The organism is Bradyrhizobium sp. IC3123, from assembly GCF_020193625.1.
GTDB classification, from domain to species: domain Bacteria; phylum Pseudomonadota; class Alphaproteobacteria; order Rhizobiales; family Xanthobacteraceae; genus Bradyrhizobium; species Bradyrhizobium yuanmingense.
In genome coordinates this window covers 57672-115342 of the sequence record NZ_JADYVF010000010.1, presented here as the reverse complement: position 1 = coordinate 115342, position 57671 = coordinate 57672, and the positions used below count along the sequence as shown (strand labels likewise).

The 57671-nt window shown below is 60.1% G+C and carries 47 protein-coding genes and 3 pseudogenes (2 of these 50 cut by a window edge); 31 read left to right on the top strand and 19 right to left on the bottom strand.

Annotated elements, in window-relative coordinates:
- From I6F20_RS27585 to I6F20_RS27550, 8 genes are all read left to right on the top strand, one after another.
- On the top strand, positions 1 to 1565 hold the 3' portion of the coding sequence (locus tag I6F20_RS27585) for an efflux RND transporter permease subunit (protein WP_225128684.1). It extends 1504 nt beyond the left edge of the window; the window shows 1565 of its 3069 coding nt (coding positions 1505–3069); the start codon falls outside the window, past its left edge; the stop codon is at positions 1563 to 1565.
- Between the two features lie 144 nt (positions 1566 to 1709).
- Entirely contained in the window at positions 1710 to 3143 is a 1434-nt protein-coding gene (locus I6F20_RS27580) for a basic amino acid/polyamine antiporter (protein WP_225128682.1), read from the top strand.
- A 26-nt stretch (positions 3144 to 3169) separates the two neighbouring features.
- Positions 3170 to 4432: an arginine deiminase gene (gene arcA, locus I6F20_RS27575; protein WP_225128680.1), complete on the top strand. Its 1263-nt coding sequence runs from the start codon at positions 3170 to 3172 to the stop codon at positions 4430 to 4432.
- 118 nt (positions 4433 to 4550) lie between these two features.
- Positions 4551 to 5387: an outer membrane beta-barrel protein gene (locus I6F20_RS27570; protein ID WP_225128678.1), complete on the top strand. Its 837-nt coding sequence runs from the start codon at positions 4551 to 4553 to the stop codon at positions 5385 to 5387.
- 34 nt (positions 5388 to 5421) lie between these two features.
- On the top strand, positions 5422 to 5649 hold the full coding sequence (locus I6F20_RS27565; RefSeq protein WP_225128677.1) for a hypothetical protein: 228 nt from the start codon (positions 5422 to 5424) through the stop codon (positions 5647 to 5649).
- Positions 5650 to 5997: 348 nt separating this feature from the next.
- Positions 5998 to 7203 (top strand): sensor histidine kinase, encoded by a 1206-nt coding sequence (locus I6F20_RS27560; RefSeq protein WP_225128676.1) that lies wholly within the window; start codon positions 5998 to 6000, stop codon positions 7201 to 7203.
- A gap of 59 nt (positions 7204 to 7262) precedes the next feature.
- Complete coding sequence (locus tag I6F20_RS27555) at positions 7263 to 7895, top strand: response regulator (RefSeq protein WP_225128675.1); 633 nt, start codon at positions 7263 to 7265, stop codon at positions 7893 to 7895.
- 164 nt (positions 7896 to 8059) lie between these two features.
- On the top strand, positions 8060 to 8695 hold the full coding sequence (locus I6F20_RS27550; protein ID WP_036011470.1) for a response regulator: 636 nt from the start codon (positions 8060 to 8062) through the stop codon (positions 8693 to 8695).
- A gap of 694 nt (positions 8696 to 9389) precedes the next feature.
- On the opposite strand, the gene I6F20_RS27545 is transcribed toward I6F20_RS27550, so the two are convergent.
- The gene (locus I6F20_RS27545) at positions 9390 to 10769 is read right to left on the bottom strand and encodes a hypothetical protein (RefSeq protein WP_225128674.1); all 1380 of its coding nucleotides are present in this window, start codon (positions 10767 to 10769) and stop codon (positions 9390 to 9392) included.
- Between the two features lie 159 nt (positions 10770 to 10928).
- Here I6F20_RS27545 and I6F20_RS27540 point away from each other — a divergent pair, with 159 nt between their 5' ends.
- From I6F20_RS27540 to I6F20_RS38200, 4 genes are all read left to right on the top strand, one after another.
- Entirely contained in the window at positions 10929 to 11534 is a 606-nt protein-coding gene (locus I6F20_RS27540; RefSeq protein WP_225128673.1) for a hypothetical protein, read from the top strand.
- A 375-nt stretch (positions 11535 to 11909) separates the two neighbouring features.
- A complete protein-coding gene (locus I6F20_RS27535; RefSeq protein ID WP_225128672.1) occupies positions 11910 to 13013 on the top strand; it encodes a hypothetical protein in 1104 nt (367 codons plus the stop codon).
- A 244-nt stretch (positions 13014 to 13257) separates the two neighbouring features.
- Positions 13258 to 15711 carry a PD-(D/E)XK nuclease family protein gene (locus tag I6F20_RS27530; RefSeq protein WP_225128671.1) on the top strand — a complete coding sequence of 818 codons (2454 nt, stop codon included), beginning with the start codon at positions 13258 to 13260 and terminating at the stop codon, positions 15709 to 15711.
- Positions 15708 to 18989: a UvrD-helicase domain-containing protein gene (locus I6F20_RS38200; protein WP_225128670.1), complete on the top strand. Its 3282-nt coding sequence runs from the start codon at positions 15708 to 15710 to the stop codon at positions 18987 to 18989. The genes I6F20_RS27530 and I6F20_RS38200 overlap by 4 nt, the downstream gene beginning before the upstream one ends.
- A gap of 6 nt (positions 18990 to 18995) precedes the next feature.
- On the opposite strand, the gene I6F20_RS27520 is transcribed toward I6F20_RS38200, so the two are convergent.
- Positions 18996 to 20414, bottom strand: coding sequence for a UvrD-helicase domain-containing protein (locus I6F20_RS27520; protein ID WP_225128669.1), 1419 nt, complete (start codon positions 20412 to 20414; stop codon positions 18996 to 18998).
- Positions 20401 to 22119 carry an ATP-dependent nuclease gene (locus I6F20_RS27515; protein ID WP_225128667.1) on the bottom strand — a complete coding sequence of 573 codons (1719 nt, stop codon included), beginning with the start codon at positions 22117 to 22119 and terminating at the stop codon, positions 20401 to 20403. Before I6F20_RS27515 ends, I6F20_RS27520 begins: the two co-directional genes overlap by 14 nt.
- 148 nt (positions 22120 to 22267) lie before the next feature.
- Between I6F20_RS27515 and I6F20_RS27510 the strand changes: the two genes are divergently transcribed.
- From I6F20_RS27510 to I6F20_RS27495, 4 genes are all read left to right on the top strand, one after another.
- A complete protein-coding gene (locus I6F20_RS27510; RefSeq protein WP_225128665.1) occupies positions 22268 to 22609 on the top strand; it encodes a type II toxin-antitoxin system PrlF family antitoxin in 342 nt (113 codons plus the stop codon).
- Positions 22606 to 23112, top strand: a complete 507-nt coding sequence (locus I6F20_RS27505) for a type II toxin-antitoxin system YhaV family toxin (RefSeq protein WP_225128664.1) — start codon at positions 22606 to 22608, stop codon at positions 23110 to 23112. The genes I6F20_RS27510 and I6F20_RS27505 overlap by 4 nt, the downstream gene beginning before the upstream one ends.
- 77 nt (positions 23113 to 23189) lie before the next feature.
- Positions 23190 to 24545 (top strand): Shedu immune nuclease family protein, encoded by a 1356-nt coding sequence (locus I6F20_RS27500; protein ID WP_225128663.1) that lies wholly within the window; start codon positions 23190 to 23192, stop codon positions 24543 to 24545.
- Between the two features lie 39 nt (positions 24546 to 24584).
- On the top strand, positions 24585 to 26513 hold the full coding sequence (locus tag I6F20_RS27495) for a hypothetical protein (RefSeq protein WP_225128662.1): 1929 nt from the start codon (positions 24585 to 24587) through the stop codon (positions 26511 to 26513).
- A gap of 952 nt (positions 26514 to 27465) precedes the next feature.
- Here the strand turns inward: I6F20_RS27495 and I6F20_RS27485 are convergent.
- The 5 genes from I6F20_RS27485 to I6F20_RS27465 all read right to left on the bottom strand — a co-directional run bounded on the left by I6F20_RS27485 (position 27466) and on the right by I6F20_RS27465 (position 34451).
- On the bottom strand, positions 27466 to 29205 hold the full coding sequence (locus I6F20_RS27485) for a phospholipase D-like domain-containing protein (protein ID WP_225128660.1): 1740 nt from the start codon (positions 29203 to 29205) through the stop codon (positions 27466 to 27468).
- Positions 29202 to 32660: a DEAD/DEAH box helicase gene (locus I6F20_RS27480; RefSeq protein WP_225128659.1), complete on the bottom strand. Its 3459-nt coding sequence runs from the start codon at positions 32658 to 32660 to the stop codon at positions 29202 to 29204. Before I6F20_RS27480 ends, I6F20_RS27485 begins: the two co-directional genes overlap by 4 nt.
- 175 nt (positions 32661 to 32835) lie before the next feature.
- A complete protein-coding gene (locus tag I6F20_RS27475; RefSeq protein WP_225128658.1) occupies positions 32836 to 33561 on the bottom strand; it encodes an SOS response-associated peptidase in 726 nt (241 codons plus the stop codon).
- A gap of 3 nt (positions 33562 to 33564) precedes the next feature.
- A complete protein-coding gene (locus tag I6F20_RS27470; RefSeq protein ID WP_225128797.1) occupies positions 33565 to 34014 on the bottom strand; it encodes a hypothetical protein in 450 nt (149 codons plus the stop codon).
- 44 nt (positions 34015 to 34058) lie between these two features.
- Positions 34059 to 34451, bottom strand: coding sequence for a hypothetical protein (locus tag I6F20_RS27465; protein WP_225128657.1), 393 nt, complete (start codon positions 34449 to 34451; stop codon positions 34059 to 34061).
- 145 nt (positions 34452 to 34596) lie between these two features.
- Here I6F20_RS27465 and ku point away from each other — a divergent pair, with 145 nt between their 5' ends.
- The 4 genes from ku (at position 34597) to rnhB (ending at position 37765) form a co-directional block, all read left to right on the top strand.
- Positions 34597 to 35529 (top strand): non-homologous end joining protein Ku, encoded by a 933-nt coding sequence (ku, locus tag I6F20_RS27460; RefSeq protein WP_225128656.1) that lies wholly within the window; start codon positions 34597 to 34599, stop codon positions 35527 to 35529.
- A 442-nt stretch (positions 35530 to 35971) separates the two neighbouring features.
- Positions 35972 to 36172 (top strand): hypothetical protein, encoded by a 201-nt coding sequence (locus tag I6F20_RS27455; RefSeq protein ID WP_092220504.1) that lies wholly within the window; start codon positions 35972 to 35974, stop codon positions 36170 to 36172.
- A gap of 14 nt (positions 36173 to 36186) precedes the next feature.
- Positions 36187 to 36603: a hypothetical protein gene (locus tag I6F20_RS27450; RefSeq protein ID WP_225128655.1), complete on the top strand. Its 417-nt coding sequence runs from the start codon at positions 36187 to 36189 to the stop codon at positions 36601 to 36603.
- A 337-nt stretch (positions 36604 to 36940) separates the two neighbouring features.
- Positions 36941 to 37765 carry a ribonuclease HII gene (gene rnhB / locus I6F20_RS27445; RefSeq protein WP_225128654.1) on the top strand — a complete coding sequence of 275 codons (825 nt, stop codon included), beginning with the start codon at positions 36941 to 36943 and terminating at the stop codon, positions 37763 to 37765.
- A gap of 27 nt (positions 37766 to 37792) precedes the next feature.
- On the opposite strand, the gene ligD (I6F20_RS27440) is transcribed toward rnhB, so the two are convergent.
- The gene (gene ligD / locus I6F20_RS27440; protein WP_225128795.1) at positions 37793 to 38740 is read right to left on the bottom strand and encodes a non-homologous end-joining DNA ligase; all 948 of its coding nucleotides are present in this window, start codon (positions 38738 to 38740) and stop codon (positions 37793 to 37795) included.
- Between the two features lie 142 nt (positions 38741 to 38882).
- Between ligD (I6F20_RS27440) and I6F20_RS27435 the strand changes: the two are divergent.
- Positions 38883 to 39505, top strand: a pseudogene (locus I6F20_RS27435) (cell envelope biogenesis protein TolA).
- Positions 39506 to 39564: 59 nt separating this feature from the next.
- Here I6F20_RS27435 and I6F20_RS27430 read toward each other — a convergent pair.
- Both I6F20_RS27430 and ligD (I6F20_RS27425) read right to left on the bottom strand, forming a co-directional pair.
- Positions 39565 to 39732: a hypothetical protein gene (locus I6F20_RS27430; protein ID WP_225128652.1), complete on the bottom strand. Its 168-nt coding sequence runs from the start codon at positions 39730 to 39732 to the stop codon at positions 39565 to 39567.
- Positions 39732 to 40652: a non-homologous end-joining DNA ligase gene (gene ligD, locus I6F20_RS27425; RefSeq protein WP_225128793.1), complete on the bottom strand. Its 921-nt coding sequence runs from the start codon at positions 40650 to 40652 to the stop codon at positions 39732 to 39734. Before ligD (I6F20_RS27425) ends, I6F20_RS27430 begins: the two co-directional genes overlap by 1 nt.
- 105 nt (positions 40653 to 40757) lie before the next feature.
- Between ligD (I6F20_RS27425) and I6F20_RS27420 the strand changes: the two genes are divergently transcribed.
- Positions 40758 to 40946: a DUF3606 domain-containing protein gene (locus tag I6F20_RS27420; RefSeq protein WP_225128651.1), complete on the top strand. Its 189-nt coding sequence runs from the start codon at positions 40758 to 40760 to the stop codon at positions 40944 to 40946.
- Between the two features lie 25 nt (positions 40947 to 40971).
- Here I6F20_RS27420 and I6F20_RS27415 read toward each other — a convergent pair whose 3' ends face one another.
- A complete protein-coding gene (locus tag I6F20_RS27415; protein ID WP_225128650.1) occupies positions 40972 to 41250 on the bottom strand; it encodes a hypothetical protein in 279 nt (92 codons plus the stop codon).
- Between the two features lie 1275 nt (positions 41251 to 42525).
- Between I6F20_RS27415 and I6F20_RS27410 the strand changes: the two genes are divergently transcribed.
- The 6 genes from I6F20_RS27410 to I6F20_RS27385 all read left to right on the top strand — a co-directional run bounded on the left by I6F20_RS27410 (position 42526) and on the right by I6F20_RS27385 (position 49379).
- On the top strand, positions 42526 to 42696 hold the full coding sequence (locus I6F20_RS27410; protein WP_225128649.1) for a hypothetical protein: 171 nt from the start codon (positions 42526 to 42528) through the stop codon (positions 42694 to 42696).
- 63 nt (positions 42697 to 42759) lie between these two features.
- Positions 42760 to 44094, top strand: a complete 1335-nt coding sequence (locus tag I6F20_RS27405; RefSeq protein ID WP_225128648.1) for an NtaA/DmoA family FMN-dependent monooxygenase — start codon at positions 42760 to 42762, stop codon at positions 44092 to 44094.
- Between the two features lie 32 nt (positions 44095 to 44126).
- Positions 44127 to 45815 (top strand): ABC transporter substrate-binding protein, encoded by a 1689-nt coding sequence (locus tag I6F20_RS27400; RefSeq protein ID WP_225128647.1) that lies wholly within the window; start codon positions 44127 to 44129, stop codon positions 45813 to 45815.
- The gene (locus I6F20_RS27395; RefSeq protein ID WP_225128646.1) at positions 45812 to 46774 is read left to right on the top strand and encodes an ABC transporter permease; all 963 of its coding nucleotides are present in this window, start codon (positions 45812 to 45814) and stop codon (positions 46772 to 46774) included. The genes I6F20_RS27400 and I6F20_RS27395 overlap by 4 nt, the downstream gene beginning before the upstream one ends.
- Positions 46771 to 47652: an ABC transporter permease gene (locus I6F20_RS27390; RefSeq protein ID WP_225128645.1), complete on the top strand. Its 882-nt coding sequence runs from the start codon at positions 46771 to 46773 to the stop codon at positions 47650 to 47652. The genes I6F20_RS27395 and I6F20_RS27390 overlap by 4 nt, the downstream gene beginning before the upstream one ends.
- Positions 47649 to 49379, top strand: coding sequence for a dipeptide ABC transporter ATP-binding protein (locus tag I6F20_RS27385; protein ID WP_225128644.1), 1731 nt, complete (start codon positions 47649 to 47651; stop codon positions 49377 to 49379). Before I6F20_RS27390 ends, I6F20_RS27385 begins: the two co-directional genes overlap by 4 nt.
- Positions 49380 to 49641: 262 nt before the next feature.
- Here the strand turns inward: I6F20_RS27385 and I6F20_RS27380 are convergent.
- The 5 genes and pseudogenes from I6F20_RS27380 to I6F20_RS27360 form a co-directional block, all read right to left on the bottom strand.
- Positions 49642 to 49851: pseudogene (locus I6F20_RS27380) on the bottom strand (nickel/cobalt efflux protein RcnA); the annotation flags it as partial.
- Between the two features lie 225 nt (positions 49852 to 50076).
- Positions 50077 to 51360, bottom strand: a complete 1284-nt coding sequence (locus tag I6F20_RS27375) for a cystathionine gamma-synthase family protein (protein ID WP_225128643.1) — start codon at positions 51358 to 51360, stop codon at positions 50077 to 50079.
- Between the two features lie 64 nt (positions 51361 to 51424).
- Complete coding sequence (locus I6F20_RS27370; protein ID WP_225128641.1) at positions 51425 to 51793, bottom strand: hypothetical protein; 369 nt, start codon at positions 51791 to 51793, stop codon at positions 51425 to 51427.
- Positions 51794 to 52264: 471 nt separating this feature from the next.
- Positions 52265 to 52564 (bottom strand): ParB N-terminal domain-containing protein, encoded by a 300-nt coding sequence (locus I6F20_RS27365; protein ID WP_225128638.1) that lies wholly within the window; start codon positions 52562 to 52564, stop codon positions 52265 to 52267.
- Positions 52565 to 52643: 79 nt separating this feature from the next.
- Positions 52644 to 53082 (bottom strand): annotated as a pseudogene (locus I6F20_RS27360) (Ku protein); the annotation flags it as partial.
- A 629-nt stretch (positions 53083 to 53711) separates the two neighbouring features.
- Here I6F20_RS27360 and I6F20_RS27355 point away from each other — a divergent pair.
- The gene (locus I6F20_RS27355; RefSeq protein ID WP_225128636.1) at positions 53712 to 54080 is read left to right on the top strand and encodes a hypothetical protein; all 369 of its coding nucleotides are present in this window, start codon (positions 53712 to 53714) and stop codon (positions 54078 to 54080) included.
- Between the two features lie 1022 nt (positions 54081 to 55102).
- Here I6F20_RS27355 and I6F20_RS38415 read toward each other — a convergent pair.
- Positions 55103 to 55444, bottom strand: a complete 342-nt coding sequence (locus I6F20_RS38415) for a GNAT family N-acetyltransferase (RefSeq protein ID WP_368736795.1) — start codon at positions 55442 to 55444, stop codon at positions 55103 to 55105.
- Between the two features lie 108 nt (positions 55445 to 55552).
- Positions 55553 to 56353 carry a GH12 family glycosyl hydrolase domain-containing protein gene (locus I6F20_RS27350; protein ID WP_225128634.1) on the bottom strand — a complete coding sequence of 267 codons (801 nt, stop codon included), beginning with the start codon at positions 56351 to 56353 and terminating at the stop codon, positions 55553 to 55555.
- A 393-nt stretch (positions 56354 to 56746) separates the two neighbouring features.
- Here I6F20_RS27350 and I6F20_RS27345 point away from each other — a divergent pair, with 393 nt between their 5' ends.
- The gene (locus I6F20_RS27345; protein ID WP_225128633.1) at positions 56747 to 56929 is read left to right on the top strand and encodes a hypothetical protein; all 183 of its coding nucleotides are present in this window, start codon (positions 56747 to 56749) and stop codon (positions 56927 to 56929) included.
- A 540-nt stretch (positions 56930 to 57469) separates the two neighbouring features.
- A protein-coding gene (locus I6F20_RS27340) for an ArdC family protein (RefSeq protein ID WP_225128631.1) crosses the window boundary here: on the top strand, positions 57470 to 57671 show its 5' end (the start). 752 nt of this gene lie beyond the right edge of the window; only the first 202 of its 954 coding nucleotides appear in the window; its start codon is at positions 57470 to 57472; its stop codon lies beyond the right edge, outside the window.

Below are 57671 nucleotides of genomic sequence, written 5' to 3'. Positions count from 1 at the left end.
CGGGAATGGCCTTTCGCTTGTACCGGCGCTTTCTGGTCCTGGCGATCCGCGCCAAATGGCTGACGATCGGCGCGACGGTTGCGCTTTTTCTCGCTTCCGTGCTCGCGCTTCCGCTGGTTCCGCAGCAGTTCTTTCCATTGTCCGACCGGCCGGAACTTCTCGTGGACATCGGCCTGCCGCAGAATGCATCGATTTACGCCAGCGAGGCGGCGGCCAAGCGCCTCGATCAAGTACTGACCGGTGATCCCGACGTTGGTCATTGGAGTACCAATGTCGGGCGCGGTGCGATCCGCTTCTATCTGCCGCTCAGCGTCGAGCTGCCGAATGACTTCTTCACCCAGGCGGTCGTTGTGGCCAAAGACGTCGCGGCACGCGAGCGCCTGCATGCCAAGCTGGAACGGTTCCTTGTGGAAGAATTCCCGAACGCCATCTCCTCGGTTTCGCCGCTTGGGCTCGGTCCCCCCGTGGGATGGCCGCTGCAGTATCGCGTCAGCGGTCCCGACGTCGAGCTCGTGCGTGACATCGCGGTCGAAGTCGCGCGGATCGTCGGCTCCGATCCGAGGGCCAAGAGCCTCAATTTCGACTGGATGGAGCCGGATCGCCAGATCCGCGTTCGCGTCAACCAGGATGAGGCGCGCCGTCTCGGCCTGAGCTCGCAGGCGATCTCAATCGTTCTGAACACCGTGATCTCCGGCCTGCCCGTGACCCAGGTGCGGGACGATATCTACCTCGTCGATGTGCTGGCCCGCGCAACGGACGAGCAGCGCGTCTCGCTGCCGAGCTTGCGGACGCTGCAGGTGCCGATCCCGGGAGGGCAGACCGTTCCGCTGAGCCAGTTTGCCACCTTCGAATACGGTCAGGAGTTTCCGCTGATCTGGCGGCGCGATCGCATGCCGACCCTGACGGTGCGGGCCGCCGTTCCCGACGAGATGCCGCCGGAGACGATGGTCAATCGGCTGGCTCCCGCTATCGCCAAGCTGAAGGCCACTCTGCCGCGTTCGTACGATGTCGTGGTCGGCGGCACGGTGGAGGAGAGCCGAAATTCGAGGTCGTCCGTGATGGCAGTCGTACCGATGATGTTGTTCGTCATGTTTACGGTGCTGATGGTGCAGCTGCAGAGCTTCCCGCGACTATTGATGGTCGTTAGCGTCGCGCCGCTCGGCCTGATTGGCGTCGTCGCGGCGCTGCTCGTGTCCGGGCGGCCGCTGGGCTTCGTCGCCATCCTCGGCGTGTTGGCGCTGCTTGGCATGATTAGCAAGAACGCAGTGATCCTGATCGGGCAAATCGAGGCGGAGCGCTTGCAAGGGAAGGGGCCCTGGCAGGCGGCAGTGGATGCAAGCAGCTCCCGCTTTCGTCCGATCATGCTGACGGCCGTCTCAACCGTACTCGGCATGATCCCGATAGCGCCGACCGTCTTCTGGGGGCCGATGGCCTTTGCGATCATGGGCGGCCTGCTCGTCGCAACCGTTCTAACTCTGGTGCTGCTGCCGACCTTGTATGTCGCCTGGTTCGGCGGGAAAGAAATGGCGCCAGCTTCCGATGCTTCCAGCCCGGCGCGAGGGTAATCCCGGGCAGCGACTAGGTAATCACCTGATGGGCCGGGCCGAGGCCACGGCGCATGGTTCGATCTCGAAATGAGGAGGTCGGCAACGCATCGTTCGAGACATCGGTGACGGCGTCGGTCTTCGCTCGCTCTTCGAGGCCATTCAATGACTGCGACGACATCGGCCCAGAAGCTCTCATTGTTCGCGCTGACGGGAATGGTCGTCGGCTCCATGGTCGGCTCCGGCATCTTCTCGCTGCCCAGAACCTTCGGCACCGCAACCGGTCCCTTCGGCGCCATCCTCGCCTGGTGCATCGCAGGCGGTGGCATGTACACCATGGCGCGCGTGTTCCAGTCTCTGGCCGAGCGAAAGCCTGGTCTGGATGCCGGTGTTTATGCCTATGCGAAAGAGGGCTTTGGCGACTATCCCGGCTTCCTGTCGGCGCTCGGTTACTGGATGGGAAGTTGCATCGGCAACGTGTCCTACTGGGTCCTCATCAAATCGACCCTGGGCGCGTTCTTTCCCGTGTTCGGCGACGGCAATACGGTCATCGCGATCGTCGTAGCCTCGATCGGGATCTGGCTGTTCCACTTCATGATCCTGCGCGGGGTGCAGCAGGCCGCCGCGATCAATACGATCGTCACCATCGCCAAGATCGTGCCGATCCTGATCTTCATCGTCATCCTGATCCTTGCCTTCAAGGCCGACCTGTTCCGTGCCAATTTCTGGGGCGGCGAGGGCATGCCGGACACGGGACTCTTCGAGCAGATCCGCGCGACCATGCTGGTCACGGTGTTCGTCTTTCTCGGGATCGAGGGGGCCAGTGTCTATTCCCGCTACGCCAAGGAGCGGTCCGACGTCGGCGCGGCGACGATCATGGGCTTCCTGGTCGTCACGAGCCTGATGGTGCTCGTCACCATGCTGCCTTACGCCGTGCTGCCGCGTGCGGAGATTGCAGACATGCGGCAACCGTCAATGGCCACGGTGCTGGAGGCAGTGGTCGGACATTGGGGTGCCGTCTTCGTCAGCATCGGGCTCCTGGTCTCGGTGCTCGGCGCCTATCTCGCCTGGTCGCTGATCTGCGCCGAAGTGCTCTCCGCGGCCGGTCGGACCCGGGACATGCCGCGCGTGTTCGGTACCGAAAACGCCAACAAGGTGCCGGCCGCCGCGCTCTGGCTGACCAATATCGTGGTGCAGCTCTTCGTCATCAGCACATATTGGTCCCGTGATGCCTTCTCGCTGATGCTCAATCTCACGAGCGTCATGAACCTCATTCCGTTCTTCCTGGTCGCCGCCTACGGATTGCTGCTGGTGAAGCGCGGCGAGACGTACGAGAAGAGCGCGGGCGAGCACAGACGAGACCTGATCTTCACCGGCATCGCCGTCATCTACACACTCTTCCTGATCTACGCGGCCGGAATGAAATACCTGCTGCTATCCGCGCTGCTCTACGTGCCCGGCACGGCGCTGTATGTCTGGGCGCGGGTCCAACAGAAGGCGCGGATTTTTGCACCGTGGGAGTGGGGCATCTTCATCGTGGCTGCGATCGGCGCGGCCGTCGGCATTCACGGCCTCGCCACCGGCTACATCACGATCTAGGCGGATCGATTGCGGAGGTTGCGCTCATGACACAACAGACATCAAACGGTGCGCTTCCTTTTGGCGTTCATTCGGAAGTCGGTCAGTTGCGCAAGGTAATGGTCTGCTCGCCGGGCCGCGCTCACCAGCGTCTCACTCCGACCAATTGCGACACGCTGCTGTTCGATGACGTCCTGTGGGTCGACAATGCCAAGCGCGACCATTTCGACTTCGTGCAGAAGATGCGCGACCGCGGCATCGAGGTCGTCGAGATGCACAATCTGCTCGCGGACACCGTCGCCATCCCGGAGGCGAGGCGATGGATCCTCGACAATCAGGTGGTCCCAAACCAGGTCGGTCTCGGCCTGATTGACGAGCTCCGCGGCTATCTGGAAAGCCTCGCCCCCCGCGCGCTGGCGGAAACCCTGATCGGCGGATTGTCGACCCACGATTTCCCCGACGCACATGGCGGTGAAATGCTCCGGTTGATCCGGGAGGCGGCCGGCATGACCGAGTATCTGCTGCCGCCACTTCCGAACACGCTGTACACGCGCGATACCACCTGCTGGATCTATGGCGGCGTAACGTTGAATTCGCTGTTCTGGCCGGCGCGTCACGAGGAGCCGATCCTCGCCGCCGCCATTTACAAGTTCCATCCGGATTTCGCCGGCAAGGTCCAGGTCTGGTGGGGCGATCCGACTCAGGATCACGGCCTTGCCACTCTGGAAGGTGGCGATGTGATGCCGATCGGGAAGGGCAATGTCCTGATCGGATTGAGCGAACGGACATCGAGACAGGCGATCAGCCAGCTTGCCGCCGCTCTTTTCAGGAAAAAGGCCGCTGAGCGCGTCATCGTGGCGGCCATGCCCAAGCTGCGTGCGGCGATGCATCTCGACACGGTCTTCACGTTCGCCGATCGGGATTGCGTGCTGCTTTACCCCGATATCGTCAATAACATCACGGCGTACTCCTACCGGCCGGCGGACAACTCTGCCGGAATCGAGCTGCGCAAGGACGAGAAGCCTTTCGTCGACGTCGTGGCTGGGGCGCTCGGCCTGAAGAAGCTCCGCGTCGTGGAGACCGGTGGCAATGCCTATCTGCGCGAACGAACCCAGTGGGACAGCGGCGCTAACCTGGTTTGCGCCTCTCCAGGCGTCGTCTTCGCCTACGATCGCAACACCTACACCAATACGCTGCTGCGCAAGGAGGGAATCGAAGTGATCACCATCGTCGGCGCGGAGCTCGGCCGCGGCCGCGGCGGTGGTCACTGCATGACCTGCCCGATTACCAGGGATCCGGTCGACTACTAGCCGGCGGAGGAATCGACCCAGATCAACCTGTGATTTATCATCTGAACATTAACACGCCACAATCGGCGCGCAGTGTGACACGAATCCCGGTGTCCGGCTGCAGCATCGGAGGGGACCTATGCGACCGTCTGGATTTTTTCTGCCGGTTGCCGCACTGCTCGGCAGTAGTACGGCTTGGGCGGCGGACCTCGATCTCACCGACTTCAAATCGAGCGGAGCCGCTACATCCTCCTACGCGGTTCCTTATTACCAAGCCCCGTCCTGGAGCGTCGTTGGCTCCATCTCGCCGACTTTCACCGACAACGCGCTCTTCACCCGCGATAACCGCAGGTCCGACGTCTATTACGCGCCAGACGTGAGCGTCAGGCTCGACGGGAACCTCACCAACGATCTGTCATACCGGCTCTATGCGCGGGCTCAATACGAAGCCTTTTCGCGGGAAAAGGACGGCAATTTCGCCGTCGCGCGTATGGGCGCGCGTCTGACCGAGAACTGGGACGGCTGGCGCTTGTCTGGCATTTACGAAAATCGATATGATTTCGATGGCATCTACCGCGATCTCGCCTTCACGTCCCACGACGTGATGGGCTCAGTCGCGCGCGATTTCCGCGTTGGCAACGCGACGTTCTCGCCACTAGTGCTTTTGACCTACCGTTTCTCCGATCTGGCCGAGGCGCGCCGCTGGCGCCTTGACGCCGTGCTCGGAATCGAGGTCAAGCTTGATCCCAGATGGTCGATCGTCAGTACGCCCCTGTTCGAAGCCTATTGGTTCACCGATGGACTCAATACCGGTCGCCAGGATCAGCTCTATTCGGTTGACCTCGGCCTGAAGTACAACGTTGCCAACAACGTGTCGCTCACGACGACCGTGCTCTACGAGGCACGAACCTCGAACGTCCCGCTGCGGCGATACAGGGACGTTCGGATCGGGCCTCGCCTGGACTTTGCCTTTTAGAGGTGCTCGAGAGATGCCGGCAAGACGCCTTCTGATGCTGACCTGCCTCATCATCTCAAGCATGATGACGACGGTCGTCCTGGCCGATCCTCGCGATGCGGTCGATCGTAGCCATCGACTCGATACCGATGCACTTCGGGATGATGCCGCGACGCGCCGTCTGGAGCAACCATCTCACCCGCTCGCAATTGCGCCGGCCCCGGCGACACCGCCCGCGAAGGCGACCAGAAAGAAGAAGTCGGACACGAGCAGTAGCCGATAGCCCTGGCGAACCTGTCAGCGCATTAGGGGGGAACGGTGGAGGACGCCCGGCGACCACGGAATGGCGGCGCGACGATGCCATTCGGGCTCGTTCGCCGCGCATCGCCATTTTTACTCTCTATTGCATCGGATTTGAGATTCGGCGGCCCTTGACGAAGGCCAAGATTTCAATCCCCGCCGAATACTACCTCATGTTGAATGAGCGGTTCGCTGGGTGTATAGTTGATTGACCCCGCAGGTGCGCTATTCCGAATTCGGTGGAGGATTTCTCGCCGGCAGGGTGGGGAGAGACCCCGCTATTGTCGTCGTGGCCAATATCGGGAGTCGCCGGAATAGAGTGAGTAGTACAGTGAAGCCACATGGCTCCCCCGCCAGAGAGTCGAGGCAAACCAGTCCCAAGCGCTGGCTGCGCGTAGGTTTGCAACCATCGACCGAGGAGCTTTACTGGAACTCTTCTGCAGATCTCCTCTTCGTCGCGCGCCCCTCCTTTTGCGGACATTTCGTCTACGAGAGCATCAATCCGGCATTCGAGTCCCGGCTCGGCGTATCGTCGCGAGACGTGCTCGACATGGATGTATCCGATTGCCTGAGCGCGGATGACGCGAGATCTGTCTGCGAAGCACTTCGGGCGAGCCTCGCGGAGAAGGCTGAGATCAGGATCCGGCAGCGGCTGGCGTTTGGTGGTTCATCCCGCACGAGGGAAACGACGGTCACGCCGATCCTGGATCCCGCGACCCGCGGTGTCGTCCGGTTGATCGGCTGCCATCGCGAGGCGCGCGACGTTCGCTTCGAGGACCCCACCACATGGGGGAACGGGCTGGATGTCGAAGCTGGCCTGCTGTCGCTTCAGGAGAGCATTCAGCAGCGGATCGCTTCCGATCTCCACGATTCGACATGCCAGCATCTGATTGCCGCGGGTCTCGGCCTCATGCGGATCCGCGGCCAGCTTGACGGCACACAAGCTGCCGAACGGCTCTGCGACGAAATCGACGGGTCGATCGATGAAGCGCTCCGGGAGCTCCGAGCTTTTGCCTATCTGCTGCATCCGCGGGATCTGACGGGTGACGGATTGAAGGCCACGATCGAAGGCTACGCGGAAGGGTTCGCGGCGCGCACCTCGTTGCACGTGAGGGTGAATATCGTGCCGGAGGTCGATCGGCTGCCTCATGAGGCCAAGCGCTCGCTGCTGCGCGTCGTTCAGGAGGCCCTGACGAACGTCTTCCGTCACGCAAGAGCGACGGAGGTGGCGATCGTCCTGGATGTTGTCGACAGACGTTTCCAGTTGACGATCAGCGACAATGGACGCGGTTTTCCCAACCCCGGCAGGCCGGGCACCAAGACGCTGTCGAGCGGTGTCGGAATTCCCGCGATGCGAGCGAGGCTGCACGGGATGGGAGGTACGCTCGCCATCCAGTCCAACGGGATGGCGCCGCATTCCGGCACCGTTCTGTCCGCGGTCTTCCCGCACGTCCTTGCGGTGAATGGACGCAATCGACGAAGGACCACGATCAATACGAGGCCAGCGACCGGCACACGATCAGCGAAAGAACACTAGCCAGCGGCGGCGGGTCGAAAGCGCGACCCGAACGCCGTCAAAGACATGGAGTGTGCGGCATGAAACGTATCCTCATAGCCGACGATCATGAAGCGGTGCGGTCGGGTTTGCGGGCGGTGCTCGAGCAGCGGGCGGATTGGGAAGTGGTGGCCGAGGCCGCTGACGGAGGCAAAGCGGTCGCCGCGGCGATCCAGAGCCAGCCCCACGTCGCCATCCTGGATTTCTCGATGCCGAGGATGACCGGCGTGGAGGTGGCACGGCGTATGAGGGACTATCGGCTGCAAACCGAGATCCTGATCTTCACCGTGCACAATTCGGGTCTGATAGCGCAGCAGGCGTTCGAGGCCGGCGCCCGCGCTTTCTTGGTGAAGTCTGATGCGAACAAGTTGCTGCTGGCGGCTGTCGAGTCGCTGCTGATGCATAGGCCGTTCTTCTGTACGAATAGCATTATCGAATACGACGGCGGGCAGGGCCCCCACGGCGAACGACACCGCCATGGGCTGACCTCGCGCGAGCAGCTCGTCGTCAAGCTGGTTGCCGAGGGCTACAGCAACAAGGGGATTAGCGCGATCCTCGACCTGAGCGTTAAGACGACGGAGGCACATCGTGCAGCGGCGATGCGCAAGCTGGAGGTAAACTCGACGGCGGGCCTCGTGCGATACGCGGTGCGGAGCGGACTCGTCGAGGCCTGATCGCAAGCCGTGGCGATCCGTGGCTGTCAGTACCTTCGCCTGCATCTCTCAGGGTTTTGCTGGATAACCGTTCTTGTGGGACGCCGTATGATCGTTCGACCTGACGGCCGATGACCGCTCTAGTCCACCTGGCTTGGCCGAGGGTAGGCAAACGGGAACGACCCGTGAAACGCATCTTGATTGCGGACGACCATGAAATCGTGCGTTCCGGACTTCGTGCGATTGTTGAAACGCGGTCCAACTGGATCGTGAGCGGCGAGGCGACCAATGGTGAGCAGGCGGTCACGCTTGCGCTGGAAACCAGGCCAGACATCGTGATCGTCGATTATTCCATGCCGATCATCAACGGCCTGGAGGTCAGCCGCCGCCTCAGAGCGCTTCACATTCAAACCGAGGTGCTTATCCTCACGATGCATGAAAGCGAGGAGCTGCTGACAGAGGCCATTCTGGCCGGAATCCGCGGCTTCCTGTTCAAGTCCGACGCTCGCAACCATCTCATTTCCGCGGTCGAAGCGCTGCTCGACGGCAGACCCTACTTCACGAGTGTTCTACTGGAGAAGCTGCTCCGCGACTACCAGGCGAACAAGCAGAACCGGGCCGACATGCTGCTGACCTCGCGCGAGGAGAGCGTGGTCCAGTTGATCGCGGAGGGGCACACCAACAGGTCGATAAGCGCGATCCTGAATCTGAGCGTCAAGACGGTCGAGACCCACCGCGCCTCGGCCATGCGCAAGCTCAGGATGTCCTCCACCGCCGAGCTGGTTCGGTATGCTGTCCGCAAGCGGCTGGTTTCACCTTGAACGAGCGGGGAGCGCTTTCGGCTGCTCGCGAAAGATCGAGAGTGCACCGTCGAGTGAACGGACGCGAGAAATACCTTCGCATGCTTACTTTGATGTGTGGCGTTGGCTTGCCGAGCCGAAGCTTGCCGCGCCAGTCCGTCTTTGCTTCCGCTGCGCTCCGGCTACGACACCGCGCTTGCCCCTCGTTCTCCGCTTGGCTGCGCCACGCGTAGCCCGAAGGGCGAAGCGTGGTGGGCCCGGCAGGACTCGAACCTGCAACCAGACCGTTATGAGCGGCGGGATAGCGATTGGCTTCGTTGATTTTGCTGGCTATTTGTTTGAATCTGATCGCGTTCGTTGTGCTTTGGCTGGGTCGTTTCTGGTGCGAAACTGGTGCGGTAACGCCTGCTTATGCAAACGAGCCGGGCCTGACGTCCGTAAGCTCCATCGCAGGACTCTCAACGATGATGATCATCAAGCGGATCGACTTTACCCTCTCAAGGCTGAAACAGGGGTTCGATTCCCCTAGGGAGCGCCAGAAATTTCAAAGACTTACAGCTTGGCCCGAAAAGTCGTCGAATATCCGTCGAATAAGCGCCAGCGAACATCGGCGAACTCCGCCACACTAAATCAGTGATCCGATTAGCTCTCTGTTCTAGCCAACGTGACGCGCAGAGCGAATCGCGGTCAGAAAGTGCGAGAGTTGGCTCTGAGACTATTCTTGGTTCGAATTCGCTGCTGCGATCGGATGCCAATGTACCCCGCTTTCGCTTTCGTTCTCGGGCGTGACCAACATGTGGTCGGGCAGTGGCCAATGCGTTCGATGATGTCCGATCTTGTATGGCACCATCGTCTCAGTGATCGCCCACGTCTCGTTCTCTCGCGTGGTTGCTTCCGGAACAAAATAGTTTGCGTAAACCCATCTGAGGCGTGAGGTCGCCGGCGCAAAAGTTCTGGCTTGCATCGTGTTGAAGAAGTGACGAGCGAAATCAACTTCCGGTCCCGCCGAGCTCTCGACGCCAACGTGAATTACCCCCGGACGGTCGCTCGGAAGCTGACGCTCTGCGTTGGCGATGGTGCTACGAAAGTGACGCGCCTTTTGACGTACGGCAACTTCGGATTCACTGACCCAGCTGACCACGCTCGCTTGGTAAACAGCGTCGGCATATGTGGGCCTCAAAGGCGCCGGACGCCATTTGGCTGCCATGCTGTGATCGGCCGAATGATCATAGTGTCCGGCCAGAAGTTCGATCATCCGACTTCCATCAAAATAGACGTAGTCTTTTGCGAGAATTCGCCGAAGCAACGTCCAGTTTATGGGTCGCACTCTTCCGGTCGCCACCTCGTCCTTCCAAGGTGCCAGCGATCGCCGCTCGATGGTCTGTCTCACGTGTCGCACGAGATAGTCGTCCGCGACTTCGCGCAGCTCGACTTGGTACTTCACCTCGACAATGACGGATTCGCCTAGCTCCAGGCATAGTTGATGGATGGGTTGTGCAAGCCGCGTGCCCCGCAACTTCTCGTTCGCGGCGTAGGTTGAAGGCATCAGGCGCTTGCACTCTGCCGCCCAGCGGCTTCCTGTCCTGAAAACGTGCAGGTCCGGGGTTCGTCCGCGCCCGGGAGTTTCCGGCACGAACTCGACCCGTCTCCAACCTCTGCGTCGGTAGGCAAGGGCGACGAGCATCTCGAAAATGCTGCTGTCAGGTTGGCGTCTCTCCTGTAACATCATGCGAGCCGCTCGCTCTTCGACCCCCTTCACGCTGAGCAGAAGTTTCAGCTCTTTGCCGATGCGCGTAAGGAAGGGCACAACTCGCATTGTGCCCTCAGGCGTCCACAGGGCCCGGTCGGTGGCAAAGGTCTCTGCCTGCAGTATGTACCAAGCGGCCGTATCTACCGGGTCATACAACGGTCCCATTATGCCGGCGCGCATGCGGTCTTGGGCAGCAAGAAGATTGGTCTTCGCGACGTCCAGCCTCTGCTCCATCTCTTTGCGAGGAACGAACGACTTCAGCCAGGCAACTGCCAGCATCAATTCGTCATCGCGCCAATCCTGGTTAGTGCGCGGCGCGGTCCAATCTGGATTGTTCGCTTTCATGCTGGGAAATTCGACATTGCCACTAGGCTAAGACCGACCATTGTGTGGCAACTGTGACCGGGCAAATCCCGTGGCTTTTCGTGATCCGAACGCGGGGATTCCTGGAGCGATACTTATTGTACGTTTAGTTTACAATGATCCGGTCATTGGAGGCGAGCAATGGATTTTGGTGGGGGTACGAAGAGAGATATAGCCGTCCATGAGGCCGGCCATGCAGTTGCCCGCGTTTTATCGATAGGTCGCGTAGGCGTCACCAATGAAAACGCGATCCGGTGGATCGAAATGGAGGAGGGCACTCCACACTGCTCCGTGTTCGAGCTGCCCCTTAATATGCCGGGCCTTAAGGAGTTCGGGGAGCGCGCAGGCATAAGGGAAGGCACCCGGTGGACGGTGGAGCAATGGCGCAAGCTATTTTCGTATATGGGCATCGATCCATTGGAATGGGCGAGCGTGCGAGTTTTTGAGCTTACTGCTGGGGCGGCGGCACAAGCGAAATTTATAGACGCTTCCTTTCATTTGGTTTGGCATGATTACGGGTGCAGCGATGACCGTCAGACCGTCATCGAGACTTGTCAAAGGATCGGCTTGAACGGATCAGAGGCAACAAGGCTCTTCGCAGAGCAAGCTGAACAAGCATGCATCGCAATGGATAACACCGACGTGTGGCGCGCAGTGCTAGCTTTAGCCGAACGATTGCCAACCACTGGCCGAATGCCGGGCAGCACGGTTATTTCGATCGTTCAAAATGCATTGCGGGCCTTGTGAGCAAGACGCATCGCGAGACAATCCTACTGGCAACCGATGCCTTCCTTGGCCCGTCGCACATTGCCGCGATTGCTCGAATGGGGACGGACAGTCCGGAGTGAGGTCTAGAATCCGGCAGAGTCGCAGAGCGAAGGTCTTCCTTGGAAGCGAATCCCGGACGAGCAAAGATCACGGGACAATTCGCGCTAATTGTTGAAAATTTCGGCGCACGGCTCTAGATTCGACTCATGCCGCCTCCGTCGGCTAGGCCGCTGCCCTGGCAAAGGACTTTTGGTCCAACGACTACTCAATCATCAGCTCTCGCGACCGCTTCCCCTCTTTCGGCCGATGAGACGAGCAGCGCGTCTTGACCCGGCCGAGATGAAGGACGCTCGCATGTTCTCGACGCTCGAAGGCGCAAAGAAATTCGCCAAGAATCTCAAATCGTTGTTTGACGATAGCGGGATCATTTTTCCGCTTAATCGCTGCCAGAAGGCCGCCGCGATCGCAGGCGGCTTTCGAGATTGGCACGACCTCAGCAGATCGTTGGCAGGGTCGGATCGACCCGTCGATCCTGGCGCGTTTCGCCGCAGGCTGATCGCGTTTCTGCCCCAGCCATGCTGGATACCCGTATTGTTTTGGTTGGATGATGGGAAACTGGAGACAATTGACGGCGAAGGACTCTCGCACAACTATTACCGCGCCGTCGCGCCCTACGTGTTTTCGTCGTCTGTCATTCACCGAACCAAGTCCGCTCTGCTTCGGCCCGGCTCCAGTCCCGGACAGCGGTTGCGGGAATCGATGGTCGTCTCTCTCTTGCTCGGAGGAAGAGGCAGCAAGATATTGATCCCACAGCTCGAGCCGGACACCTTAGCGCTCGTCGTTTCCGGCGACACGGCAGATCTTTTCGGGGTCGATGCGGAGCATCCTCGGTTCGAGAAGGATTTCGCCTCTCTCGTGGCGGCCGGCATATTTGAATACCAAGATGGCATCCTGCGGGTCCTGCCGGCGGACAGAGACGAGGTCGCTGCGCACGCGGCCAGAGGGTTCACCGACCGCGCACAGTATTTCGCTGGCGTCGGAGACGAGGCAGTGGAAGCGCTCGCCGTGGCGCTCTCCGCAACCGGAATTGAGCAGCCCACGCGTGTAGCGGAAGCTGGCGCCGACAAAGGCTCGGAGACACAAATCACACCGCCTGGGCCAATCCTCGAACTGTTGTCCAAGCTTGCAGAGGATGGAGAACTGGTTGCCGTTTACCGAGCTTGGCGGGTGTTTGAAATGATCCATCCAGAGAGCGCCGACTTACTGCGCGACTCGGTGCCGGATAAGATCTTGTCACCCTATCTCGTCCGAAACCGCGGGATCGATGCCGGGAGGATGGTCGGATGGATGTCGACAAGATCAGAATGGACAGAAGCGGCGAAGGCCGCTCTGCATGATCCGGCACACTTTAAGAAGACGGTCGACGAGATGGCGGACGCGATAGCGGAGACGCGTTAGACGGCGGGAACTGCGTCGCCTTAAAGATTCGCGGTTTCGGCAGCGATCGGGTATCGCTGCCTTCAGTCCGGCGATAGGGCGCGAAATGCTAATCCATACTGTAGTCGTCGATGGGCCTTTAGCACTGCGAATGCGGCGCCTTGATGCGGCTCGCGAAGGGGCCACGGGTCGGCAAGTCCTGACGCTGCCGCTTCTCGCCGCACGCCTTGCCGGCGGCTTCGTTTCGCCAGCCTCGCACGAGGTCTTGTACCTGGCTATCAGGCAGGGGCTCGAGGTGGGCGGATACGAGGACATTGGCAAGGTTGCCGAACTGCCGGGGATGCCCGCGGCTGCGCTATCGGCGCTCCGGGACTGGTGGGACATGGAGGCCCCGGCTTCTTTGCCCGACAATGCCCGCCTTAGGGACTTTGTGTTGCTCGAACGCCGCGTCCGAGAGGAACTGCCGTCTGGAATGCTGACGCCTCCCGATTTGGTCAGAGCTGCCTTGGCGCGAATTCGTTTCGCTCCCAAAGTACTCGGCGCCGTCACTATTCAAGACGTCGCTAATATCCAGGCCGTTTGGTATCCGCTCATCCATGCGCTTTGCGATGTCGTACCGGTGCGATGGATTGCATCGCAGCACAGCCGGCGCGACTGGTTCTCTGGGGACATCCAAACGCGTCCATCCGGCACAGCATTGCTTGGCTCTGCAGACCTCTGTGCCGATCCGCGAAACGAAGTGCGGGAATCTTTGCGTTGGGCGCGCGCGCTTGTGGCGGACGGAAAAGCCGCGCCCCACGAGGTCGCCATTTCGGCTGCCTCGCCGTCGGCTTGGGACGATGCGTTTCTGGTTCTCTCGCGTGAGGCAGGGATGCCCGTGCATTTCACGCACGGCATTCCGGCGCTAGCGACCCGTGAAGGGCAGGCCTGCGCTGCACTCGCGGACATCCTGCTACGCGGGCTGTCTCAGGAACGTGTGAGGCTCCTATTTGCCCGGCTGCCGCGCGGCCCAGCCAAGGATAAGTTGCCCAGTGACTGGGCTAAGGGCTTGCGGCGAAGCGCGGCGCTGACAAGTCCGACGCTTTGGCGTCATGCTCTGGAGCAAACTCGAGACGAACGGGCAAATGGTGACCTTACGGAACGGACATTGTTGCCGATTCTCGAAGACTTGGCCGGCGGGATTGCATTGTCAGAGGGAGTAGGGCGCCGTCTTTTGAAGGGGCAGGCGCTGAGCCTGTGGCGGGATGCTTTGCGCATGGCGCCCCCACAGGCAATCGAGCTCTCCCTGCAGGCTCTGCGCGTTGCCGACGGACGCGAGCCGGGAAATTCTATCGCGTGGGGACCCGCCCGTCACTTGGCGGCGGCCCCGCGCGCATATATTCGCCTCGTCGGGCTGGATGCGAACGCGTGGCCCAGACGGTCGAACGAGAACCCGTTGCTACCACAACATCTGCTTGGGCAATTACGACTTCCGTCCGCTGAAGCAGCAGAAATGGACCGGATGATGCATGACATCATCGTCGGCCAATCGACCAACTACTCGCTGTCACGCGCCTATAGGAGTGCGACTGGATCGCTGCAAGCAGCCAGTACGTTGTGGCCGAGAAAAGCAGAGCGCATCATCGGGCGGAGCGCGATACCCCCGCATGCTTTCAGCGAAAGCGATCGGCTCTACGCCCGGCCCGTCGATGCGGGCAAGGATCCCCAAGTGCGTGCAAGTCGTGCCTGTTGGCGCGCATGGTGGGATGGTGAGCAACACACGGCTCATGACGGGAAGGTTCGTGCCAACCACCCGCTCGTTGTCGATGCCCTTGCTGAAGTCCAATCCACGACCTCTCTCCATCGACTTCTATGCGATCCGTTGGGGTTCGTCTGGGAGTACGCCCTGCACTGGCGTGAGCCGAATCTAGACCCCCAGCCCCTCGCTCTAACCCATCGCGCTTTCGGCGAGCTCGTTCACGCTCTTATTGCGGGCGTGTTGCGGATTGGCGCGCCCAAAAATATCGATGAGATTGAGATTGCCCTAGATCGAGAGGTGGACAGTCTTACCGAAAGCTGGCCTCTCACCAGAGCCGTTCCACCGGGCCTTCTCTGGCGCCACACAGTGGAGATGGCACGCGAGAGAGCGCTGCGAGGACTCAAAGATGCAATCGACGAACCGCGCGGCAGGAGCTGGACCGAGCTTTCGTTTGGCGAGCCCGATAAAGGAGCTCATCCGTGGACCACGCTCTCGCCGGTCCAGATCGGAAAGACCGGAATTGTCTTCCGTGGACGAATTGATCGACTTGATGAAGACGCGGCACGCGGCGCGGCAGTCGTCACGGACTATAAGGTTGGGGCGGCGCCGGAGCGGAAGAAGCCAGTCGTGTTCGATCGTGGCGCAGAACTCCAGCGCGTCTTTTACGGCCTCGCCGTGCGGTCTCTCCTTGCTGATGTTCGGAGCGTGAGCTCGCAGCTGACTTATCTAAAGCACGAGCCGGCGCGGACGCTAAGCCTTACGAACGAGGAACTTGAGAAGGCGATTGACCAGGCGGTTGCATTCACGGCCTCAGGCGTTCAACTGCAACGCAACGGCCAGATTGCGCCAGGACCTGCGCCTGTATTCTTTGATCCGCTTGCTATCGCCCTGCCAGCTGAGCTTGATGCTTACCGTCGCGTAAAGCGTCGTCTATTTGCTGGGGTGAACAGCGCGCTAGACAAACTTTGGAGTAGCCCGTGAGCGTACCTGATCTCGATGCCCGCAGACGCGCGCTCACTGATTTTGAGACCAACATGCTGGTCGAGGCTGCGGCGGGCACTGGCAAGACGTCATTGATGGCCGCGCGCGTCGCGATGATGATCGCAAGCGGGGTTGATCCTTCAAAAATTGCAGCCATCACCTTCACCGAACCGGCGGCGAGCGAGTTGGAGGCACGGATACGCTGGACGGTCGAGGAGCTTCGCCATGGAAGGACGCCGCCCGCACTCGCCGGAATTCTCTCACTGCCGTTAGACCTAGCGGAGCGCGCGCATCTTGATGAGGCCGCGCCACGCATCGGAGAAATCACTGCCACGACCATCCATGGGTTTTGCCAAGGAATTCTTCGTTCGCACGGGATAGAAGTGGGCCTCGATCCTGGTTCGCGTGTTGTGGACGCGATCATTGCCAATGCACTCTTTGACGAAGTGCTCGCGACTTGGCTGAAGGAGAGGTTGGTGCCTGACGAAACAGACGGCGGTCCCATCGGTGTCCTTGCCAAGGATGACCCGTTGGGGGTAGTCGAGCGGGTCCGCGAACTTGCCATCCTCCGGCGAGAGCATCGCAGCGCGACCGTGCCGGCGCCGGATTTCTCAACTCGCCCGGACAAAACGTTCGCGGAAGCCGTCTCTGCCTTTGCCCGCTGGCATGTCGCGGGACCAGGAGATACGTGGACGGCAGGTCTCATCGCGGATCTTGAACGTCTTTCTTCGTTCTTCGCCGGCGATCACGCCACCGCGGGCTTCTCCGCGTTGTGGCGCCTGACCCAGCCGCCCCGTATCGGCATGATGCGGCAAAGAAGCATCGACTTGCTGGCTTATGACAGGATGCGCGCTTGGAAGCAGAGTCTTGGCGAGACGGATGGACGGCGTCGCGCAAATGAAGCGGTCGAACACTTCGAGACGGTTCGCGCCGCGTATCGAACGTTGATTGGCTGCATTGCGCAAGGTCTGGCGCATGAACTGGATGCGCATCTAACCGGGGTGATCGAGGCCTACGACCGGCGCAAGCGAGAAGCGGCCGTTCTCGATTTCGACGACTTGCTACGTCAGGCGCGGGCGCTTGTTTGCGAGAACCCCGAAATTCGCGCTTGGCTCGCCGGCCGGTATGCCTACCTGCTCGTCGATGAATTCCAGGATACCGATCCCGTGCAGGCGGAAATCGTTTTCTGCCTCGCTGCGCGTTCGCAGCCGGCGACTTGGAGCAGCGCAAGCTTGCGGCCAGGAGCGCTCTTTTTGGTAGGAGACCCCAAACAAGCAATCTATCGATTTCGCGGTGCTGACGTTGAGTCTTACGCCCTCGCGAAGTCCGTACTTGGAACAGCCGGCAACGGCTGCGTACTTTCTATCACCGCGAACTTCAGATCCCGGCCGGACGTCATCACGCACGTCAACCACGTGTTCAGTGACGTTCTTGGAGGGGCGGGACAACCGGGTTTCGTCCCGCTCGCGCCGACCCTTATGCTCCCGCCACTGCCGATCAGTGCGGCGGCGAAGCTGACGATCCATGTTCCGCGTGATGCCAACGCGGAGGAACAGCGCGAAGCGGAGGCGGAAGCTGTTGCCAGCCTGTGCGCGCGCCTGATCGGCGCCCTGAAGATCCATCATCCGGATGGAACTGAGCGATACTTGCGTGCAGGCGACATAGCGCTGCTTGCTCCTACACACACCGATCTCTGGCGTTACGAACGCGCTCTCGAAGCGCACCGCATCGCGGTCGCCTCCCAGGCAGGTCACGCGCTCTTCCGGCGCCAGGAGCTTCAGGACATGCTCGTCCTGGTTCGCGCGCTGTCGGATCCGCTCGACACTCTGGCTTTCGGCGCGCTAATGCGAGGTCCGGCTGTCGGACTCACCGATGAAGACTTGCTTGATATTACGGCGGCTCTCTCACCCGACCAAGATGGGCGCCGGCGCTTTCAGTTGCGGACCTCAGCGGACGAGGTCGTCAACCCCCTCGCAAAGGATGTTCTGTTGAAGCTCCAGGCGCTGCATCGCCTTGCCGCCGAACTCACGCCGATGCAGCTCATCGCCTTCGCAATCGAGCGCCTGAAACTGAGAGTGATCATGGCGGCTAGGCATGGCCAGCGCAACGCGCGCGCGCTCGCAAACCTTGATGCCATCGTCGAACTCGCCAGACCCTACAATGTTGCCGGACTGCGCGCGTTCGCGCTCGATCTCCAGCGAGGATGGCAGAGCAAGCGCCGGCATTCAGAAGGGAGAGTCGATGCGTCCGAGGACTCGGTGGAGATCGTCACCATGCACAGCGCCAAGGGGCTGGAATGGCCCGTGGTGATCACCGTGAATTCGTCGACGCAGTTCAAGCCCCAGGATCAGTTCGTCTATAGGCAATCAGACGATACAATTCACTGGATCGTCGGAGGGATCGAGCCGCCCGAACTGGTTACCGCCCGTGAAGAGGAGGAATTTCGCGAAGCGCGGCAACGCGAGCGGCTCTGGTACGTCGCAACGACGCGCGCCCGAGATCTCTTGGTGATCCCTGATCTGCCTGGCGCTCCCTCGCGATCGTGGTCGCGGGTGATGAATCTGGGGCAGAAGCGACTTTCCGAGATCCGAGCTGACGCGTTGCCCGAGCCTGTTATGAGCGCGTCGCAATCCATGGCCAACGATCAGACAGTGGCGATATTTGCAGCAGAAAACCAGCGATTGGTGGCTGCTTCGCCGCCGATTGTATGGGACCGTCCGAGCGACCGCGATGCTGATCGCAGCGCCGACCTTGTTGATGCATTCGTAGTCGATCCGGCGACCGACGTGACGGCGCGGATTGTAGGAGCGGGCGCCCTCCGGGGTACGATCCTGCACAAGCTTATGGAAGAGCTACTCACGGGGGAACTTGAGCAAGTTCGTGAAGGGGCTACTCTTCGCGCGACCGAGTTGCTTGCTCAACTACAATCCGATGACGCGACGGATGCCGAAAGGCCAGACGCGGTCGAGATGGCCGAGGTGGCGCTGCGCACATTGGCCCTGCCGGAGCTCGCGCCCTTCCTCGCGCTACTGGTGCCCGAAGTTCCGCTCTGGGCGGCAAACCCGCCGCGTTATCTTGCGGGTCGTGCGGATGCTGCCGCAATCGAGGGAGAGCGCATCGCACTCGTCATCGACTGGAAGTCCGACGTAAACCCCACGGCGGCGGCACACAGTGCACATGTGGCGCAACTGCGCGACTATCTGAGCGTCACAGGGGCCGAGCGAGGCGCTATCGTCTACATGTCCGCAGCACAAGTTTCGTGGGTCGAACCTCCGTAGCGCGGCTTACCAGGGCGGATTGAGAATTGGCGATGGAGAGCAAACCACGACTCGGCGCGAGCCACGGCTCATTGCGACGTAGAGATTGCGCGCGTTGAGAGCGCTCCCATTGAGAATGACCGAGATGTCGGCTTCGAGACCTTTGAGTAGCAAGGTACTTCCGACGGAACGCTTGGCGAGCGGCCGGCCGATGAGCCGAGAGTATTCTCGGATCGTCACCGTCGCCTCTCGAAACGATGGCCCGTCGGGAGAGGTTGCAAGTTGCAGAGCCCGCTGTGCGGCCGCCAGCACTGCAGGACGGTAACATCGAACTCCACCGGCGCGATTGATGGCGGAAAGGAGATCTGCGACATCTGCAAGCGACCGCGACGCTTCAAAACTCATGCCCGCTTGCTCGATACCGGACAGAGGTCGTCCCAGATTCCCGGTACGGGCTGCCGCAACCGACCGTACTAGGTCGTCTGCGGAAAAGGCGCTCATCAAGCTCTCCGCAAAATGGGCCACGGTGGAGAGCGCTTCGGGTCTCGCAAGGTCGAGGGCACTCCCAAAATCCGTAAGGTCGCGCAGGTCCACAGCCTCGACCGTCACGGCTCCTTCGACTTGGCGGGCGAAACGTTGCTGTCCCCGAGGGTCCGTGCTGTCGCCGATGATCAAAACCTTCGTGTCGCCTGGCGCGGCGACCGCGGCCGCAGCCTGCCGCAGGGCATCGTCCTGGCGGCCATCGAGCTGAACCCACTGCACGCTGCCGGGTGCGTTCCGAAGATCGATTGGTTTGCCTGCCGCAAGGTCGGGTCGTATCGATAGCAACCATTGACCCAGATCGTGCGCGCCTGCGTTGTTCCACCTCCACGGCGTGGCAAGTTCTCGCACTTTCGGAAAGAACGAGAGTACGTCCTTCTGCCAATCTGCCAGCGGATCAGCGCCGAATCCAAAGATGGCCTGGAACGGATCTCCAACGATGGCTGTGGGCAGACTTTGAGCCAACCAGGTTACAAGGGCGTGCTGGCGGATCGAGCAGTCCTGGTACTCATCTACAAATAGTTGCGCGAAACTGGCCGCGAGAATGTCATAAAGATGCCCGGCAGCAACAAGCCGCGCTGCCGCGTCACGAATGGCTTCATAATTCGGCCGGGCGGCTGTTACGATTCGCGGATCGTGCCCGGCTCGCTGAGGAAACGTCGAAATGAGCCGGATCGCGAAGCCGTCGAGCGTTGCAGCCCGGTAGGAGCTTGGCTTTACACCTGCTCTATCGAGGCGGCCGCGGAGCGCTGCGACCCCCGCATTGGTGTGTGTCAGCACCAAGATTGGCTTTGGCCCGTCATGCCTTGCCAGAGCATCGCTGATGAGCTGGGTCTTGCCGCAGCCGGCCGGGGCTATCACCAGCCCACGGCCTATCGTGCGCAGGTCGATTTCAGCGGCCGTCATCTGCGACCCAGTCGAGAACGCCATCCATGACGTTTGTAAGGCTGGCATCGGCCTCATCGTAGGCGGGACCGACAATACGCTGCCCCGCCGTTTCCATCGTGGTGATGGTCTTTAGCCAACCGAAGCGCGCCGCCGCGTCCCCGAGAAGGGCACGGCTGGCGGGGCTGAGGCTGCCAAAGAGCGCCTCGGTTTCCAGATCGTGGAGCGTCCTTGTGCCGCTGGAAATTGTTTTGACATGCGCTTCAATCAACGCGCGGTCTTTCACCTCAATGGCGAGATTCAGGAGTTGGCTCGCGGGCCCGTTCGGGAGTGCGGCGAACAGTTCCTGTTCGAGGGCACGACCGCCGCCCCATGCGAACACCTTGCCGCCGCCAGCAACAAAGGCAGCTTCGGCACCCGGTGGGGCGGGTTTGTCGCTGTCTCGCAGGATCGCTGTTCGGTAGCCCAGAGACTGCAGAGCGATGGCGCGGCTGAAGGTTTCATCGCCGTTGCCGTTCACCAAAGTTGCACCACAAGCTGCATGCGATTTTTCGCCGGCAGCAGTGAAGTGCTGATCCAGACCGCGCATCAAGCCGATTTCGCTTCCGCCCTCGCACACCACAATCGAGGAGGCGAGCAGCGCATGGGCGTGGGCGCGGATCGTGCCCTGTACGTTCCCGGCGTCGCTGGCACAGCGGACGGTATGCTGCCCGCCATTCCTGCGGACGATATGAAGCTGGTGGGCGTTGAGCTCGGTCACGGCAATCGGCGAGTGGCTTGTGGCAAAAACCTGTAGCGGGGGCAAGTCTTCCTTTGCGCCCAGCGCGCCGAGCAGGCGAATGATTCGGTGCGGCTCGAGCCCATATTCCAGTTCGTCGATCAGAAACGTCGTCGCCATCTCGGCCGCCTTCCGCTGCAGGGCGGCGATCAGCAGCCGCGACGAACCAAGCCCGAGAGCCCGTAGCGGCACACCCCCTTCATCATGAAGCGAGATGGTGCCGCCTGTGAAAGTGACCGAACCGGCATCGATCAACGCCTGCACGGCCTTTCCGACGGGGACGCCCATATCGCCTGCCGCTGCCGTGACGAGTTTGAGAGGCTCCGCGAGCTCTTCGAGTTCCTTTTGGTCAAAGGCGTCGCGCATCTCACGAGCTGCCCGTGTCAGCTCCTTTGATGCGTCCGCCTTGCCGTCTGTCAGCTTGGTCAGCACAGACCCTCTCCGCCACGTCAGATGCATGCCCCCCGTGACGCCGAGTCTGGCTGGAGCTATATGCGTGCGATCGGCCCAGTTAAGATTGCGGACCCGACCTGAAGCCTGGGCACGCGGCGAGACAAGCGTCCATTCCGGCTCGAGGTCGTCCTGAACTGTGAGCTGGAGGGTCAGGGCGGTTTCGAGCCCGGCACCGGGTTCCGGTTCCACCAACCCGGTGGCTGCATCGAAGCCCACGAGGAAGTCGCCATACGCGTCCATGTTCTTCAGGGGGTCATCGAGAGCGCCAAGTGTCACCGCAATGCGGATCGCGCGGCCGAAATCAAGAGCGTGGAAATCGGCGTCAGTGAAGGAAAGCGATCGGCGCGCGCCGAGGCAAAGATCGATGGCATCAAGAATCGTCGACTTGCCGCTGTCGCCTGGTCCGATCAGGCAATTTATCCCAGGACCAGGTACCCAGCGAAGCGTCTTCACCGCTCGAAAATTCTCAATCTCAAGCACACGGATCAGCGCCATTGGGCGTTCTTTCTGCTCGTTCGTCAGGGGAATACGCACCGAACGGGCAGAATTCCGCCGCCGTCGGCCAGCCACACCAGCCGAGATGAACTTGACTTACAATGCAAATGCATTACATCGGATGATATTGAGATGCAAGGAGCGGGTCATGGCCAAGACGGCTGAAATCCTCGAAATCCCCGCCACCATCACCGAGCGCGGCCAGACGACTGTGCCGGCCGCTATCCGTAAGATGCTGGCTCTCGGCAAGCGTGACCAGGTCGTGTTCCGTGGCCTCGCTGACGGCACTGTCGTCATCGCGAAGAAGCAGAGGCGTGAAGCCGAAGCCGACCCTGTGATAGGCACGTTCCTCGAATTCTTGGCACGTGACATGGCTCATGAGCCAGCGCGAATTCGATCGGTGCCGAAGTCGCTGGTTGCGCGAGGAAAGGGCTTGGTCAAGGGTGTCAAGGTCGATCTCGACGCAACGCTCCCGGATGACGAAGGGTGAGCGACGACACCGTCGAAATCAATGGTTGGAAAATCTATGCGCACCCGCTTTTCCTCGATCAACTCGAGGCGATGATCGAAAAAGTCGAGCGAGCGCGCAAAAAGGATCCAAAGGACTATAAGAAGAAGCGCGCCGCAAAGCTCCTTGCGGCGGTGCTGAAGGTCGCATTCGAGGATATTCCCGGCGATCCAACCCGGGACATCTATCGTCAGGGCGCCACGCTGGGCGATGAACATAAGCACTGGTTCCGTGCGAAATTTCTGCAGCAGTATCGACTATTTTTTCGCTACCAGCGATCCGCTGACGCCAAGGTCATTGTGCTGGCTTGGGTCAATGATGACTCGACGCTGCGCGCCTACGAGAGCGCCAATGATGCCTACGCCGTGTTCCGGAAGATGCTGAAGCGCGGCAACCCGCCGGACGATTGGACGAAACTTAGCGAATCAGCTCGAGCGCCCGACGCCAAGCACCGTCTTCGGAACACAGCGGGATCGCAGAAGTAACAGCTTCGGATTGCCGTCGCTCGACGAGCGGGCTGAAACCCTGGGACTGCCAGGCGGCGGACAAATTGGGGGATGTCGTGAAACTGAGTCTAAGAGAGATTCATCCAGGATGCATCGCAGTCCATTGCGAAGCCGATCCTGGCATTTACCAATCTCTCAAGCCGGATGAGCCGGTCCCGAACCCGCTGCCCAGCAAGGATGTCATTTGGTTCGATGCCACTAAGTCGACAATTATCATTCGACCCATTATCACATATCCGTCCGAGCGATATTTTGAAGCGAAGTACGGCCAGCTTGAAGAGATCGTCCTGGAAGGTTTTGATTTCGAGCTACCCGAGGATGAACACGCCATACACGATGTGCTCTTCCAACTTCCTACCGGCTTGATCAAGAATATCGAAGCTGGCCTTGGATTTCCAAAAGAATATAGTTCAATCGTTGACAGTATCGAGGAGCTCGACGACGTCACAAGCCTAATCATCACAAAGCGAGGGGTGACCCGCCTCGACGGCGCGTGTTTTCATCTCGCTTACCGCGAATTCGAAACACTGCGCTTATCGTTGGCGCGTATCACACGAGGGTATCAACGCGAGGGACGAATAGACAGGGCGATCAAATCCCATAATGCCCTGTTGACAACGCTGGACCCTGAGCGATTCCCGGAAAAGCGGCGAGCGCTCAAGAAAGACACAATCTCCAATTTGCTGGTTGGTCGCGATTACTCTAAGTCCGAGCTCTCAAAACGCGATCGGGTCGGCATGGTCGCTGCAATTCGCTCGAGCGCTCCGACGATCGCGACCGAAACGCCCGATGTGTTGTATGGACTTCAACGCGATATCGAGCTCGTTAGCCTCGATGTTCTAATCGAGCGGTTTCGGGAAATGATCGACAAGAAGCTGCCCGAGAGCGCTTGGCAGAAGCTATTTGCTTCGAACCCGTTCATATTGTCGTTGCTGTTTGGCTATCCGATCGTGGAGGTGCTTGGACAGGCTCATGTGGGAGGGGCGGCTTTGACTGGACGAGGCGGAAAGATCGCCGACTTTCTCGTCAAGAATGAAGGAACCAACAATGTGGCGTTGGTCGAAATCAAGACACCGCACACTCAGCTGCTCGGAAGGGAATTTCGCGGCGGCGTCTATCCAGCTTCGGGCGATCTTGTGGGTTCGGTTGCCCAAGTTCTCGACCAACGCTATCAATTCCAAAAGAATATCGCGCAGATCAAGGATGCAAGTGAGATCGCCAACATAGTATCTTACTCCGTTGATTGCGTGGTTGTTGCGGGGAAAACCCCGGAAGGAAAAGCCGAGCAGAAGTGTTTGGAATTATTCCGCCGTAGCATGAAGGACGTTCAGATTTACGCGTTCGACGAGCTCTTGCAGAAGCTGGTTCAGCTTCGCGACTTTCTCGCCAGCGACGAAGCCACTGAACGATAAGTCGAGAAAAAGCAACTCGCTGCAATTAATGGCGACGCCATGGATCCGTTGGCTGCATTGTCCAAAATTGGCCACGCCTTCTTCGCCCGCGACGGCGTGAGGCTTGCCTTTGGCAAGCGGTGGGACGGGGAGATCATTCACATTTCGCAGGCATCGCGTGGCTCGTCATGTGGGTGTCAGTGTCCGGCCAAAAATTGCGGTCGAAAGCTCGTCGCGCGAAAGCCTGACGGTGACATCGCCCATCACTTCGCGCATGCGCCACTCACGGCGGCGGAGCGGGCTGCAGGTATCGCCCCTAGCTGCAAGCACGGCAATATGACGGCGCTTCACCACTATGCTGAGCAACTGCTCAATAGCCGCAAAAGCCTCGTCCTTCCTCCCGTGCAGGCCACGTACGGCGCGCGCACCAGGACAATTCGTCAAGCAAAGACTTTCGTCTTTGACTCAGCTATGCTGGAGACCATGGACGGCGAAACCATTCCGGACGTAATCCTGCGAAAAGGCGATGATCGAATGCAGGTCGAGGTCTATGTGACGCATCGCTGTGGCCCGGAGAAGCGAACGAAGATCGCGGCTGCGGGCATCTCGGCAGTCGAAATTGATCTGTCCGCGCTGTCCCGAGACACGACGATAGCTGGCCTCGACGAGGCAATTCTAACATCGGCTCCGCGCGAATGGATCTACAATCGCAGGGCCGCTCACGTTAGAAATGAACTGGAGCGAATAGCTGGACAGGAAGCAGCTGCGGCGGAAGAGAGGCGTCGAAACCAGATCGAGAAGGTCAAAGCAGCCTACGCTTCCGCCCGACGAAAGGCATTAGGCTATGCCTGGCAGCACTCGCCCCAAGTACGAGCTGTTGCTGCGGCGGGAGATGCCGAGCTCCTCGACGGACCGTCCGTGGGAGAGGGATATTTCACGGTTCATCCCAAGGTATGGCAGGCTGGCATCCTTTGTGACATGGTGCCGCGTTTCGGTGGCGTCACCCCGTTCTCCGTGATCGGAGAATTCCGTACGCGCGGTTGGATCACGGAAGAGTTCGCTAGCCGCAGCCAGAACGAGGACTCGCTTCTGGTGGACGCTAACCTTCCTAAGGGCGGTGCCGAACGGGCCGTGGTCAAGTTCCTGCGATATCTTGCTGTCAAGGGAGTAGTCGAAGATACGGGCTGGGCATGGAAGCAGACGCAGCGGCGATCCGCCGAATTGCATCAGCGCCGTATTGAGCAAGATCGTGCCGATCGAGAGGCTGCACAGCTGGCGGCTCGGCTAGCATCTCTGAAAGGTCTCGGCGAAAGCATAGCCCTCCTTGGATCCGATGTTGAGCGACAGGGCTTCGAAGTCGCATCCTGGATGGAGCACGCGCCGGATGGCCAGCAATCCCTGAAGCAAATCGCTATCAAGGGCGATGCTGCTTGGCAGGCGTTGAAAGGAGCTCTCGCGACCACGCTTGCAGTTCTCAAAGATGAATCTGAGCAGGAGGCCCACGATCTTGGGCTGCCGGTTCGCGGCGTGCTTAAGACGATGCGCTCGATCCACGACAGCCGGGCCGCCCAGCGCAAGGCCCAAGAGGAGGAAGCAGAGCGACTGCAGCGTTTGGAGCGGCTGGAGACAATCACGGCTCTTTCAATATCGTGGATCGGCGATGCCCATTCGAATTGGCTAGAGGCACCACACTCGAACCTCGACGGGATGTCGCCGCGCGAAGCCGCTGCACGATCTGGAGGGTATCTCGAAATTGCAACCCGTCTGCTGCGCAGCTTTCAAGCAGAGTTGATCAAGAAAGCGAAATGGGTGGATGAGCTGGAGCGAGAAGCATCCAAGCTGCTTCCGCGGCCCGATATGCTTCGCCTCTACATGACAGCCGGCGATCCCGAGCTGCCCGGCCTAGTCTCTCCGACCGTCCACACAAAGGACGAGCAAACGATGCGGCAATGTTTGGCGCTCTTGAGGCGTCGTTACGGCAAGCGGTAGTGTCGGTATGCACTGCATCGAGCTCAAGAAGTTTCGCTGGATTGCGCGCCATCGCATTGCCAGCTTCGAGATTTGCCATAATCCTTCAAGGCGCCCAATACGGTTAGGGCGAGTGAAAACGGCTGCAGCCAGCCTGGAAGTTCAGCAACTTGATAACGGCCGTCTTGGCGGCAGAAAAACGAGCGGTTCATTACGGAGAGCCGCCGCGGCTTCCAAATCACGAAGGCCCGGCTGCTGCGGTGACATGTCGATCAAGAACATCAGACCAAGGATCGTTACGCTAAACACCGGAAAATCACGTCCGTCTTTTGCGATCGGAGTGGACGCACTCGTAACAGGTCCCAAGGTTTGAGTTGTGTCCCTCGCCGCACGCGGTGCTGGCGCGTCAGGTCGGCCCCATACAAACACACGAATATGTTCGTATCGTGTGTCAGCTGCTTCGGCTACGCCATAGTGCCTTGCGATAAGGTTGAGCCCGATCTTGTAAAGCGCACGCACAAAACGAGGGTCATTCCCGAACTGCTGGCTGAATCCGAGCCGGCCGGCCTCCGGCTCTATCCACGTGTCAAAAATACCGTTGGACTTGGCCGCTGGCGCAGGCGCTTTCCCTCTGCTTCCACAGTTTGAGGCCCAGCGTTGAGAAAAATATCTGTCCAGTCGCCGAGTGTTTGCTGCTGATGGCGCGCCAGCTGTCAATTGTAGGTCTACGCCCGCCCTTTCGGGGCACACCATAGACGACAGTCACCACCTCGAACTGCTTTAATAGGGCCTGATCCAGCGTCCCCAAAGCGTTGTTGCAGTTTACGCACATCACGTCGCGCAAGACCAAGTCTTCCGGGCAGCCGAGAGCCTCAGGGATGCCGTGCTCAGTCGAAAGGCGTTCAAATTTGTTTCGGCACCAGATACAGATCATTGCGCGTACAAAGTTGATATAACCCGTCGTATGGGTCGATCAGTCCCCGAGCTGTCCCTCGAATTTCGCCAAGAGGGAAGTAGCCAGGCCTTCCCCTTCCAGATGCAGGCCAATCTCGTCGAGAGGATTGTCGGGCGAACCGGTCTGAGAGCCCCAATTCATCGTGCTCACGACGACATCATCATTGCCCCAGAGCAGGAATTTCGCGTGGACTTGCGGATCCTCCACGGCAATCAAATCGACGACGCCGTTTAGTCGATCGCGGTGGGCCCTGACATGCCGCCGCTTGATGGGTCCAGACGGGCGCGAAAAATAGACACGGACGTCGTCGAGGCGCCGGCCCGCGATTTCGGCCGGGTTGAAGAGCCCAGGCACCATGGGCGCGCCGACCTTGTTGCTGCAGCAAACGAAACGTTCATCGGCCTCGTGCGCCACCTGCCGGAGCAATCGCTCGTGATCGTCAGCCTGCAGGAAAGTCATCCGAACCGGTACACGGTGACCGGTGTCGGTGGTGGGTGATAAGGGGCTTCTGGCGCGCCTCAAATCCGATGCCATGAACTGAAGCGTTTCGATCGAACGACTTGCGCTCGAAAGAGGCGAGATGATCGAACGCAGAAGATCCAGGCCGGCCGCTGCAGCCCGATTTTCGGTGAGCTCGACAGAAAGCTCCACGGCCGAAAAAGGCGACGACAGCCAATTGGAGGAGCCGAGCAAGACGACAGCGCCTCCATGACCGTCATCTGCGGCGAGACATTTCACGTGGCTTCGAACCGAGTCGCGGTGTGCAAGCACAAAACCACGCGCGTGGCGCGCCGAGGAGAGCCGGACGTTCAGCTCTTGCATTGCGATTGCATTTTTTCTCTCGGCGTCAAGCACGGTGCCATAGAACAAATGGCAACGCACGCCACGTCGACATGCCCGCTCGAGCGCGATGCGGACACGTTCGTGGCGCTCCGTGTATTTTCCTTCGTGCGGCGTGATGAAGGTCGAAAGTACAAAGACGTCTTCCTCGGCCTGGCCGACGATGCGCTCGAAGGTCTCCAGATGCTGGTTGCCACCAATGATCAAGTCGTCGGTGGATATCATCGTATCGATGGTCGGTGACCGGTCCGGTTGTGGATCGCTGGCTTCAGGAAGGATGCCGGTTTTGATCGTTGCTCGAAGGGCGCCAATTAGGTCCTGACTGGCTCCCTCGGGGAGCAGACCGTTTTTCACATCATTGAGTTCGATGGCGAGGTATTTCCTTTCGAGGACGGAATTGACGGTTTGCACGCCGCGCAACCATTCGCCTGGGCGAAGCATGTTCGTCACAAACTGAGTGACGCGAACTGCCATCGTGTCATCGGTCTCATCGGGCCCCGCAGGAAAGTTAACCTTGTGATCCGCATGGGACAATCGATGGAGCGGGGCGGTTTCGACGTCGCGGTTGCGAAAGACGGAGTGCCCGACCTTCTCCAGCACAAGACTGATGTGAATCTCGCGATCTTCGGTTCGCTCTGGCAAAGCGCCCCCCAACCTGATGAAGTCGTGACCGACAGTGCTTGTTGCCAGTTGGGGAACAGGTGACAGCCGAATCTCGACCAGGCCGAACTGCATCAGCCGCGCGATGGTCGAGCCGGCGACCTGGACAGGAATTCCGAGCGACGCAGCAACACCCTCGATCGTGTCCGGGGTGCGATCGAGCGCGAGCAAGATCATTTCCTCAATTGGGCTCCATCCCCAGGTGCGTTGGACGATGGCACGCGCACGATAGTGCCAGGCGGGAAGGTAGATTTTCACGCGGGAAATCTCCCGTTCTCATCGACCGTGATGATGGAAGCACCCTTGACCTTGCCGGTGGTGCCGTCCTTTCTGATGAGGTCGTAATCAGTTCCGGCCAGCGTCGCGAACTCCTTCAGCATCTTGCGAAGGAACTCGAGCTCATCTTTGTTTCCATCGGGATCTATTCCGTCCACCACGTCGCGAATGAAGTCTTGGCTTGTGGCAAGAACAAGCTTTTGCTTGGCGCGGCTGAGCAGCACGTTCATGCGTTGCGGGCTCTTAACGAAGCCGAGCGCGCGCGATCCGACCATGACATTGTTGCGCGTGAGGCTGGCGGCGACGACGTCGGCCTCGCCGCCCTGGAAGCTGTCGCTCGTAAAGATAAACTCTCCGTTGCTGCGCGGGCTGGCGAAGCCAAACAAGGTCTTGTCTTTCTTGATCCGTTGGTTAAGCAGGTGCTTAAACCAATTAACCTGCGCCAGATACGGCGAAAGGATCACCAGCGTGGGCCGGCGGCCATCGCCGCCAACGACGGCCTGCAGGCCTTTCAAAGCTGCTATCAAAAGCTGAGCTTCAAGGTCGTTGCGGTACGATCGCTTCACTTTCGTTTCGAAATTGCGCCGTTTCGTCACACTGAGCGGCGGAAAATCGAGGAGAACGATCGGCGCGGCGAGGTGAGGTGCGGTCGATGTAACAGTCAGTGCGCGACGCTTGACGCGATCGGAGGGAACGAGCCTTCTGTTGTAGAAAGTATTCGAGACAAGGTCCCCGATGGCGGGGTGCATGCGGCTCTGCTCGAGGAGAGTGTTGACGATCGTACTCGGCCGTCTCGAGTCCTTTTCCCGCTGCTCTTCGCGCTCTGCGATTGATCGGAAGGGCTCTTCAAGACGCGCTGCTGTCGCGAGCACTTCCTTCAGCAGAAGCTCGTTCGACTTGATAGTATCGAGCGCCTCGTTCACTTCTGGCGGCAGATCGGAGATGGTTTCAAGCTGCTCTTTCGCGCCTCGCAGCAGCTCCGACGCGCGTTCAGCATCGTAGAACTTTTGCCGCTGCGCGGCATCGAATGGAGACAGCTGGTTATGGTCTCCAACCACGATCCTCCTGTTGCCCAGCAACAGTGCGCCGATCAGTTCCGCGCCATTGGCGCGGGCAGCCTCCTCCACGATGACCCAGTCGAACTGGTCGCCGTCGGCTATCATTTCTTCGATAATGTGGGACGACGTCGTGGCAAGCGTCACATCGGATGATCGTAGCAACAGATTTTCGGTATCGCGAAACACGCGGTCGGCAACCACCGTTTCCGACGGATCCACGGGTCGAAGGGCCTGTTTGATTTGGTGGCGTTGATTGACCATCGCAGCTTCAGCCGCGTGGCCTGCCACTGAGACCGACTGGAGCAGACCAATGGAGCTCGTTCGCAGGGAGGTTACTTCGTCGGTCGGTCGTGTGCGGTCGACACGAACCACGATCTCCGGACCGCCCGCCAGAGTCTTTTTGAGTTCGTCCTCCATCTGAATCAAGGTTTCGTGGTTTTGGGCCGAGACCAGCAGCCTGGCGTCCCGTGTCTTTCCCAAAATACTCTTGACGAGATGCGAGATCAGGAAGGTCTTGCCGACGCCAGGGGGGCCGATAACGACATTGATGGATCTACCGGCCACAATCGCGTCCCATGCGGACTTTTTCGATGCATCCATATCGTCTGGCGGCGTGCTGCCGGGAGCTGCAATATCGCGTAGCGCATCGTCCAGCGCGACCTGTGCCGGATCGTCGATCGCTCTTAAGAGTTCAATATTGGTCCGGGCCGCCACGATATTTTGAAGGCGGCGGCGGATAGCGCGCTCGAATCCGCTATCGCGTCGAGGACGAAGATAGAGAGTCTGTCCTGGCACGACCGCTTCACTGGTCGCGAATGTGTAAGTCAGGCGCCCCTCGACGATGCCGCCCGTTCCTTCATAACTGAGCTCGGGCAGCCTCTCGCGATCGCCGGCGAGCGCATCAAGGCGAGACAGCGTCCAATTCGGCTTGCCATCGTCGTACCTCAACTCGTGGCCCAAGGCGTCGTATGCCGGACGTAGTCCCATCATTTTGCGCCGGATGTCGCGCTCGTCATCCTCGCGGCATGCGATCCAGGCCAAATCGGTATCTCCGTCCGATGGCGGATGAAGCACTTCGACGGGATAGATGCGAAACTGTTCGCGCAACCATGTAAAGGCTTCGAGGAGGATGAGGGCGTACCAGGTCGGAATATCGTCGGGTCGTTGAGCCGCGCGGCTATTGCCACTGGCGTCGATCCACTGCTTGGCACCGGGACCAAGCTTGCGCACCCGTTCTTCAGCGCTCTTCCGGGTTCGCGCGAGGTATACCCTGTGAGAAACCTCGACGGCATCGAAGATGTGATCATCAGGCCGCCGTTTGTTGGCATTCTCGATCATGCCAACACAATCATCGACGACTTTCACGCCATAGGCAGCAAGATCAGTGATGACACGCACAAAGGCCTGATCCACAGCAACAGTACGTACCGTTGGTCCGCTCAGATCGTCTTCGACAAACCGGAGGACTGCATCCCGGTCATCTGCCTGTATCGTGCCCGACGTGAGAGCCGGAAGGTCGCTTTGGATGACTTGAGGCGAGGGATAGAGAACGAGCTCGCCCTCGGCGCTCGATCCTGACCGCTCAAGATCGGCCACGATCTCCGTCAGCTCGCTCAGGACAATATTGCCGTCGAAAAGCTGATGGTGCGGTGGATTGGCAAGGCGATTGAGCATGCGCCGTTCGATCGGCAGCAGGGAAGGTCCACCGCCGTCCTCGGTAAGGCCAAGGATACGGGACGCCGTCTGCCCCAGATCGCTCCAGTCCTGCCGGAACGATACGGTGCCCGAGGGCCGCAGGAGATGTCCCGCGCCGCCCATATCGCCGTCGGCGATGTGCACGCACGCCTCGTAGCCGCCGAGTCGGAAATCCTCCTTCTCATCGCTATGCGAGAAGATCGCATGTTCGCTGATAGCGCCATGCACAATTCCCGCATCATGACAAAGCGCGAGTCCTTCGGCTACGCGCAGGATATTGCGCCAAAACACCTTGCGACCGGCCGTCGTAAGCAGCCGGCCTTCTCGCGCTCGAACCCTGTGCAACGACCCGGAGATCGGACTACCCGGATCGACCATTAAGATGCCGATCTCATCCTGGTCCTCGACGATTTCAAGAACCTCAACCAACAGCTGTCGTGCACGGCGTGACGACAGGACGCGCCGGACACGCCTGAGACCGTGCGTGATGAGTCGTTTCAGGTCTTCGTCGAGCGCAGATCCGGTCTTCTTAAACAGACGGAGGAGATAGTCTTCGCCGTCGGCGATGCCGGTGGCAAAACGAAGTTGAGAATGCCAGCCATCGACGCCGCTGGAAAACGCGGTGTCGGCAAACGTAAACCGTGCGTCGAGCGTGGCCTTTCCTAGCTTCGGACCTCGCGCCATGGCGACGTAATCCTTTGGACAGAGTGCAACAGCGTGATTCGTATGCGGAGGATAACTATATGATCTGAAGTGAAGTTATCGACCCAAAAATTGCAGGATATGTCAGTGTCGCGCGATCGTCTGATTCGCCAAGGATTGGACGGGGTCGCGGCCGTTTGGTCGTCGGCCTCGTCAGTCACGACGCCAAGCCGAGGGGGTCTTCTTTGAGGCCGCGGGCGACGATCCGAAGATTGCTGTCGGGAAGTGGCCGCTGTAGCTTCAGGGCCTCGTCCGGAGGAGCCGTCATCCAGGCCTCTACCTCGTCCGGCGTCGTTAGGATCACGGGCATCGCCTTCGGATGGATGGCGGCGACCTCGGTGTTTGGCTCCGTCGTGAGGAACGCGAAGAGGTCGTTGGTGGTCTCGCCTTCCTTGACCTTCCGGACTGACGTCCAGTTGGTCCAGATGCCGGCGAAGCAGGCGAGGGGACGGCTCTCATCGAGCGCGAACCAGATATCGCCGCCCTCGGCCTTGTTGAACTCGCTGAACGAGTTGAACGGCACCACGCAGCGGTTTTCGACGCCGAGCCAGCGAGTCCAGTGCTTGCTCGTCACGTTACGGATATTGGTCGTTCCACTGTCCGGCTCCATTCTGAGCAATTCCTTGAAATCCACTGCCTTGCCCTTGGCCTGCAGTTTCTCGACTCGCTTCTTCGTGGCGTCCATCAGCGCTTTTGACGACGACGGCATTCCCCACCGCGCAGTGGTGAGTTCGCGGCCCTCGGCCCCGTTACGCACGATCGGCGCCTTGTAGTCGGGAAAAACTCCCGGCATCGGCGCCAGATTACCAACGTAGCGGTTCACGACACGAAACAGCGCGCTGATCGCGGCTTGGTTGGTCGTGATCGAATAAAGATTACACATCGGTCAGGATTCGGTTCGAGGGTGGCGCGGCTGCCACGTCAACTGTAGCAGAGTCGCGGATGGACGCCGGCCCACCTTGGCGCATTTGCGGCAGCGCAGCCGGCTGGCGAGATCGTGCACGAAGGTGGTCGGCGGGTGCTTCATCGCCGCGAGGTCCACGTCGCTCGGCGTCTTGCAGCGCGCGCATCTGATCTCCAGCCAGGGGAAGCCTCCGTTCACGGCTTGATCGATGGTCGGCGACGGATCGATCGGTTCGCCGTCACTCCACATCCGCTCGTTCCAGCTTTCGCAAAGCAGCCTATCGGCTTGCTGGATCATCGCCTCGCCCTTGGCCCGCGTCTCCGCCGATTGGGTAGCCAGGATGTTGGCCATAGCGCGCGCCTTGCCGAGCTCTTTTGCCAGAGCCTTGCGATCGCCGCCCGACAGGGGCGTAGGGTGATACTTCGGGGCCATCCGGACATCCAGGCGCAAAGATCGGATCGGCAAATGCAGAGCGGCTACGGCGTCTCGAATGCTGGCCAGCACCCGTCTTCTTCATGCCTGCCGGTGCGCTGCTGGCAGGTGTTGTCGAGCAACCGCTGCGCGACGTCCTTCCAGAGCGCGTTGCCGCCATACAATCGCACTGCATCGACAGTCTGGATTTCCACGATTCGCTGGCAACGGCGGCAGGAGACGCGAAGTACGTGGCGCTCAAATTCGGAGAGACGTCGCTGCCGCATGTGGGCCTCGGTCGTGCCGGCGCGAGGGTCTTTGAGGACTGAGTCCCAGTATTCGGCCGGGAGCGGCGCATCTGGAGCCGCGACGGGGGGAATAGGCCTCCGCGCCGCGTCAGCTGCCAGTCTTTCCATCTGCTTTGGGGTCATGCGCCAGCTTGCGGGTCGGTCGGTCATTCCTCGATTAGGACATAAAGTGAACAAAAGTCGAGTCAGTCCAAGGGCCCAGGGAGAAAAATCGGCCTGTCGGACGGATCGGGATGTCGGAACCAAGGCAAGCCGTTCGTCTTGAATCCGGCATCAATAATGGAGTTCCCCCGCGATGGCCCCACGCGCCAACTGGAAAGGCTTCCTTCGTCTCTCCCTCGTCACTTGTCCGGTCGCGCTCTATCCAGCCACGTCGGAATCCGAAAAGGTCTCATTCAACCAGCTGAACCGAAAGACCGGCCATCGGATCAAGTACGCCAAGGTCGACGCCGACACCGGCGAGGAGGTCGACAACGAGGACATCGTCAAGGGCTACAAGGTTGATACCGATACCTTCATCGAGGTGACCAAGGAGGAGCTTGAGAACGTCGCGCTGGAATCGACGCGCACCATCGAGATCGACGAGTTCGTCGACCGCAGCGAGATCGATCCGCGCTATCTCATTCGCCCCTACTACCTGCGTCCTGACGGTAAAGTCGGGCACGATGCCTTCGCCGTCATTCGGGAAACCATCCGCGAGATGAACAAGGTCGCAATCGGCCGTGTGGTGCTGACCAATCGCGAGCATATCATCGCGCTCGAGCCGCTCGATAAGGGGCTGATGGGCACGCTGCTGCGCTATCCCTACGAAGTCCGTTCCGCGGATGAGTATTTCGATGACATTCAGGATGTCAAAGTTACCAAGGACATGCTTGATCTCGCGAAGCACATCGTCAATCAAAAGGCGGGCCATTTTGAGCCGGACAAGTTCGAAGACCAGTACGAAACCGCCCTCATCGATCTGATCAACCAGAAGCGCGCCGGCAAACCCATTAGAGCGAAAGAGCGTCCTCGAGGTGAGAACGTCGTGGACTTGATGGACGCGCTGCGCAAGAGCATCGGACGGGACGCGACGAGCCCGACAGAGGCTCCGAAGAAGAGGGCCAAGAAGCCGCGCAAGGCAGCGGCTGGGCAGAAGGAAATGCTGATGCCGATCACCGGCAAAAAAACGGCGAAGGAGGGCGCGGCCAAGAAGCCGGCTGCAAAGCCGCAGCGAAAGTCGGCCTAGACTATCGTGAAGCACCAGTCACGCCAGACGGTCACTCCTTCGTCATCCGCGCAGGCCCTGGCGGATGGTAAATCCCATCTCGACGAGGTCGCGTGAGACTATCGCGCTGACCGGCAGAAAGGCGACAGCCGCGAGGCCGAACCAACGGCGCATAGAGCCGTCGACCTCGCGATTTGCAATGAGAGGGGACACTTTGCGCGCTGCAGGCCGCGCCACTGCGGAAGTTTATCAAGTTGCGTGATTTGCGCTGGGGAGAGTGTTTGGGCAGCGTAGTCTTTCAGCCTAATCAGTTCGGTTTTGGGGGCTTCGGCCAGCGAGCCGATCCATTGGGGGCCGAGACGCAGCTATGGGTGCAGTGCACCGTCCGCAAAGTTTAACATGCTTGAATCCCCAAGCGGGCGAAACTGCGCTAGGATTAGATTTTCCCTTTAGGGGGCAGCTTATGTTCGACACGGCAACCACCGCGCTTTTGCGCGCGGTTCTCGATGAAGTCTGTGAAAGCGTCTCGCACCGCGAGATCGGGGCACGTACCCACGTCGCGTCGAAAATCCTAGAGGCTGCGACGAGAGGCGAGATCTCTCCCGAAGGTCTCAAACAGATTGGTCGCGACGCCCTCTCGCATGCGCCGACAATGTGGCGCTGATCGCGGGGGCCGGCGTGAACTTCCAGGTCACCGTCCTGAAGATTTTGGTAGCCTATCCGGACGGCTTTGCCGTGATGGAGGACCTCAAGAGGGATATGGCCATCCTGGCGACGAGTGGCCGCGACTGGGCGGACCGGACCAGGCGCCTCGCGGCCAGAGTGCCCGACCTCGACATCTTCTCACAAGGATTGGTCGAACGGATCAGCGGAGGATGGAAGATCACGTCCAAAGGACGGGCGTTGCTCGAATTGATGGAAGCGCGGCCAACGGCCCTGGAAAGGGCCGAGGCGCCTCCAGTTCTGGAGACGAGTGCGACCTCGCCGGCGCCTGTTCCTCCGCTGCGGCAGCCCGCCGATCGTGCCAAGCGACGGCGCGAAAGACGTGAACGTCGGCGCGAGGCGCGCGAACGGGCAAGAGCAAACGCCTCTTGAGGTAGCGACTGAGGGAAGAAAAATCCGCCAAATGGGAGCAGCGTTTGATAGTCCCGGACTGTCGATTTGCCTCCCCAGTCCCAAGCGTACCGCCGTTACCTTGTTTGCGGCCATGCCGGCCCCGATCTACTCGGGACGGCGACTGAGCACGGGTCCTTCTACCGAGCCGGCGAGCGACAATGTAGCGAGGAAATGAAGGCCGAACCCGCGCGGGAGAGCTGGCCGGGTTCCTTTTGAGAGGGCGTTGCGCGGTCGGTGAGGCGGTATAGCTACTTCAGACAATCGCCATAAAGTTCACTGACATGCTCCCCAACAGTCAATCTTCACGAAGGCCTTAATGTCCCAGTACTCACTCGATGTATTGCGTCAGCGCTATGTCGTCGAGAAAAGACCGCTCGAGGCCGGCGTCGAGCAGATCTTGCGGGCCGACACCCGCGCCGGAGCGCGTGCCATCCTGGCTTCAATCGATAAACGCCGCTTCGAAAATAGGTCGGAAGGGCAGCGCCTCCGCAAGATGCTCCGCTTCGAGACCTCTCTGTGGGAAACAGGCCATCACGCCGTGGCAGGCGTGGACGAGGCTGGAATGAGCCCTCTCGCCGGGCCGGTCTCTGCTGGCGCCGTGATCCTGAAACCGGGCACGCGGATAGTCGGAATCGACGACTCGAAAAAACTCGACGCCGCGGCTCGCGAAGAACTCGCGAAGGAGATCATGGAAAAGGCGGAGTGTTGGTCTGTGGCGTTCGTCGAGGTCGAGGAGATCGACGCGATCAACATCTATTGGGCGGGCATTCAGGCTATGCAGCGTGCGGTCCGGGGGCTGGGATTGACGCCGCAACACTTGCTGATCGATGCGAAACGGCTGAAGGAAATCGACATCCCTCAGCAGGCAATCATCAAAGGCGACGCCAAGTCCGCCAGCATCGCGGCCGCCTCCATCCTCGCGAAAGTCGAGCGCGATGCCGTCATGCGGACGCTCGACGTGCGACACCCCGGCTATGGCTTCGCGGATCACAAGGGCTACCCGGTGCCGGCTCATTATGAAGCGCTCGCCAGGCTTGGCGCATGCGCAGCTCACCGGCGGTCGTTCGGACCGGTACGTAAGGCTCTCGGGTTGCCGCCCTTGCCGCCATGGCCTTCGGCATCTGAGCGCGACGCCGGCTGAACAGGTCTACGCTTCGTCTCGGCGGCGCTATTTTCGCGGCCAGCTCTTTTCGCGTACGACGTCCTTCGCGTTTTTGTCGGACCGCAGCCCGAGATAGACCGGCTGGCGCAGCTCGCCGTTGCTGGTCCACTCCGCGAACTTCACTTCTGCGACCAACGCAGGACGCACCCAGGTCGTGACCTGCTCATCCTTCACCTTGGCAGGGAACGGTGACTTGGCGGTTTTGAGCTTCATGAGCTTGCCGTGAAGCTCTTCGAGAACTTGGTGGCTGAAGCCGGTGCCAACGTGGCCTATGTACCGCCATGCATCCCCTTCGCGTACCGCGAGGACGAGAGCGCCGAAGAAAGGCCGGGTTCGCCTCGGCGCCGTGAAGCCGGCGATCACGACCTCTTGCCGCTGCGCGGTCTTCACCTTCAGCCAGTCGGCGGTCCGGCGTCCGGACGTGTACGGGCTATCGGCGCGCTTGGCCATGATGCCTTCGAGATGTCTCCGCTCGGCATCTGCGAAGAACTTCGTTCCCTTGCCTTTGCGGTGGTTGCTGAACGCGACGAGCTTGTGGCGCGGAAGGATGGCCTTGAGCCGCTTCTTGCGCTCGAGGAGCGGCAGCGCACGCAGGTCCTCACCGTCTGCGAACATGAGGTCGAAGGCGCAATACAGGAGCTTCGCCTCATGGCGCAGCGCGTTTTGAAGCAACTGGAAATGCGAGACGCCGTCCTTTCCGATCGCGACGAGCTCCCCGTCGATCACGGCATCGCCCTTCACGCCCTCAAGTGCTTTGGCGACCTCGATATAGCTGCGGCTGATGATCTTGCCATTTCGGCTGTAGAGCGCAACCTTGCCTCGCCGGATTTCCGCGATCATCCGGAAGCCGTCATACTTGTCCTCGAAAACCCAGCCGGGATCGTCGAACGGCGCGTCGGTGAGCGTTGCGAGCATCGGCTGCAGGCGCTTGGGCAGGGTCGACGTCCGGCTCATTCGAGGCCAATCCTTAAGAGCACGTTGCGAAATGCATGGACGTCCTTCAAGGATTAGGGAACGCTTCGGGGCCGCGTCTTGTTCCGCAGGCTCCGTGGCATGCGTGACGTTGACGCTCGATTGAGGAGGGCGGACCGGACCGATGGCGAGAAAACTCAAAACCTACCAGACTTCTTTGGGCTTCTTCGATCTGGCGATCGCCGCCTTCCTCCTCCATGAAAGCGGCCCTCGAAGCCTGGGGCGCCGACAGCAATCTCTTCCACCAAGGCGCGGCGAAGGAAAGCGACGATCCGGACGTCATCGCTGCGGCCATGAAGAAGCCGGGCGTCGTTCTCAGGCGCCCGGTCGGATCCAACCGATCCTTCAGCGAGCAAGCTGAACTGCCCTCCGATCACGGCGGGGACAGAAGAACGACGAACGCCCCGCGCAAATCGAAGGGCCAAATTGCGAAGAAGCCTTCCTCACGTCCCGTCGACAAGACGGCCGAGCGGAAGGCTGCGCTTGCCTACGAACGGGAGGAGAGGCGCCAGGAGAGTGAACGGGCGAGGGAGGAGGCCGCCAGGCAGAGAGAACGTGAGCGCCGTCAGCAGGCGGTCGACAAGGCGCAGGCTGCGCTGGACAAGGCGGAGCAGGAGCACGCGAAGCGGGCTGCCGCCATCCAGGCCGAGGTTTGAGGCTCTCGCGAAGAGATCGCAAACCGAAGACGATCGCTGGAATAAGGAGAGGGAGCGATTGGAAGCTGCGCTGCGGCGCGCACGGAGTTAGTTTCTTGGCAGTTCTTGCTCGGCGGCACCGAGGGAAGGCAAAGGGTTGCCGTCAAGCGATCATCGTTCGGGGTCTGGTGAGCGCGCTGCGGCTCGGTTCACCGTGGTGCGTTCCGCTCGGTCCTCGGGAGCGAGCTCCATGACCGCTTGATGCAGCTCGGCCGGAATCGTCAGCGGACTTTCCGCGGGCTTGTTCGCCCACTGCCAGAAGCGGTCAAAGGCATCCATTACAGATCCTCCCGAAGCCCCCTAAAAAACGGGTGGCGAACCTTTCCCTCGGCCGACTTCGCGCGATACTCGATCTCGGCCAGAAGCTTGGGTTCGATCCAGATGCCCTTGTGACCAATGCGCTTGGTATAAGGCTGGGTCTTTCGGATGAGGGGTTTAAGCCGCTTCTGCAGATCGGCGGCCGAGACCTTGTCGAAGCCGTGGTCGACTTTGCCGGCATAGACCAGATCGTCGCCCCTGCGCCGGCCGACGTAGATTCCGTCCCACTTCGTCCCATCGAGTGCGAAGCCGGCAATCGTCAGCGTCTCACGCTGTACGCAGGTCTTTTTGACCCAATCATTCGTGCGTCCCGCCGGATAGGCGCTGCCCCGGACCTTCGAAACGACGCCTTCGAGGCCGAGCTTGCAGGCGTGCGCGAACATCTCGCGGCCATCTATCTCGAAGCTTTCGCTGAACTGGATGTCGGTGCCGCCTAGGATCTTCTTGAGTTCGGCTTTGCGCTGAAAGAGCGGTAGCTTCCGGATATCTCGGCCGTTCAGATAGAGCAGATCGAACGCGACGAGCACGATGCTCTTCGATTTGCCCTTGAGCTCGTTCTGCAGGACCGAGAAGTCAGTCGTGCCGTCGGCGGCCGGTACCACGATCTCGCCGTCCACCACCGCCGAGTTCGCCTTGATCCGCCAGGCGTCATGAGCGACCTTCTTGAAGCGATGCGTCCAATCGTGGCCGCGCCGGGTGAAGATCTTCGCCGTCTCGTTGGCCAGATGGACCTGAACACGGTAGCCGTCGAACTTGATTTCGTGAATCCAGCGCTCTCCGGACGGCACCTTCTCGATCGAGGTGGCCAAGGCCGGGTCGATGAAGCCGGGGAAGGGCGTTTTGACGCCGATAGCCGCCGGCTTTTTACGCTGAAACGCCACTGAAGAACTCCACGCTACAGGCGATTCAAATTGGCACAGTTCGAATCGTTCCGGAACCGGCGAATCCTTGTTGCGCTGCCTCGACGCCACGAACAGGAGGTATCCATGGCGGCAGCGAAAAAGTCGAAGACGTCCCGCGGACGCAAGCAGGACCGGGCACGGGTGGCCGGCGGGCAGGACTACGAAGTGCGGTACGAGGCGAAGAAGACAGGTAAGTCGGCGCCGGCGGTGAAGAAGGCTGTCAAAAAGGTCGGCAATACGCGGAAGCGCGTGGAAAGGCGGCTAGGCCGCTGAGTAGGAGACGGATTGGCATCGGTGCTTAGCGTCGGTCCTCCTCGTCAGGGGGGCATTCTGGGCAGGTATCACCAATCGAGTCCAGCAGGTCGCGAACCGCGGCCTCCGCTGCGTCACGGGATACGTCTGCTGGCGGGTCCTGATGGGCGATATCGAAGGCGCGCTCTCGTGCATGCGGATCGGCGCGGTCCTGCATCCAACCGTGCTCCTCGCACTCGCGGATGGCGCCGGCTTCGTTCAGCACGTTGATCGCCCAACCGCGCAGGGTGCGGATCGCCGGCCGTCTCTGCTTGGTCATCAGCATTGAAAGGTTCTCCCACGCTGAGACGAATCGTTTAGTCCCGCAGACGTTCCCCATCGCTAACACACGACTGGGATTCGAGATCGTGGGATCTCGTGGTTTTTCGAAGGCGGAATATTCAGCTTGGCGAGGTGCTAGGGTGGGCAAGAACGAACTAGAGAAACCGTTTTCCGACACTTCAGACGTCCGAGCTCAGTTAGTTGCTCCTTGTCGTTTTGCGCGTGCGGCTGTCGCCCGCACCGGGCTCTCGTGAACCGAGCCGCGCAGCGTCTCGGCCATGCGGCTTCGATCCCTTGCGCACGACCAGATCACGCCCTCGCGGGGCAGAAACGAAAAACCAGACCTTTATGCAGCAGCCACCTGCACAAAGGTCCGGCCTTATCTCAGCTTGCCGCGATACCAAACGGCTGCAAAGGACGCTTCATATCCTTTGGGAGGTCTCGCTTCTCATCCGGGTTTCGACCCGGAGGCGGCAATAGATCAGTCCGATATGACTACTTCTTTTTCTTTGAAGTCTTCTTTGCCACCTTCTTGGTAGCTGCCTTCGCGGTCTTCTTTGCCTTCTTTGCTTTCTTGGCCATGTCGTCCTCTGTAAGAATTGGCTCTCAGTGAACATGCCCACACCGTGCATAGACATGCGCACGAGTGAGACGATACCACAAAAGCAAAATTGATACCAAGGAGACGCAAATCCGCATTGAGCCGCTCGCCGGAGGCACTCGCTCTCGGGTCCCGCCGTCATCGCATTCCGGCGTCGCTATCACTGCCCCGAGCTCGGGTCCTTTTTAACCGGTCTCGCGACTGCACTCGGTCCCGCGTGCCGCCTTCGGCGTCGTTATGCTCACGCTCCTGCGGGTACCAATTCTCTTAAGGCGATGCGCCTCCGGCGCACCGCCCAAACGTGAACGAGCAAGGTCGATCGATACGGGACAGCCGATCAGTGATCCCTTTCAACTCTTTGCCCCGATGATGGCTCGGCTTGTGGCCACGGCTGGAAACTTCAGAGCACGACGCGCCATCATCTTGCCAGGCGAGGGCGAGCAGCAATTCTGAACGGCGTCAGTCCTGAAACATCAGAACGCGTAAGCCTGATTGCGACACGATCGCGCCCTTCTGTTCCGGGAGCCATCCGCCTGAGATACAATCGTTTTGCGCAGGGTACAGATGACGCTCTTGTCGCTAACGCCTCGATAAATTTGCAGCGCATGTGTGTATGTGGCTCTGAGTTGGTCGCCGATATCGCTCCATCGATGTGACTGCAAACCAGAAAGATGGGGTTTGTCAGTCGCGGAGTTTATCGTTCCGCGCCGTGATGCATTTCCAACAAAAATCAATTATCCGGCGGCACGAATTGAAACAGGCATTCTTATTTTTCCTGCGTGGTTGACGCTGGTCGGCTCCTCAACAATGTTGAAGCGCCATGACGCGCTCATGGCTACCGAAGATTGAGAAGAGTGCGATGACGTTTTTGAGCTTCCGGCTTACCACTACCCGTGGCGGATATATCGCGTGATGACGTCGCCGCTTGGACGTGAGCTTCACCTTGGCCTGAACCTGCATGGCGCTGGGGGACATGCAGCAGCGTGGCGGTGGCCCGGAAATCCTCCTGGGGCATTCTACGATATTGAGCATTACGTGCGAGCCGCAAAGCTCGCCGAGCGTGGAAAGGTCGACGCGGTCTTCCTCGCCGACACGCCAGCGCTCAATCCGGCAATCGACAAAAGCCCACCCCTCAATGGCATCGAGCCGACGATTACGCTTGCCAGCATCGCACGAGAAACAAGATTTGTCGGTCTGATCGGCTCGGCATCCACCACGTACAACGAGCCTTATAACCTCGCGCGCCGATTCCAGTCGCTTGACGTTGTCAGTGGCGGCCGCGCGGCCTGGAACGCAGTTACGACATCCAATGTCTATACGACGAGGAGCTTCGGCGGCCACGAGCAATCCCGTGATGACCGTTATCGCCGCGCTGAAGAATTCGTGGAGGCCGTGCGAACCCTTTGGCATAGCTGGGGAGAAGGCGCCCTTATTCTGGACCAAGCGTCCGGGCGGTTTGGTGATCCGAGCAGGCTGCGGACGACGAGGCATGCCGGCGAGTTCTTCGACATCAGCGGGCCCCTGACACATCCGGGCTCAAGGCAGGGGCAGCCGGTTATTTTCCAGGCCGGCGGATCGGATCAAGGGCTTCAGTTCGCGGCCCGAAGCGCCGATGCCGTGTTCTCATCGACAGGCAATTTGGAAATCGCCTTGCGGGAGGCCGATCGCCTCAGGTCGTTTGCTTCTCAACATGGACGAAGGGCGCCCCTCGTCCTGCCGGGCGTCGTCACGTTCGTCGGCGGAACGGAAAAGGAAGCGATCACGCGCAAGGCGGAACTTGATGACCTTCTCAACTTCGACGTTGCCGTTGATGGGCTGGCCAGTCGTTTCGGTATTCCTGCCGAAAGGCTGAAGATCGACGAACCAATCGACCTCAATTGGCTGCCGCGACATGCGGACGCGGCTTTTTCCATCGGCCAGTATCGCACTGTGGAAGCGCTCGTGCGCTCCGGCAAAACAGTCCGCCAGATCATCGTCGAGGCGCCTGCTTACGGTCACCGGGTGCTGGTTGGATCGCCGGAGCAGATTGCCGCTTCCTTCGAAGAGTGGTTCCGGGCTGGCGCAGTGGACGGGTTCAACGTCATACCGGATGTTCTATCCGACGGCACTGCTGCGTTCGTCGATCATGTCGTGCCCGTTCTCCGGCGGCGCGGCTTGTTCCGCTCGGATTATCGAGGCGAAACGCTGCGCGAGCACCTCGGCATTCCACTGCAGGGCGAGCCCACCGACCAGGTCTCCGCCGCCTGAGTGCTTCTCCTTTATCGCAATCGGAGCTTATCATGTCTAAGCCGGCTGCCGTTCGTTCGGCGTTTCTTCTCAAAAATCTGAACCGTCGTTTGACGTCTCACGCCGCAATCATCGCCGTCGCGATGTCTGGCCTTACCATAGCGGATGCCGTGAAGGCGGAAGATGCTTCTGCTGGCAAGCCACAATCGGGCGGGATCATCCGGTACGGTCACTTCCAGGAACCGCCGTGCCTCTATGGTGGCTGGGTGCAGCAATGGTACCTGCAGCGTCAATTCAGCGACAATCTGGTCGCCAGGGCTGAAGACGGAAGGATCCTGCCTTGGCTTGCGACCGCCTGGAGCGTTTCGGATGACCGAAAAACCTACACCTTCCAGATCAAGCCCGACATCAAATTCACGGACGGGACGCCTCTGGACGCCCAGGCGGTCGTCGATAACATTAATGGATGGCTGAGCGACAATCCGGAGCTGGAGAACCCCACAGCCAGCCCTTATCTCAAGGGCGTCTTCGAATCCGCGGTGGTGACCGGGCCGCTGACGCTCAAGATCACCTTGAAGACGCCATTCGAGCCGCTGCTGAATGTCTTTACGCAGTCCTCGCAAGGTATCCTGTCGCCGACGGCGCTGAAGCGCGGCAAGGCCGTGAACTGCGAAAGCCCGGTGGGTTCAGGTCCGTTCATCGTGGAGAAATGGAATCGCGGCAAGAACGTCATATTCCGTCGAAATCCCAACTATAATTCGGCGCCGGCGACGGCCAGGCATCAAGGCCCAGCCTATGTGGAAGGCATCGAGTGGCGTTTTCTTGCTGACCCCACGATACGCTACGGCTCACTTCTGACCGGCGAATCCGACGTTGTCTATCATATCCCGGCCGTCAATTGGCAGGAGGCCAATTCGCGGTTCAAGATCGTGCGTCACCTCACGGGCGGAACGCCGCTTCGGCTTGCATTGTACTCGGAGAGACCGCCGTTCGACGACCTGCGTGTCAGGCAGGCTTTTGCTTACGCCTCCGACCGGCGTGCTGCCGTGCAAGCGGCGTTTCTCGGCTCGCTGCCCTATGAGGGCAATTTCGCTTTGAGCCAAAGTTCCCCGGAATATGTCAGCGACCTCTCAAAATCCTATTCCTATGACATCGAGAAGGCGAACAAGCTGCTCGATGAGGCCGGCTGGACGGAGCGCGATGCAAACGGCATCCGAGCTAAGAACGGCAAAGCGCTGATCATACGCATCACCTACACCAACGCCTTTTCGCCTCCGGATGGCGATCAGGTCCTGCAGATCATCCAGCAGCAAGCGAAGGCTGCAGGGTTCGACGTGCGCCTCCAGCCCACCAACCAAGCTGATTTCTGGGCCGGAAAGAATTTTGGTCCAAATGACTATGAGATCGTTCCCCTGTATTGGGTTGCGCCCGGCGCCGAGATCTATCGGATTTCGTACAAGCCGGACCTGAATGGTGTGCGCAATCCCTTCAATCCATCCCGCTATCAGGATCTGCCGCTGTGGGACATCATCCAGAAGGCCGAACAGGCCGCTGACAAGGAGCAGCGCATCGCGCTTTATCAGCAGGCCGAACGGCGGATCGTCGAGAACGCGCCGTCCCTGAGTTACACGGTTTTGGATGTCACCCTCGCTTTGGCCAATAATGTGAAGGACATCTGGCTCGACAGCGGGTCGGTGGGCGAGCCCGTTTTCTCGGACGCATATTTCACCGGCAAGAAATGAATGCGGTGAAGACGATAGGCAATCGAAGCTTTTGGCTGGTGCGGCGGCTCTTGTCCGGCCTGATTGTGGTCTGGGCCGCGGCAACGTTCACCTTCTTTGTGCAGTTTCTGATGCCCGGCGAACGCGCCCAGATCATCTTCAATGCAAATACCGGAAACGTGGGAGAGATTCCTCGGGACCAGCTGCTTGCCATCAACGCCAGATATGGCTTCGATCAACCCGTCATCGCGCAATACGGAAAGTATATAAGGGACGTGATGCACGGAGATCTTGGGCAGTCTTACGTTCAATATCAACCTGTCACGGACCTGATTGCGCGCCAGATCGGACCGACGATTGCACTCGCCTTTGCCGCGATGTTGACGGCCTGGATCATCACGATCACGACAACGGTTCTTTTCGCCGGGCGTGACAACATATGGTCCAAGGCGCTAGGCGGCTTTCAGGTCTTCCTCGCAACACTGCCGCCCTATTGGCTGGGGACAATCCTGCTGGTCGTTTTCGCGATCCAGCTTCGCTTGTTCCCTGTCGTCGGCGGCAACACGCTCATGGGCCTCGTTCTGCCGACGATGGCCCTGGCCCTGGAAATCTACGGTTTCCTTGGTCAAGCGGTCCTGAGTGAATTCACACGGGTTCTTGATCAGCCTTTCATCACATCATCGAGAATGCGCGGCACGGGAGATTTCAGTGTCCGTTTGCGTCACGCTCTGCGCCATGCTGCCTTGCCGGGGATCACGCTTTCCGGCTGGATCATAGGGAAGCTGCTCTCCGGCGCGGTATTGATCGAAGCGGTCTTCGGCCGCCAGGGGCTGGGCGGCGTCCTTGTTGCAGCAACCTCGACACGGGATGTCCCGGTCGTCTCGGGGGTGGTTCTGGTTTCAGCAGCGCTGTTTGTCGCTACCAGCTTGATCGTGGATTTCACGGTGCAGCTCGTCGATCCCAGGATGAAAGAGGCATGAGTTTCGCCACTAGCTCCGCCGGACATGCAAAGGCGTTCATAACTGCAAGAGTGCTGACGGGCGCCCGTAGGTTTCCGGTTCGGGTCTATGTCGCGGCTTTGTTTATGGCGTTCTTCCTCATCGCGGCGATTGCGCCGAAACTGCTTCAGACGCATGATCCTTTAGTGCTGAGCCTGACGTCACCTCTCAAGGCCCCTTCCTTGACGCATTGGCTGGGGACGGACCAGTCCGGACGGGATCTCTATTCCCGCATCGTGGCGGGGACACGTCAGTCTCTCTCGATTGGGCTAGGTGCGACTGCGCTCAGCCTTGCCCTCGCGCTTGCACTCGGCGTGACGGCGGGCCTGTCTGGCGGCTGGATCGACAATGTGCTCAGCCGGCTGTTCGACGCCTTGTTCGCTCTCCCCACTCTGTTTCTTGCGCTTCTCTTCGTTTCGTTGTTGGGCACCTCGGTCCCGACGCTGGTCATCGCAGTCGGCCTTGGAACATCGCCCGGATATGCGCGGATGGTGAGGGTGCAGGTTCTGAGCGTTAAAGCGACCGGTTATGTTGAGGCGGCAAAGGCGCTAGGCCACTCGCCGAGACGCATCCTGTTCAAGCATATTCTCCCCAACGCAATCAGCCCGCTTGCGACAATGTTCACGCTCGGTGTCGGGCAAGCGATCATTTGGGCATCCGGTCTTTCCTTTCTAGGCTTGGGAGTTGCGCCCCCCTCATCGGAATGGGGCGCGCTGCTCAATGCCGGGCGTAACTACGTGATCTATGCCTGGTGGCTCGAGGTCATGCCCGGTATCGCCATCGCTGCCTTTGCGCTCTCCGTGACTGTCATCGGCCAGTACGTTCAGCAACGCTTGGAAGGAAGGATCGAGCTTTCATGAATGTGACCTATCCCGCAGCCTCCTTCCGGCAAGACGCCACACTGCCGCCCGCTAGCGACCCGTTGCTCACGATACAAAATCTCAACGTTTCCTTCGGGCCGGCCCATTCGCGGCGAGCTGTGGTAAAGGGGGTCTCTTTTACGGTTGAGGAAGGCCGGTGCGTTGCGATCGTCGGTGAATCTGGTTCAGGCAAGAGCGTTACGGCCCGGACGCTGGTTGGTCTTACGGGGGCGTGTTCTCATGTCCAAGCTGACCGCCTGACTTTTCAAGGGAAGAGTATCGGTCACCTGGGTGACACGGAATGGAGAGCCCTGCGCGGCAAGCGTATCGGCTTCGTGTTACAGGACGCACTGGTGTCGCTCGATCCGCTAAGACCGGTTGGCAAGGAGATCGGTGAAGCCCTGACTGTTCACCGCGCAATCAGGACAGGCGCAGAGTTGACAGAACGGGTGCTTGAGCTTCTGAAGCTCGTCGGCGTGCCCGAGCCGGCGGTGAAGGCGCGGCAGCTTCCACATGAGCTGTCAGGCGGACAACGACAACGAGCCTTGATTGCGACGGCGATCGCTCTCGATCCAGCTCTCTTGATCGCAGATGAGCCCACGACGGCGCTGGACGTTACGATCCAGGCGCAAATCCTGGATCTGCTCAGCGAGACCCGCGAACGCGGGAAGGCCATGATCCTCATCAGCCACAATCTTGCCGTGGTATCGCAGATGGCCGACGAAGTCATCGTAATGCGACACGGTGAAATCGTCGAGCATGGTTCATCAGAACAGATTTTTGGCAATCCAAGACACGATTATACCAGAAGCCTTCTTAAGGCGATCCCATCCGTCCGGTCACGCGGCAGCCGTCTTTCGTCCTCTAAGGCGCCGCGCTTCATCTCGGCTGAACGCGACGTGACCAAAGCGCTGGCCCAATCGGATATCGCACAGCGTAGTAGACCGCTGCTTGAAGCGGAAGGGCTCGTCAAGCGCTTTCGTGGACCGGACGGCAAGCTGCGTACCGTTGTCAATGATGTCTCGTTTCGCCTCGGCGCTGGAGAGACGCTTGGTATCGTCGGCGAGTCAGGGTCTGGGAAGACGACCGTGGCACGCATGGCGCTCGCGCTCGAAAGGCCAGACCTGGGAGAGGTGACGCTCGAAGGTGCGCCGTGGACTGCAGCGACTGAGAAAGAGCGCCGCCAGCGGCGATCGGATATCTCGGTCATCTACCAGGACCCACTAAGTTCATTCGATCCGCGCTGGAGCATCGAGCGCGTCATTGATGATGCCTTGGCGAGGCGCCGCGGAGATCCCCTCGACAGAGCCAGTCGACGATCCGAGGTCAGCGAGTTGCTCGATCTTGTGGGGCTGTCACCAAGCTTCAGAACCAGGCGGCTACTCGAACTGTCGGGCGGTCAACGCCAGCGGGTTGCGATCGCCCGCGCGATTGCTCCGCGCCCCAAGATCATCGTATGTGACGAGCCGGTCGCGGCACTTGATGTATCCATCCAGGCGCAAATTCTCGATCTGCTTGGCGATCTCAAGTCTCACTTGCGCGTCAGCTATCTATTCATCTCACATGATCTCGGCGTCGTGCACCACCTGAGCGACCGTGTTCTTGTCATGAATCACGGCGTGACCGTCGAAGCCGGCGGAGCCGACGACGTATTTTTACGGCCTCGGCAAGCCTATACGAGGAAGCTGGTTGCAGCCGTTCCACAATTGCACTTCCAGGCGGCTTAAAGTCTCAAGGCCAGCCACTCCGCGGCGGCTCAGCGCACGGAGCAGGCGCTGTGCAAGGCAGTGAGATCGGGCCGTGGCTCTCCCATGCATGCATCCGCGCCAGCGGAAGCCCGTCTGCCTATTCGGACGATGCAAATGCCCGTCCTTAAAGGGGGTTCACTGCCAGAGGGAAGTCCACAAGATGCGATGGGCGATCACCACACCGGCGCAGGTGGGTCTAGTGCCAACCCGACCAAGCCCTGTAGAGGCCGACAAGCACGATCTAGCGGCGGAGAACGTCTGGCGCACGGTGCGCGAAGCGGCTAAAGACGCTCCAATCGCGCTCGAGCCGGCGAAGGCTGAGGGGGGGCGGCAACGCCGGCCGAAACCATCGTGATTGCAAGGAAGCGGAGGACCATAACTGAGTCGAGGTCAACTGCTCCAACCAGATGCAAAGCAGGAGCACGGTGATCGCGGTCGGGCACGGGATCAGGCGACAATTGGGAGTCGGTTTCGTTCGTTGGCCCACGGGTCGCGCCGTCTCCAAATGGCTCTAAGCCGAGTGAGATGACGGGCCTGCCGGCGATTCCCTGCTGAACGCATCCAGCAAGGGCTATTACATCTGCGTCGTGCGGCAGCTCTCGGGCGCGCAGAGCAGCGAGGCTGCCGCGGCGATCATGTCGGCATGCCGCGCGTCCAATCCGCTTTGATCCCCCGCTCAAGCCGCATTCAGGGCCTGGGCGAGGTCGGCGATCAGATCCGACGGGTTCTCGATCCCGATCGACAGCCGGATGGTGGAATCGAGCACGCCGATCTTTTGGCGGATGTCGGCGGGAACGCCGGAATGGGTCATGGTCGCGGGCAGGCTCGCGAGCGACTCGGTGCCGCCGAGGCTCACCGCCAGCTTGAGGATCTGCAGCGCATTGAGGAATTTCACGGCCGCCTCCTTGCCGCCGACGATGTCGAACGAGAAGGTCGATCCCGCGCCCAGGCATTGTCTCGCGAACACCCGCCCCGAGGGCGAGGCCTGCTCGTGATGACCGAGATAATGAACCCTGGCGACCTTGGGGTGGTCGCGCAGATAGCTCGCGACCAGGCGCGCATTCGCATCGGCCTTTTCCATGCGCAGGCTCAGCGTCTCCAATGAGCGGTTGATCATCCAGCAGGAATGCGGATCGAGCTGGGTGCCGATGGCGCCGCGCAGCGCCTTGATGCCCTTCATGATCGCCTTCGATCCGAGTGCGGCGCCCGCGATCAGGTCGGAGTGGCCGCCGACATACTTCGTCAGCGAATACAGCGACAGGTCCGCGCCGTGCTCGATCGGCCGCTGAAACACCGGGCCGAGCAGCGTGTTGTCGCAGGCGATGATCGGCGTGTGTCCCTGGGCCTTGCCGACGGAATCGGCGATGCGGCGGATCATCGCGATGTCGACGAGGCCGTTGGTCGGATTGGCCGGGGTCTCGATCAGGATCATCGAAACCCGCCCCCTCCCCGTCGCCTCCTCCGCGGCCTGCCTGACGGAGGCCTCATCGATGCCGTCGGCAACGCCGACCGCGCCGATCGACAGGCGCGCCAGCGTGTTCGTCAGCAGCGTTTCCGTGCCGCCATAGAGCGGCTGGGAGTGCAGGATGACGTCGCCGGGCCGGACGAAGGCGAGGATCGTGGTCGCGATCGCCGCCATGCCCGAGGAGAACAGCGCACAGCTCTCGGTGCGCTCGTAGACCGCGAGCCTGTCCTCGACGATCTCGCTGTTGGGGTGGTTGAAGCGCGAATAGACCAGGCCCGCGCCCATGCCTTCTGGCGGCTCACGCCGGCCGGCGACGTAATCGAAGAAGTCCTGGCCGTCTTCGGCGGTCTTGAACACGAAGGTCGAGGTCAGGAACACCGGCGGCTTGATGGCGCCTTCCGACAATTGCGGATCATAGCCATAGGTCAGCATCAGGGTTTCCGGATGCAGCATATGGTTGCCGATATGGGTCTTCGACGGGAACGGTTTTGCCATGGCTGCCTCGCTGTTCTGATGCTCGCCGCGCGTGGCGGGCCGAATCGGTGGTACACCGCGGTGGTCACGAAATCGAGCCTGTATGCAGGTTCGTCAGCACCTGCTCCGGCAGCGGATCTCCAGACACATCTAACTCGGCACCAGTGCTCAAATGCGTCAGTAGGTTCTCGGGTAGGCTGGTTAGCTGGCTATGGTTAGCGAGGAGGAGCACGAGCCCGGGCGGAAGCGCCTCAGGTAAGCTGGTTAGCTGGTTGCCCCTAACGGCGAAAGTATGGAGCATAGCGGGGAAGCCCTCCGGCAGACTCGTCAATTGATTGTCGCTGAGCTCGAGATACTGGAGCGAATCAGGGAGGATCTCCGCTCCTGCCCCCTTTTGTTCGTTCGAAGAGATCCCATCGGCGCGCAGAATCTGTCCTGCCTCAAAAGGATCCATTCCATACTCCCTTGCCAGGACTGAGTAGACTTAGTCCATACGATACGTTGTAACCTCTGAAGCACTTACCTGTCGGTAAGCTGACGAAGAAGCTATCGCCAGGTGGCGACCATAGGAGTTGGAAACGCGGTGATCGTTGCGCCTGCCCGAAGCTGCTCGACCATTTCAGCACTACCATCATATGACAGGGACGTATCCGCGTGGAGGCGTCTGATTTCCACCTCGCCGTCCCACCGTGCCACCGCCGCCTTGCTCTGCGCGGCCGTCCCCTGTCGCTGCCTGAACTGTTCGGCTGCCCGCGCCGCACACATCGCGCGCTGGCTCTCGGCGGGCGCAGTGGGACGGAGTGCTCACAGTCTATGACGTGGCAGATTCAGCTCATGCGGAGGATGACGTAGACCAGAGGGTTGAAAATTGGGCTGCCGAACGGGACGTGGGCCCGCTCGAATTCGAGAAGAAGCCCTAACGCGATTAAATCTCTCCGAGAGAGAGCAACATCTCGATCTCGGATCGTTGTCGGTGTCGACGCTTCAAATTCAGGCTGATGACGTATCCCAGCGGATCGTCACCGTAATAGTTGCGCGTCGGGCAATCGGCGCCGGTCTCGACGGCGGCGCGACAGCGATTGCGGCCGTCGAGGATATTTCTCTTGAACACGCCGACCGCTTCGCGCACGCCGTTTTCGCTGACGTCGGACAAGAACTCGGCATAGGCGTCGCCCTCGATCCGCGCGAAAATGGCAGCGATGGGATCCGGCTCAAGCTGGGTCATGCCGCAAACCTAATGAGCGGTTATGCTAGCGCTCAGCCGCCGGAATTCGTGGCCGCCGCCCTGGAGGGGCAAGTCCTCGACGGATCTCGTCGAAGCATTCCAGCTCGCTGCGCACGCCATAGGGTAGCGCAGCAGAGTGCCGACAAGGCCTTTGTCCATCGGCTCGAGCGCAATGATATGCTCGCGGTTGGTCAGCACCACCCGACCGATGGCGACCTTGTCCATCTCTCGAATGTTCTCACGGATCACGGCCAAGGCGTCGTGGCCGACCTAGCCGTCCGGGCGCTGGCAGTAGGGGCGGATCAGGTAGCGGGGATCGATGTCGGGCCGGTCGACGAACTCGTCGATCTCGATGGTACGTGTCGATTCGAGCGCGATCTCCTCGAGCTCCTCTTTCGAGACCTAGATGTACTGACCCTTCTCGAGCGCGTAACCCCGGCGATGTCTTCGTTCGGCACCTCGTCGCCGGTGTCGGCATCGACCTTCACGTACTTGATGCGGTGTCCCGTCTGGCGGTTGAAGGCGATACTGTGTTTCCCAAAAAGGCCAGGCCTTCTTCCTCAGCTCGCGAGGCTGCCGTCTGTCGGCGATCGGCCTGCAGAGCGCCAGCAAAGATTGCGTGAGCCAGCCACCACGATTCCACGGCGTGGCCAAAATGACTGCGAGCGACGATAGCCGACCCATACGCTACTCAGAAGGAGGCAATCCGCGCCGCGGTCGATGCCGTCCACGCGAGCGGAAAGGCAGGGCACGACGCTTAGGTTCTCGTTCAAAGGGAGAACCACCAATTTGGAATCGAGTGGACACACGGCCACGACCCATACCCCCACCAGCTGCCTAATCGCGGACCACATGAGATCGGCGCCAACCAATCCTGGTAGGTACCTTGCAGTCCTTCTCCGCGATAATTAGCAGCACCCTTTGGGAGTTCAGCCTCTGGGGGGCCGAGGTGGCCAGCCTTGCTAACTCCGAGGGCGACGGCTGGTGGTAGAGACAGTGCTTTCGGGGGCGTGAGCGCCGAATCACCCCTGCGCTGGCCGTTTTTCGGAGCGGTAAGCCGCTTGAAGTCCCCGCCTTTCCGCTGAATCTTCACCAACGGTGCGAGCTGGAATCACTGCTTCCAACCACAGTCCAAAGGAGACGTGATATGATCCCCATTGAGGAGTCCTTTATTCGAGCGATAACGTTGCTTGACGGACCAAAACCGACCGAGCAACGGGCTGAAATCGTCGCCCACCTGGATACTATTGTAGACTATGCACGTGACGATGCCGAGGAGCGCCTAGCCCATAGCTTCAAAACGATGGCCCTGAACCACCTCGACAGTATCGGTCGAGATACGTCGACCATTGTTAAGGAAAAAATGGAGCTGGCTCTGATCGCCACTGAAAAATTGATTATAGCTATCGTCGAGCGCAACTGGCGGGGAATAAGATCCGAGCGATGTCCATACAGGAACGTTGCAACTAGGCAATACGCCGGCCGCTGGTCGCGATCAGATAAGCATGACCGATGACGACCTCCACCAAAGACATGCACGCAGCGCAGCCCGACGGGAATATAGTGCACTGCGTAAGGCTGCGCTGGTGAGGAGGCGGCTAAGCAGCGAGCGCAGCAATTAGCCGAGACCAACACGGTCGAACTTGGCAGCTCACTCGCAAGATTGCGAGCTATCCGTCGCGCGCGAACTGAGGCGCTTAGTTTGTGCAATTCTCGCCCTTACCCCTTTGCCATCGCGTTTGTCCCACAGATACGATCCCGGTCGCCCGGCGCCGGCGCTTCAGGTCTTCCTGGTAAAACTTCACCGCAGTTTAGCAATGCTCCAAGCCTCATACTCGGATCGGCGGCTCTGACGCGTTCGTCTCAAATGTAATCGAGTCGGCCCCGGTTTCTGCGAAACGATAATAGGCCAAGTCATCGCCTCCGACATTGCGCAATGGGAGCCGGAGGCCGAAGCCTCAGGCGTCGGATTGATCGCATGGCGTCACCTGCTGCAAAGGCGACCGTCGGCGACACGCTGAAGGGAGGACGGATCCTCTCGTTCTATGCGATGAGGGGAACGCCGGCCTCCCACGGGCGGCGCGCGCCGAAGGCGGAACGGGGCAGTGATGGCGATCGCCGAGAGGCGAGCCCCTTTCCCTTAGTGCCGCTACCGGGCGCCCCGATTTACGGGCTTCGATGTTCGACGAAGAAGTCTTTTAACGCGGCAGTTAGGAGCTGGGGCAGCTTGTCAAGCGCATTGCTAGGCATTGCTTCAGTCTCCGCAGCCCATGCGCATGGAATTTAAATCCCGATCGTCGGCCCGGCGGCGTCGGGACTGCAACTAGCCTCAGCGGCGCTCATGCAAGTCATTGTGATTACAAGCGGTGCCAGCAGTTGGATGATCCACCGTCTGCTCAGTTTTGATATTCTCATCTGGAGATCCCGTTGTCGTTGTTCACAAACCATGAACAAGGCTGCAATGTCAGCGATGCTCCCCGACGATGATGGTTATCGGGACGCGACCCGACGATCTTGTCTATATGAATACCAAGCCCGTCAGCAATGATCTAGCAACGCAGTATCAGAGATTCTTGTAGAAGAAGGTCGTCGAGCGATAGGTTCCGTCAGAGGCGAGCACACAACCCGGTATGATACCCCACCCGCTGCCATCCTTCGCTGGCGTAAAGACGCTCGGCAGCAGAACTTGTGGTCGTGCTGAGCGTCAACAATATCTTTCCCAGCCGACAGCAGCCAGCGCCCGATACCGCGACGGCGTGCACTTCTTCCAACCAGCAGTTTGACGACTTGAGCGCTATGCATCTGGCTCTCAGAGCCGGCAGGTACCATCTGGACTGTGCCAAAAATCTGACCTGTGCTATCTTCCGCAGCTAGCAACACACGCGTTCATTGCAAATGAACGCGTCCGCAAGGCTACGCCAGTACACCAGCGCCCGTCGTCGAGATAACGGTGACAGAAAGCTGACTGAGGCGAACAGAACTGGATCTTCACTTTGAGGTCACAGTCCAGTTATTGAACTTGAAGTCCATTCCGCCTGGGGACGAGGTGATCTCGACGCCGTATTGGACGCTACCGACGTTTATGTCGCCGAAGTAGCCTTTCGACTTGATCCACTCTAGGATGCCCTTGATGTCCACTGTCCCGCTATTGCTCTTCGAAGTGGGCACGAGCGAGATGACGTTGTGACCATTGTTCCCTTGAAACACGTTCCAGGTCGTCCCTCCCACCTCGACGTTAGTGTAGACGGGGATCGCCGCCCCGGAGGGATCCTGCCGATAATGATAAGAAATCGGCTTAACGTTGCCGCTACCGTCCGAGTTTCCGGTGTAGTTTGTCCAGATCATGATCTCATGCTGGTTTGAGCTGTCCCAAATATCATAGGCGGTGTCCCAAGCGCCGCTGTTAGGAACGTCCTGATTGAAGGTCGAGCTCAAGGTGTTGATTGCACTGAGCGGCTTCCCGATATGGACGGCCTCATGCGGATAGCTCTTGATGCCACCAGTTCGAGGCTGGTTCGACCACACGCTCCACCGGTTCGGTCCATACACTGAAATGGTCTGAGGCCCGGCACCACTGCCCCACACATCGTTGTTCCAGGAGTAGCCATCGCGTGCAAAGTTCCCGTATGGAGCGCTCGAACTCCAAATCGGGGGCTTTGCCGGTACAGCGGCGAGCGGCCGCCCGACGTCGTTTACAGCTTGTCTGAAAAGCTCATGATCCTCCTGTGAGCGGGCGTACCCCGTTGGGAACTCTGGCAAGCCGGCACCGTTTATCCGATTGGAATCCATTATGCTCTCCCTTGCTCCTATGAGAACAAAGCCTCTTCGGTTGGCCCTTAAAGATCGGCTTCGAATTTTAGGACGGTTGGCTTTCGAGAAGCTGACTAGTGCGAGAGTGCACGGTGCGCGCCTGTCCGCTACTTTTCCAACCCACGCACGTGGCGCAACAAGGATACTCTCGCCCTTGCGGTAGGGAGGGTACGTCCACCGATACCCGCACCGTCGCCGCATTCAAGGACGGCCGGGGCTCAGCGCGCCTTGTATCTCCAGTGCCCATTTGGGCACGGCGAAGCGTCAATCCACATGGTGCGCCGATCACCGCGCTCGGGGAGTGGGACTAGCGCGGTTTGGCGACTCACGTTACCCATCATTTTAAGCCCTTCACTACGCAATGGGAATGAAATGGTTGCAGCTACCCGTGAACCGCCGGCCTCTGGTTACGCACTCGAAGTGGATGGCCGACTCAAAGCCGAATTTGCAACCAGAGACGGCGCCAGGGCAGGTGGAGAAGAACTAAAGAAACGTTTTCCCATGCTTCAAATCAGGATCTATGATGCGCAGACGCATGCGCGCGAGGACATCTAGATCTTCAGACTAGCGGATTTTTCCGCTTTGCGCGTGCGGCTTCCGCCGCACCGGGGTCTCGTGAACCGAGCCGCTTTGCGTCTCGGCCATCCGGCTTCGATCCCTCGCGCAAGGCCTGCGGAGTTTCTCGCCGGGGGCACTCGGGAAAGCGGCTCGCCTCTCGGCGATCGCTATCACTGCCCCGTTCCCGGGTGCCGCTATTGAACCGGTCTCGTCGCCGCACTCGGACCCGCGTGCCCCTTCGGGTCGCTATGCTCACGCTCTCCGGGTGCCATTTTGCGTTGAGGCGATGCGCCGTTGGCCCACGCCTGGTGGGGCCTGCGGCCCTAAAGCACCGCGAGGCCATCCCGAAGAATGGAACGAAAGACGGAGTGCGTCGCAGATTTCGCATTCTGTCATTTGTGTGGGTGAGGAGCTCTCGCAAATCACGCGGCCTCGATTTCGCCTGAAGAAGGTTAAAGTGAGAGTGCCGGCCGGGTTTTGCCGTGACGGGTTACAGGCTGCGAGAGAGGCTCGCGGCGCCCGTCGCGGAGATCCGTTATGTCCAGACACTATCTTCGGGCACGCGCCGGCGAGGACCGAACCAGCCTTTATGACGAAATCACCAACAAAATTATCGGCGAGCTTGAAGCCGGCCGCGTCCCGTGGGTACAGCCTTGGGGTTCGGCGGCGGCGGCGGCGTCATTGGCCATGCCGGAAAGCGCCGCCACTGGCCGTCAATACAGCGGCATCAACGTCCTAA

Bases quoted from the DNA above. Each gene is read 5' to 3' on its own strand.
- I6F20_RS27580 (WP_225128682.1), top strand. From the start codon at position 1,710: ATGACTGCGACGACATCGGCCCAGAAGCTCTCATTGTTCGCGCTGACG.
- arcA (WP_225128680.1), top strand. From the start codon at position 3,170: ATGACACAACAGACATCAAACGGTGCGCTTCCTTTTGGCGTTCATTCG.
- I6F20_RS27570 (WP_225128678.1), top strand. From the start codon at position 4,551: ATGCGACCGTCTGGATTTTTTCTGCCGGTTGCCGCACTGCTCGGCAGT.
- I6F20_RS27565 (WP_225128677.1), top strand. From the start codon at position 5,422: ATGCTGACCTGCCTCATCATCTCAAGCATGATGACGACGGTCGTCCTG.
- I6F20_RS27555 (WP_225128675.1), top strand. From the start codon at position 7,263: ATGAAACGTATCCTCATAGCCGACGATCATGAAGCGGTGCGGTCGGGT.
- I6F20_RS27545 (WP_225128674.1), bottom strand. From the start codon at position 10,769: ATGAAAGCGAACAATCCAGATTGGACCGCGCCGCGCACTAACCAGGAT.
- I6F20_RS27540 (WP_225128673.1), top strand. From the start codon at position 10,929: ATGGATTTTGGTGGGGGTACGAAGAGAGATATAGCCGTCCATGAGGCC.
- I6F20_RS27535 (WP_225128672.1), top strand. From the start codon at position 11,910: ATGTTCTCGACGCTCGAAGGCGCAAAGAAATTCGCCAAGAATCTCAAA.
- I6F20_RS27520 (WP_225128669.1), bottom strand. From the start codon at position 20,414: ATGACGGCCGCTGAAATCGACCTGCGCACGATAGGCCGTGGGCTGGTG.
- I6F20_RS27515 (WP_225128667.1), bottom strand. From the start codon at position 22,119: ATGGCGCTGATCCGTGTGCTTGAGATTGAGAATTTTCGAGCGGTGAAG.
- I6F20_RS27510 (WP_225128665.1), top strand. From the start codon at position 22,268: ATGGCCAAGACGGCTGAAATCCTCGAAATCCCCGCCACCATCACCGAG.
- I6F20_RS27495 (WP_225128662.1), top strand. From the start codon at position 24,585: ATGGATCCGTTGGCTGCATTGTCCAAAATTGGCCACGCCTTCTTCGCC.
- I6F20_RS27480 (WP_225128659.1), bottom strand. From the start codon at position 32,660: ATGGCGCGAGGTCCGAAGCTAGGAAAGGCCACGCTCGACGCACGGTTT.
- I6F20_RS27475 (WP_225128658.1), bottom strand. From the start codon at position 33,561: ATGTGTAATCTTTATTCGATCACGACCAACCAAGCCGCGATCAGCGCG.
- I6F20_RS27470 (WP_225128797.1), bottom strand. From the start codon at position 34,014: ATGGCCCCGAAGTATCACCCTACGCCCCTGTCGGGCGGCGATCGCAAG.
- I6F20_RS27465 (WP_225128657.1), bottom strand. From the start codon at position 34,451: ATGACCGACCGACCCGCAAGCTGGCGCATGACCCCAAAGCAGATGGAA.
- ku (WP_225128656.1), top strand. From the start codon at position 34,597: ATGGCCCCACGCGCCAACTGGAAAGGCTTCCTTCGTCTCTCCCTCGTC.
- I6F20_RS27455 (WP_092220504.1), top strand. From the start codon at position 35,972: ATGTTCGACACGGCAACCACCGCGCTTTTGCGCGCGGTTCTCGATGAA.
- rnhB (WP_225128654.1), top strand. From the start codon at position 36,941: ATGTCCCAGTACTCACTCGATGTATTGCGTCAGCGCTATGTCGTCGAG.
- ligD (WP_225128795.1), bottom strand. From the start codon at position 38,740: ATGAGCCGGACGTCGACCCTGCCCAAGCGCCTGCAGCCGATGCTCGCA.
- I6F20_RS27430 (WP_225128652.1), bottom strand. From the start codon at position 39,732: ATGGATGCCTTTGACCGCTTCTGGCAGTGGGCGAACAAGCCCGCGGAA.
- I6F20_RS27420 (WP_225128651.1), top strand. From the start codon at position 40,758: ATGGCGGCAGCGAAAAAGTCGAAGACGTCCCGCGGACGCAAGCAGGAC.
- I6F20_RS27415 (WP_225128650.1), bottom strand. From the start codon at position 41,250: ATGCTGATGACCAAGCAGAGACGGCCGGCGATCCGCACCCTGCGCGGT.
- I6F20_RS27405 (WP_225128648.1), top strand. From the start codon at position 42,760: ATGACGTCGCCGCTTGGACGTGAGCTTCACCTTGGCCTGAACCTGCAT.
- I6F20_RS27400 (WP_225128647.1), top strand. From the start codon at position 44,127: ATGTCTAAGCCGGCTGCCGTTCGTTCGGCGTTTCTTCTCAAAAATCTG.
- I6F20_RS27395 (WP_225128646.1), top strand. From the start codon at position 45,812: ATGAATGCGGTGAAGACGATAGGCAATCGAAGCTTTTGGCTGGTGCGG.
- I6F20_RS27390 (WP_225128645.1), top strand. From the start codon at position 46,771: ATGAGTTTCGCCACTAGCTCCGCCGGACATGCAAAGGCGTTCATAACT.
- I6F20_RS27385 (WP_225128644.1), top strand. From the start codon at position 47,649: ATGAATGTGACCTATCCCGCAGCCTCCTTCCGGCAAGACGCCACACTG.
- I6F20_RS27375 (WP_225128643.1), bottom strand. From the start codon at position 51,360: ATGGCAAAACCGTTCCCGTCGAAGACCCATATCGGCAACCATATGCTG.
- I6F20_RS27370 (WP_225128641.1), bottom strand. From the start codon at position 51,793: ATGGATCCTTTTGAGGCAGGACAGATTCTGCGCGCCGATGGGATCTCT.
- I6F20_RS27365 (WP_225128638.1), bottom strand. From the start codon at position 52,564: ATGACCCAGCTTGAGCCGGATCCCATCGCTGCCATTTTCGCGCGGATC.
- I6F20_RS27355 (WP_225128636.1), top strand. From the start codon at position 53,712: ATGATCCCCATTGAGGAGTCCTTTATTCGAGCGATAACGTTGCTTGAC.
- I6F20_RS27350 (WP_225128634.1), bottom strand. From the start codon at position 56,353: ATGGATTCCAATCGGATAAACGGTGCCGGCTTGCCAGAGTTCCCAACG.
- I6F20_RS27345 (WP_225128633.1), top strand. From the start codon at position 56,747: ATGGTTGCAGCTACCCGTGAACCGCCGGCCTCTGGTTACGCACTCGAA.